This window comes from Bradyrhizobium sp. AZCC 2289 (assembly GCF_036924615.1).
Lineage (GTDB): Bacteria > Pseudomonadota > Alphaproteobacteria > Rhizobiales > Xanthobacteraceae > Bradyrhizobium.
In genome coordinates this window covers 847,517-903,955 of sequence record NZ_JAZHRY010000001.1, presented here as the reverse complement: position 1 = coordinate 903,955, position 56,439 = coordinate 847,517, and the positions used below count along the sequence as shown (strand labels likewise).

The window sequence follows — 56,439 nt, the reverse complement described above, 5'->3', positions numbered from 1 at the left end:
CGGCGGTGATGTGGTGGCGGAACCAGGTTATCAGGGTCACTACGCGAGCTTCGATCTGAAGGAGCACGAGGAAGTCACCCACATCAACATCGACAAGATGGATACTATCCACGAACAATTGGTGAATGTGATTGCGCAACTGGCGATGACGCCGCTGAAAACCAAGGACGAGGCGATGCCGCTTCGCTACGTCGTCCCCTCCGACGCTCCACTTGAGCTGTGGGACAGCGGCACGCAGCAGTTTGCCCGTTCGGGCGATACCTTGCCGCGGCTTGCAGCGCTCAACCACGTGCCGCTCTGGTCCATCACCCAGGCCAATCAATTGTCGGATAGTTCACCGCTGCCGCTTGGCCAGCGCGTCATCGTTCCACGCCATCTCGTGCCGCCTGTCTCGGCGGCTGCGACGCCGCCGCCGCCGAAACGTTGACTGGCGGCTGTCCTGCGGCGTCAGCCGGGTGGCAGAAATGGAACCAGCATCGGAACGCGCCGGCAATACGATCCATACGCTTCGGCGCCGAGCTCAGTCGTGAGGAAGCCTTCCTCCATGCGGGCCTTCTGCCACATGCCGAGCGAGATCAGCACCGCACCCAGCATCGCGGTCAGTGTTCCGACCGCAATGCCTGTCGCCAGCATTCCCGCGATCAGCCCGGTATAGATCGGGTGACGCACGAGGCCATATGGGCCGGTGTCAATAACCCGATGGCCCTCTTTGCGAGTGATCGCGTTCGACCAAAAGCGCCCGAGATGAATTCTCGCCCACCATGTGAAGGAGATCCCGGCAAGCGTCAGGGCCGCCATCACGTAGACACCGAAATTACCAAATTGCCAGAGCGGCTTTTCGCCCAACACCTGACTTGTCCAGGGCGTGAAAAGAACGGCGCCCGCGAAAATGGGAATGCGGTACCTCCGCGAGTCCCAGGTCATCACCTGTTTCTTCGTACGACCGGACCAGAAAGACGCCAAGACCCAGCTGACGACCCATGCAATCCAGATCACCGCGAGCAACTGGGTAGGCCAGGTAGCGGTCCAGCCACTCCAGACGAAAGCTAACCATTGGCGGGGATCGTGCAGCATGTCAGACACCGTATCGCGCGACTGGATCAAATGCCAAATCGGCGTGTGGTGTGAAGCGGTTGGGTACTCGGGCTCGCCGATGAGCCCCGTTCGGGCTGATTTTGGCCGGCGCCGAGCAGATGCGCAATGGTTTCCCGCAACACGGGTTCGACGGGGCGTGGCGCGTAGCCAAGCTCGCGTCGCGCTTTACCGATCGACAAGGCCTCGGCCCGCAATGCAATCCGAACGCCTTCGGCGGTACCGGAGGGAGGTCGGCCTGTCACATTATCGGCGATGAATTCCAACGTTGCGGCGACCATTTCGGCAAGTCGGCCGCTAACCTTGAGGCGCCCAGCGCGGCGGCCACTGATCGCCGCCATGAGTTCGAGAACCCGTTTCAGCGGGATGGTTTCGCCGCCGAGGATGTAACGATGTCCAACCTGTCCGCTCTCCATGGCAAGCATCAGCCCTTCGGCGACGTCGCGCACATCGACGAGGTTCACGACGAAATCAAGATACAATTGAAGACGGCGGCCGAGAAAATGCCGGAGCATCGCCATCGGCGGGGTGACATTGTGGTCATGAAGCCCGATCGGCATCGTCGGACAGCCAATAACCACCGGATACCCGGATGCCGCGACCTGCATAACGAACCGTTCGGCGAGCATTTTCGAGCGCGTATATGGACCCGGCATGTCGTCAGGCAGGAACGCATCGTCCGCGAGAGAAGCGCTCAACGGCGAGGCGCGGAACAGAATGGACTCTGTCGAGCAGTGCAAGAAGCGCTTTACGCCGCGCTTGCGCGCCGTCTCAATGACAATTTCGGTGCCACCGCAGTTGACGGTATGAAAATCATCCTTTCGGGGCAGCCACATTCCGGGCAGCCCGGCAAGATGATAAACCTCGTCGATTCCGTCCATCGCACTGTGCACCAACTCCCGATCAAGTACCGACCCGCCGACATACTGAACCTGGGGCAAGGCGCGGGGCGGTAGGTGAAGATCGAGAACCCTCACCTGTCGATCTCGCGCGACAAGCGCCGAAACGAGGTACTTTCCGATGAAGCCGCTGCCGCCTGTAACCAGTATCCGTGTCATGCAGGCGGGTGCGGCTCAAGCCGACCTTGTTGAGAAAACGATGAAGAGCTTTGCGGACGCTCCTGAATTATAATGGCGAGATCGCGGCGAAATCCGAGCGCGATAAACAATTTCGCCATTACAAATGTCGGTCCGAGCAACAGATGGGTCGGATTGTCGACCAGCGCCGGTTGCCGACGCTCAAACACCCGGTGCCCGATAATCTGCGATGCAACGCCAATCACAATCATGATGGCGGTAAGCGACCACATGCCGGCAGTCGTCGCATGACTAACGATCATGGCAGCGGCTGAAAGCAATACAATCGAAGCCCCTATGATCGCGGCCCCAAGCGCGAAATCGAGCAGGAACCAATAGATGAGCACCGGTACAACAGCGATGGTCGCCACGCTGGTTTGGATCCCGAATACGGTGATGGACCACAGGCTGAGCGGAAGAACGGCAGCCAGGAACAATAACACGATGCCCAAGACATGCATCGCGCAATTCCAGGGGTCGCGATGATATTCAACGTAATCCGCAAGCTGCCGCCGAAAATATGAACTCATGCGCCGCTCGCTTCACCTGTTGTGTCGGCAGAGGCGACAAGATTTATCAGGCGCATTTGAAAGCCCCCGGCGGAAACATGGTGGCAGTTAAACGTGGGAATCAGCCTCAAGTCAAAGCGCGCCCACGAATGTTCGCTGTGCCCATCGAGCGCGCGACGCCGCCGCCGGCATTCAAAAATCGTGCGGTAATTCAAACGACTAACAGACTACAAGGTAGATCATGAAACGGGTCTCCGGAATGGCCGCACGTTGCGCCGAATTTTTCTCGCAGGTGTTGCCGTTCAGCCTCAGAGTACCTCCAATTGGCGCAGGATAATACCCGAGATCGAGAAGGGGTAGATTGCAGGGAACAGAAAGGAGCGACCCAATGATTTTTCCTGCTGGCAACGATTGCTGAAGCGGGGAGCATCTGATCCCACGACCTCGGTAAGGTTCGCGTGGCTGATTGAGGAATTGGAACATAGTCTGCGCGAACCCGCCGAGTAGCCGCAAAGCGAGCCGCAATGACAGCAAGAAAGTGAAGATTGCCGAGATTCCGTCGAATTCAGCGACGGGTCGCTCGTTGGCATGACCTGCATGCAAAAAAGGCCCCGGACAGTTCCGGGGCCTTTTTGATTTCTGAATGTCGCCAGCTTTATTCCGGGTTGCCGATCGAAACCTTCAGCGTGCCGACGCCGTCGACGCCGCATTCAATCTTGTCGCCGGGGTGAAGCTGGGAGACGCCGGCCGGCGTTCCCGTCATGATGATGTCGCCGGCGGCGAGCGCGACCTGCTGCGATAGCTGCCAGATGATTTCCGGCACATTCCAGATCAGTTCGGTGAGGTCGCCCTTCTGGGTTTCGGTGCCGTTGACCGTGAGCCAGATCTTGCCTTTCGAAGGATGGCCGATCTTGGAAGCGGGCTGCAGCGCAGAGCAGGGCGCGGAATAGTCGAAGGATTTTCCGACTTCCCACGGCCGCTCCTTCTTGCGCGAGGCAATCTGCAGGTCGCGGCGGGTGAGGTCGATGCCGACCGCATAGCCGTAGACATGGTCGAGCGCCTTGTCGGCCGAGATGTTGAGGCCGCCGCTCTTCATCGCGACGATCAGCTCGACCTCATGATGCAGGTCCTTGGTCAGCGGCGGGTAGGGAATCGTGGCGCCGTCCGGCACCAGCATGTCGGCGTGCTTGGCAAAGAAGAACGGCGGCGCCCGCTCGTCATTGCCCATCTCGCGGATGTGCTCGAGATAATTGCGCCCGACGCACCAGATGCGGCGGACCGGATAGGATTTCTGTTCGCCGACGACGGGAAGCGAAGGCTGCGGGAGAGCGGGAATGACGTAGGAGGTGGCGTTCATGAAAATGGTCTCGGCGGGGTGGGTTACGGAAATGCAGGCGCTAGCTTTACGCGGTTGCGGTGATCGGCGCCAGACTGGGGAGGGCGGTGTCGCGATGCTGCAGGCGGAAGAACGAGGCGTAGCGGCCGCCGCGCCGCAACAGGTCGTCATGCTGGCCGTGCTCGACGATCTCGCCGCCCTCGACCACCAGAATGGCGTCGGCGTGCATGATGGTGTGCAGGCGGTGGGCGATGACGATGGTGGTGCGGTTCCGGCAGAGATGCTCGATCGCTTCCTGCACCGCCTTTTCGGATTCCGAATCCAGTGCGGCGGTCGCCTCATCGAGCAGGATGACCGGCGCGTTCTTGATCAGGGCGCGTGCCACCGCGACGCGCTGGCGCTGGCCGCCGGATAGCTGGGCGCCGTGCTCGCCGACCGGGGTGTCGTAGCCCTGCGGAAAGCCCATGATGAAGTCGTGCGCGCAGGCGGCCCTGGCGGCGGCCACGATCTCGTCCTGCGTCGCGCCGACCTTGCCGAAGGCGATGTTGGCGCCGATGGTGTCGCGGAACAGATAGACGTCCTGCCCGACATAGCCGGTCTGCTGCCGCAGCGACTGGCGCGACACGCCCGAGATCGCTTGGCCGTCGATCAGGATGTCGCCCTGGTTGACCTCATAGAGCCGCAGCAACAGCGCCAGCACCGTCGACTTGCCGCCGCCGCTCGGCCCGACCAGGGCGGTGGTCTTGCCGGGCTCGGCGACAAAGCTCATGCGGCGGAGCACCGGCTCGTTGGCGCGATAGGCGAAGGTCACGTCGCGGAACTCGACGCGGGCGTCGGTCAGTCGCAGCGCCGGCTTGTCGTCTTCGGCAGGTTCGGTGGACGGGCTGTCGACGATTTCCAGCAGTTTTCGCGCGCCGACCAGGTTGCTGTTCAATTCGATGTTGAGCCGCGCCAGCCGCTTGGCCGGCTCGTAGGCCAACAGGAACGCGGTCAGGAACGAAAAGAACTGGCCCGGCGAGGCGCCCATCGCGACCACGCGATAGCCGCCATACATCAAGCCGCCCGCGATCGCGAAACCGCCCAGCATTTCCATCAGCGGGGTGGAGCGGTTGGAAACCCGCGCCATCTTGTTGGCGTTGCGCTCGACCTCGTTGATGCTGGCGTCGATGCGCTCGCGCATCGACGCTTCGAGCGTGAAGGCCTTGACGGTGCGGATGCCCTGCAGGGATTCCTGCATGGTTTCCAGAATATCGGCGGTGCCGGTGAACTGGTTGTGCGCCAGGCCCTTGATGCGTTTCACCAGCTTGCGCAGCACGATCATCGCCGGCGGCGCCACGGCGAAACCGAGCAGCGCCATATAGGGGTCGGTCGTCAGCATGACGACGACGAGCGCGATCAGCGACAGCAGGTCGCGCCCGATCGCGTTGATCAGGAGATTGAGCACCTGGGTCACGGAAGTGGCGCCGGCGGTCAGCCGCGCCAAAAATTCCGAGGAATGCCGTTCGGAGAAGAATGCGATGTTTTCGCTCATCAGCTTGGCGAACAGCGCCCGCTGGTTGTTGGCGAGGATGGCGTTGCCGATCTGCTGCAGGATCACGGTGTGGCCGTAGGTCGCCGCTCCCTTGAGCGTGAAGATCACGATGGTGACCAGCGACAGGATCGCGATGCCGCGCACATCCTTGTCGACATAGGCCTTGTTGATGACTTGGCCGAGCATATAGGCGGAACCGGCGGTGGTCGCCGCCGCGATCCCCATCAGGGCGAATGCCAGCAGATAACGTCGCCAATAAATCAGGCCCTGTTCGGCTACCAGGCGGCGAATCAAGATCGCCGCCCCGTAGGGATCGTCAGTAATTTTCATTGGCAGTTCGGTCATCCGCGTTCCATCGACGGCGCAGGCTTAAGACTACCTGCGTGTCAGGGCTGCTGCGGTGACTCCTTGCCCGCAATGACGCGGTTTTTCAAGCCAAATAAGCGCTTGATTTTACGCCGATTCCGCGTGCTGGAGCAGGCCGCCGCGCTCGCGGAACAGCTTCTCCTCCCAGGCCAGCGCGTGGGCGGCGATGGTGTCGAGATCGTCATATTGCGGCGTCCAGTCCAGCATCGAACGGATGCGGCTGGTATCGGCGACCATGGCCATGATGTCGCCGGACCGGCGCGGCGCATACTGAACCGCGAAATTGCGCAACGAGACGCGGCGCACCGCCTCGATGGTTTCCATCACCGAATAGCCGCGGCCGTAACCGCAATTCAGCGTCACCGAAGTGCCGCCGCCGCGCAGGTAAGACAACGCGGCGCGATGCGCCTGGGCCAGGTCGCTGACGTGAATGAAATCGCGGATGCAGCTGCCGTCCGGTGTCGGATAATCGGTGCCGAACACGTCGATCTTGGCGCGCTGGCCGGTGGCCGCCTCGACCGCGATCTTGAGCAGATGGGTGGCGCCGAGGGTAGCGAGCCCGATGCGGCCCATAGGATCGGCGCCGGCGACGTTGAAGTAACGCAGCACGGCGTAGCTCATGCCGTGCGCGGAGGCGACGTCGTGCAGCATGATCTCGGTCATCAGCTTCGACGAACCGTAGGGCGACAGCGGACGGGTCGGCGCGTGCTCGGGCACCGGCACCTGGTCCGGATTGCCGTAGACCGCCGCCGTCGATGAGAAGATGAAACGGCTGACGCCGCCCTTGACCGCGGCATTGAGGAGGCTGCGGGTGGTCATGGTGTTGTTGCGGTAATAGGCGAGCGGATCGCGCATCGAATCCGGCACCACCACGGAGCCGGCGAAATGAATGATGCTCTCGACGCCGTGCTGGGCGATCACGCCCTCGACGAGATTCTCGTCGCCGGCGTCGCCGATGAACAGCGGCACGCCTCCGGGCAGGAAGGCGGAAAATCCGGTGGACAGATTGTCGATCACGACAACGCTCTCGCCGGCTTCCGCCAGCGCTAGAACCATATGACTTCCGATGTAGCCGGCGCCGCCGGTGACGAGCACGGTCATGAGCTCACCTCTCCCGATTATGGGTGGGATGCTAGCGGGGACGCGGTGAAGAGTATGTTTCGCGGGCTGCGAACTGGTCACTATGCTTAATGTTGCGTATAGGAACTTGCGCCAAACGGAGCCCGACGTGCCGATCGAGAACAATCTGGCCCAAAATCAGGCCCAAGGTCTGCAGCTGATCGTGCCGAATTTGCACAGGCGCTATTCGGGCGTCACCGCGACCAACCGGATGGTGGCGCCGAAACTCGCCGGGATGTTCCGCGCGGCGTGGCTCGGGCCCCATGCGCCTGACGGCATCGCGCGGATCGGGTTTGCGGAACTACTGAAATTATGGCGCCACCGCACGCCACTGATCTGGCACGCGCGGCGCAACGACGAGATGATCGCGGGCCTGCTGCTGCGATCGCTGGGCTGGCCGCTGAAGCTGGTGTTCACCTCGGCGGCGCAGCGGCACCATACCGCTTTGACGCGCTGGCTGATCCGCCGGATCGACGCGATCATCGCCACCAGCGCGCTGTCGGCCGGCTTCCTCAAGCGGGAAGCGACGGTGGTGATGCACGGCGTCGACACCGACCGTTATGCGCCGCCGCCGGACCGCGCGGCGGCGTTCGCGGAAGCGAAATTACCCGGCCGCTATGCGATCGGCTGCTTCGGCCGGGTGCGCGCGCAAAAGGGCAGCGACGTTTTTGTCGACGCGATGTGCCGGCTGCTGCCGCGCTATCCCGATTTCACCGCCGTGATCGTCGGCGCTGTCGTGCCCGAACAGCAAGGTTTTGCCAACGATCTGAAAGCGCGGATCGAGGCCGTCGGGCTGCAGTCGCGCATCGTCATCACCGGCGAGCTGGAGATCGAGCAGGTGCAGCGCTGGTACCAGCGGCTGACGATTTACGCCTTCACCTCGCGCAACGAAGGCTTTGGCCTGACGCTGATCGAGGCGATGGCGGCAGGTGCGGCGCTGGTGGCGTCGCGGGCGGGCGCGGCCGAATTCGTGGTCGAGGATGGCGTCACCGGCGTGCTGACGCCGCCCGGCGACGTCGACGCGCTGGTGGCGGCGCTGGAGCCGCTGATGCGCGATCCGGCGTCGGCCGCGGCGATGGGGATGCGTGCGCGAGCGCGCGTGGTTGAAAAGTTCAGCCTCGATGCGGAGGCGAACCAGATCGCCGCGGTCTATCGTACGCTCGTCTGAGCCATCACGTCGGCGACGAACGCATCGAGGTCGCCGCCCTTGAACAGAAAGCCCGGCAGGCCCGCGGCCTCCGCCGCCTCGATGTCGGTCTTGCGGTCGCCGATGACAAAGCTGCCTTCCTGGCGCACCTGCCAGTGCTGCATCAAATCGTGGATCATGCCAGGGGCGGGCTTGCGCCAATGATGGTCTTCGAGATAGCCGGCGACGGTGCCCGCGGGATGATGCGGGCAATATCTGATGTCGTCAACGACGGCGCCTTGAGCGGCGAGTTCGGCAAGCATCCAGTCGTGCAGCTTATTGAGGTCATTCTCGGTAAAGTAACCGCGCGCGACGCCGGATTGATTAGTGAAGAAGAACACGAAATAGCCGGCGTCATTCAACCGGCGGATTGCCTTCGCTGCATTCGGGATCCAGCGAATCCGCTCTCGCGTGCCCATATACCCGTCGTCATGGTTGATGACGCCATCGCGGTCGAGAAAGGCGGCGGGTCTTGGAATGGAACGGGCTGGATCGATGACGGTCATCATGTTGTCGCCTCGCGCAGCACGCGTTGCGTGATCTCGACGACGTCGGAGGCGGAAATGTCACGCATGCAACGATGGTCGTTCATGGTGCAGACCGTGCGCTGGCAGGGCTGGCACGGCAGCACCGTTTTGGTCTGCAGCACTGTCGCGGCGAGGCCGTTCAGCGGCGCCCAGAGGTAGGGGCTGGTGGGGCCGAAGATGCCCATGGTCCGCGTGCCGATCGCGGCCGCAATGTGCATCAGGCCGGAATCGTTGGAGATCGCGATGTCGGCTGCGGCCATCGCCAGAATGCCATTGCGCAGATCGGTCCCGGTGAGGTCGCGGACGCGCGGGCCGCCGATCGCTGTGATCTCGTGCGCCAGCGGCTTTTCGCCAGGACCGCCGACCACCCAGACATCGAGGCCGCGTTCGGCCAGAAGTTTTGCGGCCTGTGGATAATAGGTCCAGCGTTTGGATGCGCCGACCGAGCCGGGCGCCAGCGCCACCGCGGGGCCGCTGCCCAACCCGTTGGCCTGTCGCCAGCGGTCGATTTCGTCCTGGGGAACCCGAAGCTGCGGCACCGGCCATTCCGGCGGCAGTTTTGCGCCGTCCTGCAATGCCAGCGCGGCATTCTTGTCGATAAACCGGGGCAGCGCCTTTTCGCCCCAGCGCATCCGGTTGATGAGCCCGAACCGGGCTTCGCCGAAGAAGCCGACTCGTTCCGGGATACCGGCCAGCGCCGGTGCAATCGCCGCCTTCCAGGTGCGGGGCAGCACCAGGGCGGTTCCATAGCCGTTCGCGCGCAATTCCGCCGCCAGCCCCCGCTGGCGGGCCACCGAAAGCCGGCTGCGCGGCAGGTCCCAGACGATCCCGGAACGGACGCCTGGCATGTAATCGACCAAGGGGGCGCAAAGCGAGGTCACCAGTAGATCGACCGGCCGGTTCGGCCAGCGCTTCCTGAGCACGCGCACCACCGTATGGCCGCGGACGAAGTCGCCGATCCACATATAGGGGACGATCAGGATCGGGCGGGTATCGCCAGCATCCTCGGTTTCGATCCCATCGATTGAATTTATGTTCATATCTTTGTGCGCAGCGTCCGGCGGATTCCGGCCCCGTCGGTAACCGCTCCTCGGCGGGAGGTAAAGTGACGCCGGCCGCCTTCACTACGCCCAACAACCCAAGTTGCCTGCCGGGCGCGAGTGGGGCAAAGCTGGCGCCGCACAATCAGGGCAGGGGATGGCATGTTGCTGGTGACCGGTGGCGCCGGTTTTATCGGATCGAACGTCGTGGCCGCGTTGAACGACGCCGGCCGCAGCGATGTCGTGGTCTGCGACATACTCGGACAGGACGGCAAATGGCGCAATCTGGCCAAGCGCCAGCTCGCCGATGTCGTGCCGCCGGCTGAATTGACGGACTGGCTGAAAGGCCGGCGGCTCGATGCCGTCATTCACCTCGGCGCGATTTCCGAGACCACGGCGACTGACGGCGATCTCGTGATAGAGACCAATTTCCGGCTGTCGATGCGGCTGCTCGACTGGTGCACGGCGAATGCGACGCCGCTGATCTACGCGTCGTCGGCGGCGACCTATGGCAATGGCGAGCACGGATTCGACGATGACGGATCGGTCGAGGCGCTGAAGCGGCTGCGCCCGATGAACCTGTACGGCTGGAGCAAGAACCTGTTCGACATGGCGCTGGCCGAACGCGCCGCGCGCGGCGAAAAACTGCCGCCGCAATGGGCCGGGCTGAAATTCTTCAATGTGCTCGGCCCCAACGAATATCACAAGGGCACGATGATGAGCGTGCTGGCGCGGCGCTTCGACGATGTGAAGGCCGGGCGCCCGGTGCAGTTGTTCAAGTCGCACCGTGAGGGTATCGCGGACGGCGACCAGCGGCGCGATTTCATCTATGTCGACGACGTGGTGCGCGTGATCATGTGGCTGCTGGCGACGCCACAGGTATCCGGACTGTTTAATGTCGGCACCGGCACCGCGCGCAGTTTTCGGGATCTGATGCTCGCGGCCTATGCCGCGCTCGGCAGCAAACCGAACATCCACTATGTCGACATGCCCGAACAGATCCGCGGCAGCTATCAATATTTCACGGAGAGCAAGGCCGATCGGCTGCGGCACGCCGGCTACAATGGCGGCTTCACGGCGCTGGAAGACGCGGTCGGCGCCTACGTGAAGGGTTTTCTCGATTCGGCCGATCGCTATCGCTGACGGGCTTTTAGGATACGAAAAAACATGTTCGATTTTGAAGCCCTGTCGCAAGCGATTGCCAGCCAGACCGTGCTCTGCGTCGGCGACCTCATGCTCGACGAATTCGTCTATGGCGAGGTGTCCAGGATTTCGCCGGAAGCGCCGGCGCCCGTGATTGCGGTCCAGCGCAGCGAGACCAATGTCGGCGGCGCCGGCAATGTGGCGCGCAATATCGCCTCGCTCGGCGGACGTTGCATCTTCGCAGGCCTGGTCGGCGACGACGAGGCGGGCGCAAGACTCAAGGCCGAGCTGGCGCGGGAAGACCGGATCGAAGCAGTTCTGGTGTGCGATCGCACGCGCCCGACGACGCGAAAGGTGCGGTTCGTCTCCGAGCATTTTTCCACCCACATGCTCCGCGCGGACTGGGAGCAGGCACAGCCCGCCGCGGCCGATACCGAGCAAAACCTGATTGACGCCATCCTGCCGCAGCTTGCGCGCGCCGATATCGTGCTGCTCTCGGACTATGCCAAGGGCGTGCTGACGGCGCGCGTGATCCGCAACATCATCGACGCCGCGAAAAAACTCGGCAAACGCGTGATCGTCGATCCCAAGAGCGCCAATTTCGCGATTTATCGCGGCGCCACCCTGCTGACCCCCAATCGCAGGGAATTCGCGGAGGCGACCCGCAGCCGTGCCGATAGCGATGCGAGTATCGCCGCCGCGGCGCAGGACGCGATGTATCTGGCCGATTGCGAAGCCATGCTGGTGACCCAAAGCGAGCATGGCATGACCTTGGTCGTGCGCAACGGTGAGGCGATCCACGTGCCGGCGCTGCCCGTCAGGGTACGCGACGTCTCCGGCGCGGGCGACACCGTTGCCGCGGCGTTGGCGCTGACGCTGGCGGCCAAGGCCGATTGGGAAACCGCGCTGCGGATGGCGAATGCCGCCGCCGCGGTCGCCGTCGGCAAGAAGGGCACGGCCACGGTCACGGCGGCCGAGCTGCGGCGAAAAATCCTGCCGCATGCGGCATTGGTCGCCGAGGAAAAAATCGTTGCGGCCGGCGGCGACCTCGGCGCGCATCTCCTGGACTGGCGCAGGCAGGGCCTGCGCATTGGCTTTACCAATGGCTGCTTCGACATTCTTCATCCCGGCCACGTCAAGGTACTGACCGCGGCGCGCCGCGCCTGCGACCGCCTGATCGTTGGGCTGAACAGCGACGCCTCGGTGCGGCGGCTGAAGGGCGAGGGACGTCCGGTGCAGGACGAACGCGCGCGGGCGGAAGTGCTGGCGGCGCTGGAGGCGGTCGATCTGGTCGCGATGTTCGAGGAGGACACGCCGATCGATCTGATCACAAAGGTGCGGCCGAGCGTGCTGGTCAAGGGCGGCGACTACACCCGCGAGCAGGTCGTCGGCTACGAGATCGTCGAAGCCTGCGGCGGCGAAGTCGTGCTGGTCGACATCCTGCCGGGCCACAGCACGACGTCGCTGGTCGATCGGGCGCGCGGAGGCAAGCCGTGAGCGCGGACGCTGCGATGTCGCCGATATCGCGGGTGCTGCGGCTTTGGCTGTCGCCCGCGACATGGGTAACGATAGCGGATGCCTTCGCGGTGCTGACCGCGCTGGCGCTGCCCTGGTCGACGTCGCTGGTTGCGATCTTCGTGCTGTGTTGGCTCGGGTCCGCTGCCCTGATGCTGGACTACGGCGTCTATTTGCAATCGCTGAAGCGCCCGATCTGCTTCCTGCCGTTCGCGCTCGTGGGGCTGGCGCTGGTCGGAACCCTGTGGTCGGACGCGCCGTGGGGTGCGCGGCTCTACGCGGTCAGCCCCACCATTAAGCTGCTGGTGCTGCCGGGGCTGTTTTATCATTTCGAACGGTCCGCGCGCGGCATGTGGGTATTCATCGCCTTCCTGGTGTCCTGCGCCCTGCTGATGGTGGTGTCGTGGATCGTGGCATTTGACCCGGGCCTTTCGCTCAAGCCAGGCGTCGAGGCCGAGCGCGGCATTTTCGTCAAGAACTACATCGACCAGAGCCAGGAGTTTGCGCTGTGCGCGGTGGCGCTGGCCTATCCGGTTATCAGCCTGCTGCGGGCGAAAAAGATCCGGCTGGCGCTGTTGCTGGGCGCGATCGCGGTTGGGTTCGTCGTCAACATGACGTTTGTCACCGTTTCCCGGACGGCGATGGTCACGATGCCGATCATGCTGGCGGTTTTTGCGCTGCTGCACCTGAAATGGCGGACCAGCCTGATGATCTTTGGCATGGTGACTTTCCTGGCGGGACTGGCCTGGACGACATCACCGCAATTGCGGTTGAAAACCGAGAGCTTCTTTACGGACTATCGCCTCTACAAGACGGGAAACGCTCCGACATCGATCGGAATCCGGCTGGAGTTCTGGCGAAAATCGCTGCGGTTCTTCATGGAAGCACCTTTCATCGGCCACGGCACAGGCTCGACCCGGGGATTATTCGAGCAGGCCGCCACCGGCATAACCTATTCCGCGACCAGCCAGGTCATCGGCAATCCGCATAACCAGACGCTGAACGTCGCGGTGCAGTGGGGCACGATCGGGGTCGTCCTGCTCTACGCGATGTGGCTCGTTCATCTGCTGCTATTTCGCGGCGAAGGCCTCGCCACGTGGATCGGATTGCTGGTCGTCGTGCAAAATATCTTCACCTCGTTGTTTAATTCGCATCTGTTCGATTTTCATGAAGGATGGATGTACGTGCTAGGCGTCGGAGTGGCCGGCGGCATGACGCTTGCAGCGAAACAGCGCCGCGCATCGACAGAGCCGTTCGGGCCATGATGACGCAAAATGACCGAAGCCGGGAAAAAACGTCGATCGGCTCGACGTTTTCGTTGGCGCTTTCAGCCCGGCATGATCCGGTGGCCCGGATTCTGAACGTCGACCTGCTCGCGGTACTGGTCGCTGCGCTGCTGCCGTGGTCGACCAGCGGCGTCGCCATTGGCATGGTGGTCTGGCTTGCCGCGCTGGTCCCGACCCTGGAATTGCGCCCATTTTTGGCTTCGTTGAAGCGACCGGTTTGTCTTCTGCCGATCGCGCTCGTCGTGCTGGCTGCGGTCGGAACCCTGTGGTCGGACGCGCCATGGGGCGCGCGCCTCTATGCCTTAAGTCCGGTCACCAAGCTGCTCGCGCTGCCATTGCTGCTTTATCACTTCGAGCGAACGACGCGCGGACTGTGGGTGTTTACGGCCTTCCTGATCTCCTGCACGCTGTTGATGGCGGTATCCTGGCTGGTGCTGCTCGACCCCGGTCTCTCGCTCAAGCACGGCGACGCCGAACGGGGCATCTTCGTCAAGAACTACATCGACCAGAGCCAGGAGTTCGCCCTGTGTGCGGTGGCGCTGGTCCATCCGATCGTTACCCTGCTGCAGGACAGGAAGAACCGGCAGGCGCCGCTCCTGGTCGCCATCGCCGCGAGCTTCATCGCCAACATGGCCTTTGTCGTGGTGTCGCGCACCGCGCTGGTCACGATGCCGGTCATGCTCGCGGTCTTTGCGCTGATGCACCTGAAGTGGCGCGCCAACGTCATCCTGTTCGCAGGTACGGTCGTGCTGGCGGCGCTGGCCTGGATGGCATCGCCGCAATTGCAGGCAACCACCGAGAAGTTCACGCGGGACTATCGGATCTACAAGGAGCTCAATCAGCCCACGTCGATTGGCGTCCGGCTGGAATTCTACAGGAAATCGCTGCACTTCTTCGCCGAGGCGCCGCTGATTGGGCACGGGACCGGATCGACGCGCGGACTGTTCGAGGCGGCTGCCACTGGCCCCGCGGTGCTCGCCGCCGGCCAGGTGATCGGGAATCCGCATAACCAAACCCTGAATGTCGCGGTACAGTGGGGCTCCGTCGGGTTCGTCATCCTTTACGCGATGTGGCTCGTGCATTTGCTGCTGTTTCGCGGCGAAGGGCTGCTGGCCTGGATCGGCCTGATGGTCGTGCTGCAGAACTTCTTCAGCTCGCTGTTCAACTCGCACCTGTTCGATTTTCACGAAGGCTGGATGTACGTGCTTGGCGTCGGTGTTGCCGGCGGCGCGATGCTCAGGGAGATCGGCAGGGTTGCCGGGGAACCGGAAAGCGCGGTCCGGTCATGATCGCTGGCATGCGACGGCGAGATAAGCTATCAGCGGGCCCGGGGCGTCCCGCGAATTCGGATAATCTTGTCGTTGGTCAATAAGATGACGCGTTTTACGCAATTGAAATCACGCAATCTTTTGATCGCGATCCATGACGCGTTGGCGACGACGTTTGCATTGTTCGCGAGCTTTTACCTGCGCTTCGAGGGAAGCGACGCCTTTTTCGCGCGTCTGCCGCTTCTGCTGCGCGTGCTGCCCTATTTCGTCGTGTTCAGCGTCGTGGTTTGCTACGTCTTCAAATTGACGACGACGAAGTGGCGCTTCATCTCGCTGCCCGACGCCCTCAATATCCTGCGCGCCGCTTCGGTTTTGACGCTTGCGCTCGTGGTGATGGATTATGTTTTTATTTTCGTGGCGCCGAACATTCATGGACCGGTTTTCCTCGGCCGGGTAACCATCGTTCTCTACTGGTTTCTCGAGGTATTTTCGCTGAGCGCGTTGCGCTTTGGCTATCGCTATTTCCGCTATACACGGGTTCGCCGCCACGCCCGTACCGAAGGGGCATTGTCCGCGCTGTTGATCGGCCGTGCCGCGGATGCCGAGGTCCTGCTGCGCGGGATCGAGAGTGGTGCGGTAAAGCACCTTTGGCCGGTCGGCGTATTGTCCCCGTCGTTCGCCGATCGCGGTCAGTCGATACGCAATGTGCCGGTGCTCGGCGGTATCGATGATGTCGAGGATGTGATTCGCGACTATGACAGGCGCGGCAAGCCGATTGCGCGCGTCGTGATGACACCGTCGGCGTTCGATCCCGACGCCCACCCCGAATCGGTTCTGATGCGCGCGAAGCGGCTGGGACTAATGGTCAGCCGCCTGCCGTCGCTGGAAAGCGGCGACGTGCCGCGGCTGACCAACGTTGTGGTCGAGGATCTGCTGCTGCGTTCCAGCGAGAAGATCGACTACGCGCGTCTCGAGACCCTGGTGAAGGGAAAGGCCGTCATCGTGACCGGCGGCGGCGGTTCGATCGGGTCGGAGATTTGCGACCGCGTCGCGACGTTCGGTGCCGCCCGGTTGCTGATCATCGAGAATTCGGAGCCCGCACTCTATGCGGTCACCGAAGCGCTGTCCGCGCGCGGGGCCGGGGTTGTGATCGAGGGCCGAATTGCGGACATCCGGGATCGCGAACGCGTGCTGCGGCTGATGAACGATTTCAAGCCGGATATCGTGTTCCATGCTGCCGCGCTGAAGCATGTGCCGATTCTCGAACGCGACTGGAGCGAAGGGGTCAAGACCAACATCTTCGGATCGGTCAACGTCGCCGATGCGGCGCTGGCGGCCGGCGCGGAAGCGATGGTGATGATCTCGACCGACAAGGCGATCGAACCGGTCTCGATGCTGGGCCTGACTAAGCGCTTTGCGGAAATGTACTGCCAGGCGCTCGATCATGATCTGGCGGTGCAGTCGGGCGGCAAGCCGCATATGCGCCTGATTTCCGTGCGGTTCGGCAACGTGCTGGCGTCGAACGGTTCGGTGGTGCCGAAATTCAAGGCGCAGATCGAGGCGGGCGGCCCGGTCACGGTTACGCACCCGGACATGGTCAGGTATTTCATGACGATCCGCGAAGCCTGCGACCTGGTGCTCACCGCGGCCACGCACGCATTGACGCCGGCGCGTCCCGACGTTTCGGTCTACGTGCTCAACATGGGGCAGCCGGTCAAGATCGTGGAACTTGCCGAGCGGATGATCCGACTGTCCGGCCTCGAACCCGGCCTCGACATTGAGGTGGTGTTCACCGGGATGCGGCCGGGCGAGCGGCTGAACGAGATCCTGTTCGCGAGCCAGGAGCCGACCGTCGAAATCGGCGTCGCCGGCATCATGGCGGCCAAGCCGAACGAACCGCCGATGCAGACGTTGCGCCATTGGCTCGCCGCGCTGGAACAGGCGATCACAAAGGACGACCGCGCCACCATCAGGGCCGTGCTGAAGGATGCCGTGCCGGAATTCGGATCGAACGCCGCTTAATCCCTCCTCGCCGGCAACGCGGGCAGTCTCGAAAGCCATGATGCAGAAGTCCGGAAAAGTCGTCGTTGTCAGCCAGCATTATCCGCCGGATCACAGCACGACGGCCGCGATCATGGCCGCGATCGCAAACCGCGTAGCAGGGGACGCCGAAGTCCTGGTTCTTTCGGGCACGCCGGGATCGGCATCGCCGGCGTCATCGGGGCAGGTGGAAGTCGAAGAGATCAGGAACTGGATGCCGGGGAAAGCCGCCCTGATCCAGCGCGCGACCGCCGAGCTATTGTTCACGGTTCGGATATTTGCGGCGCTGTTGACCAGGTTGCGGCGCGGCGACGTGGTGCTCACCGTTCCCGCGCCGTTCATGCTGCCCTATGCGATGGCCGCCGCGGCCCGGTTGAAGCGGGCGAAGTCGGTGCTGATCATGCACGATCTCTATCCCGAGGTTCTCGTCGCGGCCGGCCTGTTGAAGCCGGGATCGATGCTGGCGAAATTCATGCGCGGGCTGAATGCGCTGATGTTTCGCACGCTGAGTGCCGTCGTCATTATCGGGCGCGACACCGAAAAACTGCTGTTGCGCTATGGCGGGATGACGCAGGCCAAGATCCGGTTCATTCCGAATTGGGCCACGCTGGTTCCCGGTGTTCGTCCGATCCGGCCCGACAATCCTTTTCGCCAGAAGGTCTCGGCCCGCTTCGTCGTCGGGCTTTCCGGCAATCTTGGTTTTACCCACGATCCCGTCATCGTATTCGAGGCGGCCCGATTGCTGCGGGACGATCCTGACATTCATTTCCTGCTGTCGGGCTGGGGGGTCGGTTTCGAACAGCTGCAGGCGATGCAGTCCGACGCAAGGCTTGCAAATGTCACCCTGATCGACCGCGTCGAGGACGGCGATCTCGATGCGTTTCTCGCCGCGGCGGACGTCTGGCTCATTCCCTATCGCAACAACGTGGCCGGCGTCTCGGTGCCGAGCCGGTTCTACAATCTGCTCGCGGTCGGAAGGCCGGTCATTCTGGTCTCCGAGCCGGAAGCGGAAGCCGCCCTCACGGTAACGGAAAACAAGCTCGGCTGGGTCGTGACGCCGGGGATGCCCGATCAATTGGCAGAGGCGATCCGGGCCGCGGCTTCCTCGAGCGATCCATCGATGGTCGAAAACGCCGTTGCAGCCGCCGGGAATTTCAGCCCCGAGCGGGCTCTGACGAGCTACGCAGCGCTGGTCCAGGAGCTTTTGCGAAACCCGGATTGATCGGCGCAAATGCCATCATGAATGGCCGGTCGGTTTCCGGTTCAGAGCGCCCGTCCGCGGGAAAACCGGCGCAGAAGCAGCGCTACCGCGATCAGGCCCGCCACCAGCGTCACAAGTTCGACCGCGACTGAAGGGGCCCTGATCGATGCGATCGCCAGCACCGCGAGACCCACATTGAGCGCGAAGACTTCGCCGACGACGCGCGAAACGGTGAAATTGTTATCGGTGGCGCGCTGATAAAAGTGCGAACGATGCGCGGCCCAGAACGCTTCGCGCCTCGCCATCCGCCGCAACAGCGTCACCGTGGCGTCGGCCAGATAATACAGCGGCAACAATAGCGCGGCCACGAATTGCTGCTGCCATGCCAGCTGCAATAAACACCAGCCGAGCAGCAGGCCGATCGGGAGGCTGCCGACGTCGCCGAGAAATATTTTTGCCACCGGCCGGTTGAACGGCGCGAATCCGAGCAGCGCGCCAAAGAGCGCGGCGGCTATGATCATCGTCGATGCCGGGGCGTCGCCGAGCCAGCCGAGCAGGGCGACGGCGCCGGTCACGGGTACGGCCTCGGCGACCGTCATCAAATCCAGCCCGTCCATGAAGTTGACCAGATTCACGAACCAAAGGCCCGCGAGCAACGTCAGGACGCGTTCGATCCAGAGCGGACAGGCCGGGACGATCCTGAGATCGTCGGGCGCAGCGTACAGGATGGTGGCGACGGCGAGCCCTTGCAGCACGAGCCGCGGCAGCACCGCGATCGAATTGACGTCGTCGGCGAGGCCCACGGCCGCAATGAACAGCGTCGCGCCGAACAGCGCGACGGGAAGCCTGAGATCTGGCACAGCAACGCTCGTCATGATCGCGCCTGCGACCACCATGGTCGCCCCGATCACGGCAATGCCGCCCCCTTGCGGGGTCGGAATGCGATGCGACGAGCGGGCATTCGGCTTTGCCAGCGCGTGCTTCAGCAGCAACGGCAGGATCGCCCGTGTCATGCCGGCCGAAAGCAGTGCTGCGGCGGGGATGGCAAGGAGCGACAATTGTAGCGCGGACATGGTCATTGTGCTCGATGTGGCCCTTACTCTGGGACCTCGATTGGCGCGGCACCCTGTGCTGCTTTTTCAGCGCTGAATATCCACACCAGCCCGCCGAATGCGCCGACGATGAAGTAAACCGCGCCGAACAGCAGCGAAACGTTGACGCCTTCGTTCGTCATCAGGCCGGCATATCCGAAGGCGAGCCCCATGGTAGCCTCGCGAACGCCCCAGCCGGCGATCGAGATCGGCAGCATCGTGATCAGCATTACCGGCGGCACCAGCTGGAAGGCCTGTCCGAACACCACCGGTGCCGCGATCGATTGGACCACGCACCAGGCGATGACCACGGCGAGGACGTGGACGAGCACCGAATACACCGCAATCTTGGGTCCGCGGTCCCAGCTGAAAATCACCCGGTTCGCAATCACCGCGCAGGCGTGAACATGATGCGTCCCCCACCAGCGTTTCAGCCACGGCCACGGCAAAATTCCCAGCACCAGAAACCCGACCCCGCCCGCGAGTGCGGCGAAGTCGACCAGCAGCAGCGCCGAGCGCCCGTTGGGATCGGTGATCAGGCGATAGCTCCAGGGCAGGCTCGCGACGATGATGATCGCAAGCGCGATCAGTCCAATGGCGCGGTCGACGAAGATGGAGTAGGTCGCAGCCCGCCAGCCGGCGCCGGCGCGCGCGACCAGCCAAAGCCGTACCGCGTCGCCGCCGATCGACGAGGGCAGCGTCTGGTTGAAGAAGGTTCCGATCACGTTGAAGCGCATCGCCTGCCTGGTCTCGAGCGGCGCGCCGCATTCGGCGCTGATCTCGCGCCAGCGCAGCACGCCAACGAAGATCTGAAGAAATGTCACGGCAATGGCGAGGCCGATCCAACCCAGGCTCGAGACATTGAGGCGCGAGGCGAGGTCGGCAAGATTGATCTTGCGCAACGAGAAATACAGCAGCGCCGCCGAGATCAATATCTTCAATGTCGAAAGCAGAATCCGGCGCATCTCGCCCGTGCTTGCCAGGTTTGTGAAGGAAGTCAAAAAACGGCGCAAATCGGCGCCGCGCGCCGAACTTCGCCGCCTTGGTATGGTTTTAAAGCCAATCTGGCAATAGCCGCGCTGCCGGGTATTGCGACACCCTCGACACGGCGGGTAAAGAGGCCCTGTTACGGAACTGTGGGTCGAACCGGTGCCGTCCTCGAGGTATCATGTCGGATCAGGCAATATTGGTCACCGGTGCCGCCGGTTTCATCGGCTTTCATGTGGCCCGCCGGCTTTTGGCCGAAGGCCACAAGGTGGTCGGGCTGGACAATCTCAACAGCTATTATGACCCGGCGTTGAAGCAGGCACGCCTCGATATCCTGCGCGCGGATTCGCGGTTCAGCTTCGTGCAGACCGATCTCGCCGACCGGGCGTCAATGAGCGAACTGTTCGAAAAGAACCGGTTCACAAGGGTGCTCCATCTCGCGGCCCAGGCTGGCGTCCGCTATTCGATCGACCATCCGCACGCCTACGCCGATGCCAATCTCGCAGGCTTCCTCAACGTGCTGGAAGGATGCCGGCATCATGGCTGCGGCCATCTGATCTATGCGTCGTCGTCGTCGGTCTACGGCGCCAATACCAAATTGCCGTTTTCGGTCGATGACCGGACCGATCATCCGGTCAGCCTTTATGCGGCGACCAAAAAGGCCAACGAATTGATGGCGCATTCCTACAGCCATCTTTACAGCCTCCCGACCACTGGATTGCGATTTTTTACGGTATATGGGCCGTGGGGCCGGCCGGACATGGCGATCTTCCTGTTCACCAAGGCGATCGTGGAGGGCACCCCGATCAAGTTGTTTAACCATGGCAAGATGCAGCGCGACTTCACCTATGTCGACGACGTGGCGCATGGTATATTGCGGCTGATCGATCGCGTGCCGGGAAGCACGGAGGGGAAGGGCGGCGGCGCGCTCGCGCGGATCTACAATATCGGCAATAACCGGCCGGAAGACCTCATGCATGTCGTAGCAGTCCTTGAGAAGGAACTGGGTCGCGCCGCGGTCAAGCAGATGTTACCGATGCAGCCCGGAGACGTGTTGGCTACCTACGCCGATATCGACGATCTGACGCGCGACGTGGGTTTTCGGCCGCAGACTTCGATCGAGGACGGTATTCGCGCGTTTGTGGCCTGGTATCGCGATCACTATCGGATTTGAGGCAGCGATGAACGGACGAATTATCCCCTTGATCATGTGCGGCGGCGCCGGGACGCGGCTGTGGCCGGCCTCGCGCGAGGTCCATCCCAAACAGTTTTTGCCGTTGTTCGGGACGCGCTCGACCTTTCAGGAGACGCTGCTCAGGGTATCGGATGCGACGCTGTTCGAACGGCCGATCGTCATCACCAACAATGCCTATCGTTTCATGGTGCTGGAGCAATTGGCCGAGATCGGGCTCGAGGCCGATGTGCTGCTCGAGCCGATGCGGCGCGACTCCGGGCCTGCGATCGCAGCGGGGGCGGCTTTCGCGCAGACGCGCGACAAGGACGCAATCGTTCTGGCATTGGCCGCCGATCACGTCGTCCGCGATGTCGCCGCGTTCGTCGTCGCCTGCCGCGAGGGGCTTGCCGCCGCGGAAGCCGGCCGCATCGTGACCTTTGGCGTGCAGCCCGAACGCGCCGCCACTGAATACGGCTACATCAGCCCCGGCGAGACGATTTCCGGCGCGGTTCGCGCGGTCGCCAAATTCGTCGAGAAGCCGGATCCCGCGACCGCCGCCACCTACATCAAGTCCGGCTATCTCTGGAACAGCGGCAACTTCATGTTCCGCGCCGCGGTGCTATCAGATGAATATCGCAACGTCGACGCGGCAAGCGTGCAGGCGGTCAGCGATGCCGTGAGCAACGCCGGAACCGATCTCGGCTTCGTCAAGCTCGATGAAAAAGCCTTCGGATCGGCCAAGGCGATCTCGATCGATTACGCGGTGATGGAAAAAACCTCGCGCGCCGCGGTGGTGCCGGTGGCGTGCGGCTGGTCCGATGTCGGCTCCTGGCATGCAGTGTGGGAGTTGTCCGACAAGGACGGCCAGGGCAACGCGGCGCGGGGCGCTGCCGTGTTCGAGGATTCCCGCAATTGCAATGTCTCGACCGACCGCGCGCTGGTCGCGCTCGAAGGCGTCGACGACCTCGTGGTGGTGGCAACCCAGGACGCGGTGCTGGTGTCGCGGCAGAAGGACGCCAACGGGCTGAAGCGGCTGGTCGCGAAACTGAAGGTCAGCGCACCCGAAGTGACCGAGAGCCACATCAAGGTGCACCGGCCCTGGGGCTCGTATCAATCGGTCGACAATGGCGACCGCCACCAGGTCAAGCGAATCATCGTCAAGCCCGGCGGCCGGCTCTCGCTGCAGAAGCACCATCACCGTTCCGAGCACTGGATCGTGGTCCGTGGCGCCGCGCGCGTCACCGTCAATGAGCTGGTCAAGACCGTGCACGAGAACGAATCGATCTACATCCCGATCGGCGCGGTGCACCGGCTGGAAAACCCCGGCAAGATCCAGCTGGAATTGATCGAGGTACAGACCGGCAGCTATCTCGGCGAGGACGATATCATCCGCATCGAGGACGATTATCAGCGCACCTGAGCCATCAGGGTTTTTGCGAGGTTGCTGCCCATAGCGTTTTCGAGCGAAGCGTCAAGAAAACGCGTCAGAAGGCTCGAAGTCTTCGCCACCCTATGTAACTCTTTGAATCAAAACGTGTCCTGAAAAGATCGATGGCATTCGCCACATTTGTGGCGGCGTGCTATAGCGTTTTCGGGCTAGGTGGGGGCCACCGGTTCGCGTGCAGAAAACGCGTAAAAACAAGAAGATAACGGCTCGGTTCTGATTCATCGGGACCGGGACTTTATTGGAACGGCCGGGATGTTACTGACGAAAAGTCTGTTGGGGTCGATGACATGAATTCAAAAGGGTCCGCTTCGGGCGTGAACACCGAGGCCAGGCGCGCGTTGCGTGTTGGCGTGATCGGCGCAGGCGTCATGGGCAGCAACCACGCCCGGGTATTGGCGGGCCTGCCCGGCGTCACGCTGGTCGGCATCGTCGATCCCTTGCCGGAGCACCGCGCGCGCGCCACCGATCTCGTTGGATGCCGCGCGTTCGCGAGCCTCGATGTGCTGCTCAGCGAGGGCGTCGATGCCGTGACGATCGCCGCACCAACCCATCTCCATCATGAGATCGCGCTCGCCTGCATAGCGCGCGACATCCACATCCTGGTCGAGAAGCCGATTGCGCCCACGGTGCAAGAGGGGCGGGACATTGTCGACGCCGCGCGCCGGGCCGGCGTGACGCTGATGGTCGGCCATGTCGAACGCTTCAACCCGGCGGTTGCCGCGATCAAGCAGGCGATCTCGGGCGAAGATATTCTCTCTATCGGCATCACCCGGGTCGGACCGTTTCCGCCCCGGATGTCGAATGTCGGCGTCGTCATCGATCTCGCCGTGCACGATATCGATTTGATCCGCTGGTTCACCGAGTCCGACATCGTCGAGGTGCAGCCGCAGCTCTCCAGCGCGGTCGCCGAGCGCGAAGACATCGCGCTATTGCAATTCCGCACCGCCTCCGGCGTGCTCGCCCACATCAACACCAACTGGCTGACGCCGTTCAAGGCGCGCAGCGTCACGGTGGCGACCCGCGGCAAATATGTCATGGGCGACCTGCTGACGCGCCAGGTGACGGAGTGCTTCGGCTTCAAGCCCGACGGCAGCTATTCGATGCGCCATCTGCCGGTCGGCCATGACGAACCGCTGCGCGCCGAATTGATCGCGTTCCTGGAGGCCGTCCGCACCGGCAATCTGCCGGCGGTTTCCGGCGACGAAGGCGTGGCCAGCCTCGAAATCGCGATCCGCTGTCTCGAATCACCCGCCAGGCCCGCGGCGACCACCGCCCGCAAGGGCCCGCGCCGCGTCGCCGGCTGATTTCCGTTTCGTCTCATCCCCGCAAGGCCCCATGAACCAGCATATGCGTCCCGAACCCGTTCCCTTCATCGACATCGCCGCGCAGCGCCGGCGGCTCGGCAAATCCATCGATGAGGCGGTCTCCCGCGTGCTCGCCCATTGCCAGTTCATCAACGGTCCGGAAGTCACCGCGCTCGAGGCCGCGCTCGCGAAGTTCAGCGGCGCCAGGCATGTCGTGAGCTGCGCCAGCGGCACCGATGCGCTCTTGATGGTGCTGATGGCCAAAAAGGTCGGCCCCGGCGACGCTGTGCTGTGCCCGTCGTTCACGTTCTGCGCGACCGGCGAGGCGGTGGCGCTGACCGGCGCCGTGCCGGTTTTCGTCGACGTCGACGAGGCGACGTTCAATATGGATGCCGGCTCGCTCAAGCGCGGCATCGCAACGGCCAGGCAGCGCGGCCTCAATCCGCGCGCGGTGATTCCGGTCGACCTGTTCGGACAAAGCGCCGACCACGACGCCATCGCCGGGATCGCGGAGGCCGAAGGCCTGTTCGTGCTCGATGACGCCGCCCAAGGCTTTGGCGCCAGCTACAAGGGCCGTCGGCTCGGCACTTTCGGTCTCGCCACCGCGACCAGCTTCTTTCCCGCAAAGCCGCTCGGCTGCTTTGGCGACGGCGGCGCGATCTTCACCGATGACGACGAACTCGCCGACACGCTGCGCAGCATCCGCGTTCACGGCCAGGGGTCGGACAAATACGACAATGTCCGCCTCGGCCTCACCGGGCGGCTCGACACCATGCAGGCGGCGGTGCTGATCGAGAAGCTGAAAATCTTCGAGGACGAGATCGCGGCGCGCAACGCCGTCGCGGAGCGTTATGCCCGCGGCCTCGGCAACCTCGTCACCGTTCCGCACCTCGCCGCCGGCTGCACCTCGGTCTGGGCGCAATACACCATCCGCCTGCCCAAAGGCACCGACCGCGACGCTTTCGCCGCTGATCTGAAGGCGCAGGGCGTCCCGACCGCGATCTATTACACGAAATCGATGCATCAGCAGACCGCGTACCGGGATTTCCCGGTCGCCGACGGCGGCCTGCCGGCGAGCGCGCGGCTGTCGGACGACGTCATCAGCCTGCCGATGCACGCCTATCTCGACGAGCCGACGCAGGAGCGCATCATCAAGGCTGTGCGCGGCGCGCTTTCAGCCTGATTTCGCCATTTTGAAGCGCCGCTTCATGCGCTAGAAGCGGCGTATGCTTGGACGCATCTTCACCGTCGGCGGCTACACGCTCCTCTCCCGGCTGACCGGTTTTGCGCGCGACATCATGCTCGCGGCAATCCTGGGCGCCGGTCCCGTGGCGGATGCGTTCTTCGTGGCGCTGCGCCTGCCCAATCATTTTCGCGCCATCTTCGCCGAGGGCGCGTTCAACGCGGCGTTCGTGCCGGCCTATGCGCACGTCCACGGCGAACGCGGCGAGGCCTCGGCGCGCCTGTTCTCCGACCGCATCTTCACGCTGCTCTTCGCCTCGCAATTGATCCTGCTCGCGGTCGCCTGGCTGTTCATGCCGCAGGCCATGAGCATCCTCGCGCCCGGCTTCACCGAGGACGCCGAGCAGCGGCGGCTGGCGATCGAGCTGACGCGCATCACGTTTCCCTATCTGCTGCTGATCACGCTGGTGACGCTCTATGGCGGCATGCTCAACGTGATGCATCGCTTTGCCAGCGCCGCGGCGGCGCCGATCTTCCTCAACCTCGCGATGATGATGACGCTGGCGCTCGCGGCATTTTTCCCGAGCGCCGGCCACGCCGCGGCCTGGGGCGTGCTGATTTCCGGCTTCCTGCAATTCTTCCTGCTTGCCGGCGACCTCGCGCGCCACGGCGGCCTGCCGCGCTTTGCGCCGCTCAAGCTAGACGAAGACGTGCGCGCGTTCTTTCGCGCGCTGGGGCCGGCGACCCTCGGCTCGATGGGAACCCAGGTCGCATTGTTTGCCGATACCATCATCGCGACGTTCCTGCCCGCCGGCGCGCTTTCGGCGCTGTATTATGCCGACCGTCTCAACCAGTTGCCGATCGGCGTGATCGGCATCGCCATCGGCACGGTGCTGCTGCCGGAGATGTCGCGGCGGCTGACGGCGGACGATCATGCTGGCGCGGCGGCAGCGCAGCGGCGGGCGTTCGATTTCACGCTTTTGTTTTCGGTGCCGTTCGTCGCCGCGTTCCTGACGGTGCCCGACGTCATCATGCGGGCGATGTTTGCGCGCGGCGCGTTCTCGAAAGCGGATGCGGCGACCGCGGGCGCGACCCTGGCGGCCTATGCGGTGGGCCTCATTCCGTTCGTGATGATCCGCAGCGCGGTTGCGACGTTCTACGCCCGCAAGGATACCGCCACGCCGGTCAAGGCGGCGCTGACCGGCGTCGCCGTCAACGTCGCCTTGAAGATTGCCTTGATGGGGACGCTGGCCCAGATCGGTCTCGCGCTCGCCACCGCCGTCGGCGCCTGGATCAATCTCTTGCTGGTGCTCGGTTTTGCGGTGCGAAGAGGCTATCTCGAACTCGATCGCGCCCTGATGCAGTCGTTTGCGAAGTTCGCCGTGTCAGGCATCGTCATGGCGGCCGCGCTCTGGCTGACCGCGAGATTTTCGCTGCTGTACTTTGCTCAAATGCATGCATTTCGCGATGAGTTGACATTGCTGCTTCTGGTCGCGGCCGGGGCTTTTGTCTACGGTTTCTCCGTCCTGGTGCTGTTCGGCAGAGGCTGGCTTTTCTCCTTGATCCGCGGCTAAACCCGTTTGCGCTTCGCGGCGAACCGCGCCAATATGGCGCCAAATAACAGCGCATTTGGAGATACGATGGCAGCTCCCGTTAAATTCGGCGTCGGTCAAAGCGTCCGGCGCAAGGAAGACGATGCGCTGATTCGCGGCAAGGGCCGCTACACCGACGATTTTTCGCCACAGCCGGCGATGCATGCGCTGGTGCTGCGCTCGCCGCATGCGCATGCCAAGTTCACCATCAATGTCACCAAGGCCCGCGGGATGCCCGGCGTCGGCGCGGTTTTGACCGCCGACGACGTCAGGGATCTCGGCGATCTGCCGTGCCTGTTCAATCTGGAAGTCGATCCGTTCACCGGCCCACCCTATCCGATCCTGCCGAAGGATGAGGTCCGTCACGTCGGCGACGCCGTCGCCTTCGTGGTCGCCGACACTATCGACCAGGCCCGCGACGCGATCGAGGCGATCGACGTCAATTGGACGCCGCTGCCCGCCGTGGTCGGTCTTGCCAATGCCGTCAAGAAAGATGCGCCGCAGGTGTGGCCCAATCAACCCGGCAACGTCCTGTTCGATGTTTCGATCGGCGACAAGAAAGCGGCAGAAGCTGCGTTCGCGAAGGCGCATGCGGTCGCCGAGGTGTCGATCGTCAATCCGCGCATCGTCACCAATTTCATGGAGACGCGCGCGGCGGTCGCCGAATACGACGCCAAGCGCGATCACCTGACGCTGACGATCGGCAGCCAGGGCAGCCATCGACTGCGCGAGATCATCGGCGGCATGGTGCTGAAGATGCCGCTGGAAAAGATGCGGGTGATCTGTCCCGATGTCGGTGGCGGGTTCGGCACAAAACTGTTTCCCTACCGCGAATACGCGCTGATCGCGGTCGCCGCGCGAAAGCTGCGCAAGACCATCAAATGGACCGCCGACCGCGCCGATCACTTCATGGGCGACGCGCAGGGCCGCGACAATGTCACGACCGCGCGGATGGCGCTGGCCGAGGACGGCAAGTTTTTGGGCATGGACGTCGACCTGATGGGCGACATGGGCGCCTATCTCTCGACCTTCGGGCCCTACATTCCGCACGGCGGCGCCGGCATGCTGCCCGGCCTTTACGACATCCAGGCGTTCCACTGCCGCGTCCGCACCGTCTTCACCAACACCGTGCCGGTCGACGCCTATCGCGGCGCGGGACGCCCCGAGGCTGCGTACGTCGTGGAGCGGCTGGTCGACGCAGCCGCGCGAAAGCTTGGGCTGACGCCCGACGCAATCCGGCGCAAGAACTTCATCGCGCCGAAGGCGATGCCGTACAAGACCGCGACCGGCAAGATCTACGATTCCGGCGATTTCACCGCGCATATGAAGCGCGCGATGGAGGTTGCCAACTGGAAGGAATTTCCCAAGCGCGCCAAGGCGGCGAAGAAGGCGGGCCTGGTGCGCGGCATCGGCCTTGCGAGCTATGTCGAGGTCTGCGGCACCATGGGCGAAGAGACCGCCAATGTGGCGCTCGATCCCGAAGGCGACGTCACCGTCCTGATCGGCACCCAGTCGAGCGGGCAGGGCCACCAGACCGCCTATGCGCAATTGATCGCCGAGCAGTTCGGGCTGCCGCCCGAGCGCGTCCATGTCCTCCAAGGCGACACTGACCGGATCGCCACCGGGCTCGGCACCGGCGGTTCGGCGTCGATTCCGACCGGCGGCGTCAGCGTCCAGCTTGCCACCCGCGAGCTCGGCGGCAAGCTCAAGGAGATCGCTGCCGAAGCGCTGGAGACCAGCGCGGGCGATCTCGAGATCAGCGACGGCCGGATTCGAATCGCCGGCACCGATCGCTCGATCAGCTTTGCCGACCTGGCAAAACGTCCGGGCGTCGATCCCTCGAAGCTGAATGCGAGCGCGACCTTTACCCAGGCCGACGGCACCTATCCGAACGGCACGCATCTCGCCGAAGTCGAGATCGATCCCGCCACCGGCATCACCCGGATCGTCAACTACGTCATCGTCGACGATTTCGGGGTGACGCTCAATCCGCTGCTGCTCGCCGGCCAGGTTCATGGCGGCGCGATGCAGGGGATCGGTCAGGCCCTGATGGAGCAGGCGGTCTATAGTTCGAGCGATGGCCAGCTCGTCACCGGTACGTTCATGGACTATGCGCTGCCGCGCGCCTCCGACGGCCCGTCATTCCACTTCGAAACCCACAACGTGCCCTGTACGACCAATCCGCTCGGCGTCAAGGGTGCGGGCGAGGCCGGTGCGATCGGCTCCTGTGCCGCGGTGGTCAACGCGATCATCGAGGGGCTGTGGCGCGAATACAAGATCGACCACATCGACATGCCCGCGACCGCCGAACGGGTCTGGATCGCGATCCGCGAGCACCAGCGCCGGCATAGCCTCTGATATTTTGCCGGGCGCGGGAATGAAATGCCGCGCCCGGAGTTCTACCGATGGATAAGCCGCGACTCGTGCAGACGGGTTCGCGGCTTCGTTTGGAACCGCTGCTCGAGATGGAGAACTGGCCGATGATACGAACGGTTGTTGTTGCAGGGACCTTGTTGCTCGGTGTCGGCGCTGTGATGGCGGACCAGGATCTGGCCGTTAAGCAGGACAATTTGATGCGGGCACAGGGCAAGAGCATGTACGGCGTGCTGCTCAAGACCGTGAAGGGCGAAATTCCCTACGATCAGAAAGCGGTCGATGCCGCCATCGCCGATCTTGAAAAAAGCGTGCCGACGATCTCCACCGTATTTGCGACCAATCCCAAGGAAGACGTGGTGAACGCAACGTACGGAGCGAAGCAGTCAATCTGGAAGAACAAGGCTGATTTCGACGCGAAGATCCCGCCCGTCAGCAAGGCGATCGCGGATGTGAAGGGCACGGTCAAGGACGCTGCCAGCCTGAAGGTCGCGTTCGATACGATCCAGGAAAAATGCACCGGTTGCCACGAGACGTATCGCGTCAAGCTGAAATAGTCCGGCGTCAGATTCGGCCGAAGCCGGTCCAATCGTCCGGATCAAATCGTTCGAAATAGCCGAAATAATAAAGGGTGGTCGCCGTCGGGCGTCCACCCTTTATCTTGAGATGCCGAAAAATACCGAAGCTTGCTTCGTCACCCCGGTGCGAAGACCTCTTCGTCACCCCGGTGCGAAGACTTTTTCGTCACCGGTGCGAAGACTTACTTCGTCACCTGGCCGCGGATTTCACCGCCCGGATTGGCTGCGGTGTGGATGTTGACGTAGTACTTGCCCGCCATCAGGTCGGCGGCCTGGGCGTCGGTCAGCGTGGCGCTGCCTTCGGCCGGGCTCGACGTCGCGTTCGGGATCGCAACCGCAACGCCGGCGTTCTTGCCGGCTTCGGCGGGCCCATGGAAATGCGCCGCAGTCGCAGGCCCGGAGAGACCCGAATAGGTCACCTTCCAGCTCAGCTTCTTGGTGGCGGCATCGTAATCGATGTCAGCCGTCCCTTTGCCGGCGCTGGCATTCGGCGGCACTTCGGCCTTCCCGTCCAGCGTGGCTTTCATCTTTTCGGCGAAGGCGGGTCCGGCAAAGGCAATCGCAGCACCCAGCGCAATCGTGGCGAGCATGGTCTTGTTCGACATGGTTTTCTCCCTGTTGACCTCAAACGACGGTGTCAGCTTCAAAACAACGCCGTTCCGGATTTATTCCCGAAATGGCGCCGAGCGCGCGAAACTTCCGGCAAGCTTATGGCGCAAAGTGCGGCCATACTACCCATTGGACTGACGGGCTAGATTCCTGTTTTGACGCGTTTTCTTCACGCGAACCGGTATCCACTTCGCTCGAAAGCGCTCTGATGACGGATTGGTGAATGCTGCGACGAATACTCCTTGTGACCGCTCTGGCCGGCGGCGCCGGCTTCGGGTTGTTCTGGTGGCTGACAATTCCGGCGGTGGTCGCGGCAAATTCGCTTCCCGCCTATCAGCCTGATCTCGCCAACGGCCTCACAACGTTCAATGCCGGTGGATGTTCCGCCTGCCACGCGGTGCCCAATCAACCCGATCGCCTGAAGCTCGGCGGTGGGATTGCGATTCCTTCGCCGTTCGGCACCTTCTACGTCCCCAATATCTCGCCGGATCCGAATGACGGTATCGGACGATGGAGCGAGGCCGATTTTGTTACCGCGCTGCAGAAGGGGACCTCGCCAGCCGGCCGGCATTACTTCCCGGCGCTTCCCTATACGTCCTACCAGCACGCCCGGGTCGAGGATATCAGAGACCTCTTCGCCTATCTGAAGACGCTGGCGCCGGTCGCCGGCAAGGTGCGCGATCACGAGGTGCCGTTTCCGTTCAGCATTCGCCGCAACGTAGGGGTCTGGAAATGGCTGTTCATGGACGGCAAGCCCTTTGCGCCGGATGCTGCGCGGCCGGCGCGGTGGAATCGCGGCGCGTATCTCGTCAACAGCCTCGGCCATTGCGCGGAGTGTCACAGCCCGAGGAATTTCCTCGGCGGGATCATTGGATCGCAGCGATTTGCAGGCGGGCCCGATCCGGAAGGCGAGGGCTGGGTCCCGAACATCACGCAAAAGGGGCTGGCCGACTGGAGCGCGAAAGATATCGCGTATTTTCTCCAAACCGGACAGATGCCGGAAGGCGACAGCGCCGGCGGCCCGATGGCGCGCGTGATAAAAAACACCTCCCAATTGTCGCCGCAGGACCGCGCCGCCATCGCCGACTACATCAAGTCATTGCCGCCGGTCGAGGGACCGCCACGGCCGCCAAAGAAGGCAAAGAGCGACGACAAATCCTGATCTCGCGCGCGTTGCCGTTTCGGATTTCAGGCCTCGCCGGCAGGACCGTCAGGCGCGCCATGCGCCGGCGGCGATCACCATCAGTGCGCCTGCAATCGCCAGATCCTTGACGAACAACGTCCGTTCCGCCTTGTCGGCGAGGTTGAGGTGAAACCCGAGCGCGGTCGCGGTACAGAACAGCGCCAGCGCGCCGGCCGCAAACGATAGCTGCCAGCCGAACAGCAGCGCCAGCCCGGCGCCGAGCTCGAGCGCGATCACCAGCGGCAGCAGCACGCCTGGAATATGGTGCGCGGCCATGTGATCGAGGAAGGGTTGCCGGCCGGCGATTTTTGCAGCGCCTGCGAGAATGAACAGCAGCGCGAGCAAAGTGCGGCCGACGATGGTGACGATCGTAAAAGGCATGGAAATCTCCCCTGGTTTTGTCATGAGGTGGTTTGGTTAAGCGGCGCGCTCGGCGGAGGGGCGCGAAAAGAACAGGACGGCGGAAAGGATGAAGGCAAAGACGAAGAAAATCGTCCGTCCGAGCACCAGCGCCTTGGCCTGCTCCACCGGGGTCACCGAGATCAGCACGCCGAACGGAATGTAGCACCACAGCACCAGGGCGATGGCTTTGCCGAGTTTTCCGAACTGCAGGAAGCCGAACGAGAACAGCAGCACCGCCAGATAGCTCGCGTGGAACTTGACCTGGGAGGCGATCATCTGAAGCTCGCCATCGGCCGCCGACAGCGGCAGCCCGTTCTGGATCGTGTGCACCATGGTCATGATGTGATGGTTCTCGACGCAGTCCAAGAACACGGTGAGCATCATGGCTGCGAGTGCTACGCCGAGCAGGCGCGGGTCCAGCATCGTGCGCAGCCGGACGCTCAGCACGATGAAAAACGCGCCGTAGAAAATCATGAACAGATTATCCAGCCCGAGATTGAGCCGCAGGCCGAACGGAACGAGGGGGGTCGCGAGATAAGTGCCGTAGGCTTCAAGTGAGCGGGCGGTCTGGAAGAAGTCCTGCGAACCCCTGGTGGTGACGATGGCCGCGACCATGGCAGCAACGGTCAATGCCGCCAGCGTCGCCAGAATGGCGAGCAGGCGATCCAACGATCTGGTCTCCATGATATAGCTACTCCTTGCCGGTCAAATCGGCCTGTCGATTTCGGATATCATCTGCTATCTGGTATAGATATCAATTGATATCTGCAAATCAACTGTTATCTTGGAATTCAGGAGGCCGGCCCCGGTGGCAAGGTTAAATCGCGAGGAAAGTCAGGCGCGTACGAAGAGTCTGCTGATCGAGGCGGCGCGCGACGAGATCGTCAAAAAGGGCTTTGCGCTCGCCTCGGTGCGCGACATCGCGGACGCGGCCGGATTTTCGCAGGGCGCGTTCTACTCGAATTTTCCGGACAAGGAGGCGATCCTGCTGGAACTGGTGCAGCGGCACCAGGTCGAGGAGCGCGCCAAGATCGAGGCGGCGTTGAGCCACGCGCCCGGCGACGCCGCGAAGGCGATGGCCGGCATCGAGAAATGGGCCGCGACCGTCAATTCCGATCCGGGGTTTGCGGTGCTGGCGATTGAGCTGCAATTGCAGGCGCTGCGCAGCCCGTCCTTCGCGCAGGGCTACAACGAACTCAACCGCAAGCACCGCCGCGCTCTGGGATTGATGGTGGCGCGGTTGTTCGAACTGTTCGGCAAGAAGCCGCCCGCCGATCCCGTCGAGATCGCGGCCGCGTTCACCGCGCTCGGCCGCGGCATGGCGTTGATGTCCGAGGCCGGCGAGACCAGCCGCGCCGGCAAGATCATCGTGATTTTTCTGAAGGCACTGATCGAATCGGCGGCGGAGACGGATTCCTAGCTAGTCTTCGTCCGGCTCGCGCACGACCGGCGGTTCGTCGGCGCGGTCCTCTTCCTCTTCGTCCTCGTCCTCTTCGTCTTCATCAGGATCTCGGGGCGGCATCGTGTTGCCCATGATCACGAAGGGACTCCAGTCGATCAACCTGGTGGAAAATTCCTCGGGGATGTGTGGGGTCATGTTGTTGCTCCTCGGGTATGGACCCTAGGGGATTTTACGCCTTCTGCTCTGATTTCCGAATGAGGGTTAGCGCCGCACCGTTTTTCGGGGCATGCCAGCGCTGGTCAGCTGCGGCGGCTCGTCAACACGACCGTACCAATCGCGACCATGTCCATGCTGCGGATAGGTTCCCGGATCACGGGCTCGTTGAACGCATCATCGAGGTAGTCGCGCCGTGTTAGCAGCGGCCTCAGCCAACATTGCCTCCAACTGCGACTTGGTGAATTCCTCAGGTTGCCTCACTCTTGGCTTGCGCGTAGACACTATCCTATCCACCGGGCGGGCACAGGCCGCCAACAGCGCTGGCTTTCGCTTCGGTACCGGCCTTATCTTGGGTTTTGCGGTTGGCGGCTTGTGACCACGCTTCAGGCCCAAACGAGTTAGCTTGGCGCAGACCGCGTTACGGCTACACCCAAGACGTCGCGCGATCTGCGCGGCGCTCTGTCCGACGGTCCAGAGTTTTTTGAGCAGTGCTACGTCTTCCGCATCCCAACCCATGGGAGATGCTTATACACCGACTTGCAATTACAGGCTAGTCGACACCCGGATAGCCAGGAGCATCCCGGCGCGGCACTCACGGGGCTGCGACCAGCCGCTAATCTCGTCGGCGGGACACCTGACGTCAACCGAGATACCTAAGCGAACTGTCCAACGATCGCCATGAACGCCGGTGAGTTTGGGCGGGCGAACCAATCGGACCACCATGTCCTCCAGCTCCAACACCAGTATCGCCAAGAAAGCTCACACCAAGGCCGAGGCGGATTTTGCCACTTGGCTCATGATGGCCAAGCTCGGTGGTTTCGATGACCTTCCGTCAAACGCACAGAGCTTTCTGACTAACTATCGAACCCGACTGGAGACGATGAGCGAGGCCGAGTCCACGGCCGTGGCCGTTCGCGAGGTCTACAGCGCCTATTACAGCGAGATGGGAGGCGTGGGCGCGGCGCCGGAACCAAAGGCTCGCACACCAACGACAGAGGGCAAAGTCGTGCGGTTTCAGAGAGGGCCTAAACCTCAGCCCGGTCTATCGGCTGCGCGCCATTCGACGATGCCAATGATCCGAAAATCCCTCTCGGCACTGCTGATTTTCGCGAGCATGGTGGCTCTGATTGTCGCATATAGATTTCTGACGCAGTAACACTAGCGCGTGATGCGTTGGGGTTGATCTCCCTCGCCCCGCTCTTGCGGGGCCAAGACGAGCGAAGCTCGCTCTGAGAGGGTTGGGGTGAGGGGCTCGTGCCGCGGTGACGGTGGGAGATGAGTTCGCTGTGACTCCCCCTCACCCGAAATTCAAGCCAACGGGGCGGCGCTTCGCGCCGACCCGTTGGCTTGAATTTCTACCTCTCCCCGCAAGCGGGGCGAGGTGAACGAAAACCGGTGCTTGTTCGATCATAGGACATCCCGCGCCAGCCGGCTACGCGAGTCGCTCGATTCCGAGGTCATCGGCCACCTGGTCCAGTCCGCGCAGCAGCGCCGCTGCGATCGGAATGCCGAGGCGCGTGCGGCTCGCCCGCGTCTCGTGGCTGCGTTCGCCGGGCACGAGAATCCGGTCCACGCCCGGCATCCGGCTGGAGTTGCGAAAATCGCGCACCAGCGCATCGACACTCCGTTTGAACAGGGCGACGTCGCCGAACGCGGCAATGTTGATGGCCGCGATCGCCTGGCCGGTGTTGGTGACGCTGTCGTCGTCATGGTTGAAGTCGATGACGTCGCGGCCCATCGCCGCCCCGCCGAGCGTGCCCGCCAAGAGGCCGATGATCATGGCAAGGCCATAGCCCTTGTAGCCGGCCTCCATGCCGCCGAGCGGCAACAGCATGCCCTCGTCGGCGCGCTTCGGATCGGTCAGCGGTTTGCCTTCGCGATCGATCATCCAGCCTTCCGGCATGGTCTCGCCGCGCAACGCCTTGGTCTTTACTTTGCCGTAGGCCGCGACCGTCGTCGCCATATCGAGCACGATCGGTCTCTCGTCGCCGGCCGGGATCGCGGCTGCGATCGGATTGGTCGACAGCAGCATGTCGAGGCCGCCCCAGGGCGGCAGATGGTTGGCATTGCCGACCGCGAAGTACAATCCGATCATGTCGTGGGCGAGCGGCATGGTCGCATAGAGCGAGGCGGGACCGGCATGGTTGGAGAATTGCGAGTTGACCCATGCAATGCCCGTGGTGCGCGCCTTTTCGATCGCGATCCCGGCGGACCGCTTCATGACGAGATGGCCCATGCCATTGTCGCCATTCACCACCGCGGTAGAGATGTGATCGTGCACCACGCGGATGTCGGGCCGGACGTTGAAGCCGCCCGCCTTGATGCGCCTTGCATATTGCGGCAGCCGGGTCACGCCGTGCCCGTCCGAGCCCTGCAGATCGGCTTCCGCCATCAGCGTGGCGACGGTCGCGGCATCCTCGTCCGGCAAGCCCAGCTTCGCCAGCGCTTCCCGGATGAAGGCCTTTAGCCGGCTAAAAGTGACGGTCGTTTCAGATGACAGGATCAGTACTCCGGTTTCAAGGGGGAGCGCGGCTGTGAAGCAACGCGCGAAAGACTAGCCGCGCTGCAGCAGCGGCCGCAAGCTGCGAATGTCGGCCACGGATTCGATTCCGAACACCGTCTCGATCAGCCTGTCCGACTTGTCGCGTCCGAGCACCGGCGCCGTGAGATCGCGGGACTTGTTCATCACCTCGGCGCGCGTCATCGGGTTGCGCGGCGTGCCGCGCACAGCCGTAATGCGCTCGGTGAGCAGGCTGCCGTCGCTCAGTTCGATCTCGACCACCGTGACGCGCACCGGCAGTAATTGGGCGAGTTCCTCGTCATAGACCAGGTTCACCTTGGCGCGCTCGTGCAGCGCAGCCGCATCCAGCATGCGCGGCTTGTCGTGGGCGCCGCGGAAGGAAACGGTCTTGTCCAGCAGCATCACGGCGACCATGTGCTGAAGGCAGATGTCGGGGATGTCGCGGTTGTCCACCACCTTGGCAACCGATGGCGCAAGGCGCACCGTTACGCGCCTGACCTGGTCGGCCTCGAACGGCTTGTTGCCGCGGATCGCCTCGATCCCGTCGAGCGGCGCCTGAATGGGCGAGCCGACGGTCCATTTCTTGATGTCGGTTCGCGCGATCTCGTAGCGCTCGCCAAGCTTCTCGATCAGGCGGTCGGGTTGCGCTTTCGGCGCATAGGCGGCGAAAAAATTGTCGGCGCCCGAGAAGATATCGTCGACGCCGTTCCAGCCCGTCTTGACGAGCAATGCCGAGGTGACGCCGTTCCGCGCCGGCATGCCTGCAAACACAAAGGCCTTCTCGATGTGGTCGGTATCGCGCCGCCAGGCGATGAAGCCGGAGGATTGCTGGGCCGTATAGTCGAGCGCCCAGCGCATCTGCTGTGCATCGAGGCCGGCGGCGCAGCTCGCCGCGGCGGCGGCGCCGAACGTTCCGGCGATGCTGTGGGTCGACAGGCTGCTCGCGTAGCTGAAATCAGCGCCGCCCATCGCCATCGCGACCCGCGTTCCGATGTCGTAGCCGAGCGTCACGGCCCGCAGCAGCGTGGCGCCGTCGATTCCGAACTCCTCTCCCGCCGCCAGTGCCGCCGGCACCACCGAGCAGCCCGGATGGGAGCGCGATTCATTATGCGAATCGTCGGTCTCGTCGGCATGCGCCATGACGCCATTGGCAAGCGCGGCATCGGCCGGCCCGGCCGTCAGGTCGGACGCCACAACCGTCATCGCGCCTTTCGCACCGCGTTCGCTTATGTAGCGCTGGGCCGCCTGGCCGGGCGGCAATTCCGATCCGGAGATCATCGCCGCCAGCGTATCGAGAAGATGATATTTGGCGTGTTCGGTGATCTCAGCGGGGAGGGCGCGGGCACCCGCGGCGCTCATATGGGCGCCGAGCGCGCTCATGACTGGCCCGGGACCCGGTGTCTGGGCGAATACGCGCGCCGGCGAACCTAACGCCATCGCAGTCGCGGCCATGCGAACAAGCTGTCGTCGATCCACGGTGCCTGCGCCATTTCGCACCACGGCTAACCGGTGCCGAACGCCTTGAAGGTGATGATGGTGTGGGTGTCCTGGATACCCGGGATGATCTGCACCTTTTCGTTGACGAAATGGCCGATGTCGGTGTCGTTGTCGACGTAGAACTTGACCAGCAGGTCGTAATCGCCGGCGGTGGAGTAGATCTCCGAGGCGATTTCGGCTTCCGCAAGCGCGTTGGCGACGGCGTAGGACTGGCCAAGCTTGCATTTGAACTGAACGAAGAAGGGAACCATCGCTGACGTCTCCGAAATTATTGCTCACAATAGGCCAAAAATGCAGGCTTGTGGCAAGCGAACTTGCTGCCAATCTCCCGCCGCGCTAGGACACCTCATGGCCCTGATCGTACCAGCCGCACAAGCCCTGCGATGACGACGCCGATCGCGCTCACCATCGCCGGTTCTGATTCGTCCGGCGGCGCCGGCATCCAGGCCGACCTGAAGACCTTTGCCGCGCTCGGCGTCTTTGGCGCCTCCGTCATTACGGCGCTGACGGCGCAGAACACCCAAGGGGTCAGCGGTATTCACGCGGTGCCGGCCGAGTTCGTGACCGCGCAGATCGACGCGGTGTTTTCCGATCTCGCGGTTGCCGCCGTCAAGATCGGCATGGTGGCGCAGCCGGCCAGCATCGATGCCATCGTCGCGGGGCTGACGCGCTGGGCGCCAAAGCACGTCGTGCTCGATCCCGTGATGGTCGCGACCTCGGGCGACCGCCTGCTGGCGCAAGAGGCGGTCGAGGCGCTCCGCACCAAACTCATTCCGCGCGCCTTGGTGATCACGCCCAACCTGCCGGAGGCCGCCGCGCTACTGGACGAGCCGGTGGCCGTGAGCGAGGCCGCCATCGAGAACCAGGGCCAGCGCTTGCTGGCGATGGGCTGCCAGGCGGTGCTGATCAAGGGCGGCCACGGGCAGGGCGCCGAGAGCATCGATTATCTCATCGACGCCAAAGGCACGATCGCGCTCGCCGCACCGCGGATCGCGACCGAAAATACCCACGGTACCGGCTGCTCGCTGTCGTCGGCGATCGCGGCGGGGCTTGCCAAGGGCCACAATTTGGAAACCGCCGTCCGCAACGCCAAGGACTGGGTCAGCGCGGCGATCGCGGCCGCGGACCGGTTCAGCGTCGGTCACGGCCACGGGCCGATCCATCATTTTCATCGGTTCTATTGAGAGGTCGCGATCAAATCTCCCGTCGTCCCTGCGAAAGCAGGGACCCATGCGCCGCGGCTTAACCGTTAGAGCGATGCGGCCATTGTCTTCGCGACAACTACGCCCTGTGGTTATGGGTCCCTGCTTTCGCAGGGACGACGAGTTGCATGTGCCCTTTGTCGTAGGAGCGGCGATACGCCGAAATCACTACTCGGCGATGGTTCCCTCGCCAACGCACATACCCGGTATGGCGACCCTTTGAAAGAAACTCGCCGAGACGAACATCAGAACGCGTCCGCGGCGGCACCGCCGTACACCCACATGGGTTCTCCGCAGGTGCTCGGACCATGGTCAGTCATGCAGGCGGCGCTCCATGATGGAGCAGCAACCTCGCGCGCGACTGTTGCGTGGTATTTTGCGGTCACATTGCCGTCTTTTGCCAGTGCGGGAGTCCCGACAGAAAGGGCGGCCGACACGGCGAGCCGCACAAGGATATTCTTGATCATCGCTAGTTGTGGAGCCTCAACAGGTTGTCCTCGGTCAAGCCGAGGCGGCTGATGGGTGGTTTGGACTTTAGACTGCTGTGTGGTCGATGCCAGTTATATCGATGCAGCCAGATCGGCAGGTGCTGAGCCCGATGATCTGATGTGAGATAGGCTTGGGCATAGGCCCATTCGCGCAACGAGGTTTGGACGAAGCGCTCGGCCTTGCCGTTGGTTTTCGGCGTATAGGGCTTAGTGCGCAGGTGCTTGATTTTGAGCAGGCGCAATGCCTTAGGGTAACGACGGGATCGGAAGCTAGTGCCGTTGTCGGTCATGACACGATAGACTTTGACACCATGGGCCCTGAAGAAGCGCAACGCGTTAAAGAGAAAGCTCAGGCAGGATCGACGTTTTTCATCGGGCAAGATTTCCGAATAGGCGACGCGGGAATGGTCGTCGATTGCCAGGTGCAGATATTCCCAACCGACCCTGCGGCTCTTGCTTTGGCGATCGCCGGTGATGCGGTGGCCGACTTGCTCGAAACGGCCCAGCTTTTTGATATCGATGTGGATGATCTCGCCGGGGTGTTCGCGCTCGTACCGGCGCACCGGTTCGGCCGGCTCCAGTGCCGAGAGCTTGTTGATGCCGAGCCGCTGCAGGATGCGGCTGACGGTCGCCGGAGACACGCCGACCTCGGCCGCGATCTGCTTGCCGGTGTAGCGCTGGCGGCGCAAGGCCTCAACCATGGCGCATGTGGCGGGCGCCGTTTGGCTTGGCAATGAAAGAGGCCTGGAGGAGCGGTCGCGCAAACCATCGACACCGCCTGCGCGGAACCGTCCGACCCATTTGGCGACGGTCTTTGGCGTGGTGTTGAACTGGCGCGCGGCGGCCGCTTTGCTCAGTCCCGCTGCCACACTCCGCACCATGGCCTCTCGACCTTTCGGCGTCAGGGGAGCATTCTTATGGCTGTTCATCTGGTCTCTCCGTGGAACACTGAAGCTTCGCAACCTCAGCTTCCTCGGTTCGGACCAGATGGACAACCTCCTGAAAGCCCACAGCTAGTCCTCCTGGTTGTTCAGGCCCGATCAGCCCGTTGCGCCAGCAGGTAGCCAGAAAGAGAAAACGCCGGAACTTCCGTTGAACTCATATTGCTTGGTACAAATGGTATGAGCAGGCGCGGGCAGCTGTTTTTGCGATCGAGCGCCCCGATTAATCCGGTCCGGATACTTCGCTATGCGGCACGGCCCGCACTTCGCCGTCATCCCTCATTGCGGGATCGGACTGAACGATCTCACTTAGATGTTCAATTACGGTACGGACGCGTGGCGGCAGGTTGCGGCGTGAGGGGTAAACGACGGTCAGCGGAAAGCGCGCGGGCGGAAACGCCGGCATCAGGACACGCAACCGGCCCGCGCTGATGTCGTCAGCGACAAGCAGATGCGACAGCAGCGCGATGCCATGGCCATTCAGGGCAGCGCGGCGAACGGCGTCGGAGTTGTTGGCGCGAAATCGGCCGCGCACGGACGCTGACACAGCGCCCTCGGGACCTGCGAACCACCAGACATCGTCCCGCCCCCATCGGTGATAGACGATGCAATCGTGCAGTTGTAGATCCGCGGGCTCTTTTGGTGCCGCGCGGCCCTTAAGATAATCCGGCGCCCCGACAAGGAATGCGGCCGTGGCGCCGATCCGGCGGGAGATCAGCGCGGAATCGTTGACCTCGCCGACACAAACCTGAAGATCGATTCCCTCTTCGATGAGATCGCGCAGCCTGTCGTGCAGGATGAGGTCGATCGACAATTCGTCATGCTTCTTCAACAGAGAATTGAGGTTGCTGCTGAAAAAAAGCCCGAGCGGAACCGGAACGCTCAGGCGGACGCGTCCCACCGGTTTGGTGCGACGCCGCCCTGTCCGTTCCTGCAACGCGTCCGCTGAATCGACGAGTTGCTGCGCCGCGGGCACGAGGTCGCGTCCCTCTTCCGTGAGCGTGACGGCATGGGTGCTGCGTTGGACCAGACGGGTGCCGAAATGCTCTTCAAGCGCGCTCACCTGTCGCGAGATTGCTGGCTGCGTGACGCTCCGCTCCGCCGCCACGGCCGAGAACGAACCGACCTCGGCGACACGAAGGAAGGTGCGGAGTGCAGCAATCAGATCCACGGCTCATACCCGAGGTAACAAACGTTATAAGGCGGTCATGGCTTCGCCGCGGCCTGGTCGACGCTAATTTCAGGGCGACAAAAGCCTCGGACTACGCCTTTTCCGACGCTTATACGACAAGTGACGCGAGGAAAGCGACCATGTTGAACGCTACTCTCAGCCTCCTGCGCCCTGCAGGAATGAACCACACGACCGACCGAGATGGCTTTGCCGCGCACAGCTTTCCTCCGGACGGGCTGGTCGCCGTGTCCCGGATCGCCTACGAGTCCACACCGCTCCTGACGGCGCAAATCCGCTCCGGTGTTTTCGTCTTTGCCGGCGCCGGCGGGAATGTGACCGCGATTGTGGGATCGCAGGCTCCTGCGATAGTAGATACCGGCTACGGTCCCCGCGTCGCAGAGATAGCGGACGGAATCGTCGGCGCGCTCGGTCGGGCGCCCCGATGGGTGATCGACACGCACTGGCATTTCGACCATACCGACGGCAATGCCGCTTTTGCCAGAGCCGGCGCTACGGTCATCGCTCATACAAATTGCCGCACGCGCCTGTCGACCAACCAGTATGTGCCTTCGCTTTCGTGGCGCATTTCGGCTTCGCCGCGAGAAGCCTGGCCGTCGCTGACTTTCAACCAGCCATTCGCACTCGATATAGGGACCGAGGAACTGCACCTGCTGCCGCAGGCCCCCGCCCACACCGACGGCGACATTGCCGTCTTTCTGGCATCGGCAAACGTCCTCGTGATGGGTGATCTCTTCACCCATCACAGTTATCCCGTAATTGACGATTCCTCGGGGGGATCGTTGCGCGGGATGATCGAGGCAGTGGACCGGCTGCTGCCGATGATCGACAAAGGCACGGTCGTGGTGCCTGGTCATGGCGCCGCGACGGACCGCACGGGCCTCCTGGCGTTTCGCGACATGCTGCGCAGTATCGAGGATCGTATCCTGGTTTTGATCGAGGCCCAACGCGAGGTTTCCGAAATCATCGCGTCCAAGCCTACGGGCGAGTTCGATTCCTTCTGGGGACGCGGCTATGTCACCGGCGCGCACTTCACCCGCATGGCGTTGGCGGGCATGGGACTGATCAACGGTCCGGCCGCTCTGCCGCTGCCACGAGACTAATCCAATCTTCGTAAACCTGCATGAGGCACGACATGACCAAGATTCTTGCGCTTTCCGGCAGCTCCCGCCGCAACTCGCTGAACCAGAAGCTGCTCGACCGCGCTATGCTCGGCGCGCGCGAGGTCGGCGCCGAAGTGACACCCATTCGTCTTGTCGGATTTCGCGCTGCCGATCTACGATGCCGATTGGGAAGCTGAGCACGGACTCCCGGAAGGCGCGCAGAAGCTTAGGGCTTTGCTCGCCAGCCACCGGGGCTTGCTGATTGCCACGCCGGAGCACAACGGCGGTTATACCGCGTTGCTCAAGAATGCGCTGGACTGGATGAGCCGTCCCAGCGGTTTCCTTTCCGGCAAGGTCGCAGCGTTGATCTCAACCTCTCCCGGACTGCTCGGCGGCGTGAAATCCCAGCTCTCCTTGCAGATTGTGCTCACCAAGCTTGGTGTGCATGTGATTCCCGACTCTTTCGCACTCGGTGCTGCCCACCAGGCCTTCGGCACAGAAGGGGGCCTTAAAGACGCCAACGCGGAGACGGCGGTTCGAGCCATCGGTGCGGCCCTGACCGCGACGCTCGAAAAATTCGCGGGATTCGGTCGCGCGCGGTCGGCCGCGTGACGAGCGACACTATCTCTGCGTAGATGCGAAATTCTCGTCGCTCTGATCCCTTGGCGGTGCACGGAAGAGCCGTGTACCGTTCTCTGCCGACCTCAACCGCAAACTCGTCAGACCCACCGCTTCGCCGCGATCCCGTCCGCTTCTGAACCTCTCTCGTGCTTTCGACGACTAATCTAACTACGCCGCACGAAGCGGTAGCCCCGACAACGACATGCCAGGATAACCATCCTTCCGCAGAGGTGAGCCCATGCAGCCACGCGAATGGTCGCCGCCTGCGATCGAGCCCTCCCAGGGCCCGGCCGCAAACCCCTCGGAAGCGTCGGCGCGATCACCCCGCGCTCGATGGGGTGCCCTGGAATACGTCGTGTCGTTCATGCTTTACATGCTGTTCTTCGGCGTCATCGCGGGCTTGTTGCGGTCGCGGTTTCCGATCGATCTTGGCATGTTCTTCTTCTTCACCAACGACGGGCTGATCGAGTGGGTGCTGCGCAAGGTCGGAATACGGCTCGTTCCCGACTCGCTCGGCGCGACATTCGTAAAGGCCTTCGTGTGGGTGGCCGGTGCGTCGATCTTGTTCGCCCATTGGAAAGACTCCGCGCCCGCGTGGCTGTCGTGGTGGCTTCCCCCGAATGTGGCCTGGTCTGTCATTGCCGGTGCGGCCCTCGGATGTGCTGTGCTCAAGGCCATCTCAACGGCGTTCGTCAGGAGAGTGCTGCCGTGGGTCGGGATCGAGATCGCTCGTGACAGTTTGGCTTGGACAATTACAGAGGGCCTCGTCGGCTTTGCCATGCTGGGTCTCCTGTTTTTCCTCCTTTCCACGGCGGCGGTCCCGGATTGGCTCGGAGGCCATTGAGGACTCCGGCCGCGAAATGACGGTGGCGGCTCGCGGCGAAGTGGATTTCGCCGCAACGCGTTATGGTCGCTCGTGGCACCCGAAGTGCCGGAATGTCCGCTATACCTTCGCTGTTGGGGGATAAGCGGACGTCGCGCGGAGAGCCTATTTCGGTAGTGAAAGACCCGGACATTGGGCAGTGGGTCTAGCCAAGTCAGTGCGAGCGGTTACGATGCGGACTTCTGAGCCTGGGGGCGGACATGAGGCGGCGCGAGTTCATCACGCTTGTTGGCAACGCGGCCGCTGCGTGGCCGATTGCGACACGAGCGGAGCAGCCGGCAAGGCTGCCGACCATCGGGTTCCTGGGACTGTTTACACCCACGAACGAATGGGTCGCGGCTTTTGTGCAGCGTTTGAGCGAACTCCGCTGGGTTGTCGGGAGCACAGTCGCGATCGAGTATCGCTCGGCGGAAGGGCGGAGCGATCGGCTCGCCGAGTTGGCGGCCGAGTTGGTCCGGCTCAAGGTCGATGCAATCGTCACTTTGGGAACGCCGTCGGTTCTCGCGATGATGCAGGCGACATCGGTCATTCCCATTGTGTTCGTCGCGGTCGGCGACCCCGTTGCCAACGGTCTCGTCACGTCTCTGGCGCGACCGGGAGGTAACGTCACCGGCCTGTCGAACCAGACCAGAGACCTTGCCGGAAAGCGGCTCGAAATTTTGCGCGAGGTCATACCTGGTCTTCGCCGACTGGCGATCCTGGAAAACGTCGAGAACGTCGCCGTGATACTGGAAATGCGCGACGCTCAAGCGGCAGCCCGAATGCTCGGATATGAGGTGATCACAACGGAAATCCGACGAGCCGAGGATATCGTACCTGCCTTCGAGACGCTCAGGGATCGTGCGGACGCAATTTACATCGTGATCGATGCGCTCGTGAACACGAATCGATTCCATATAAATGACCTGGCGCTTGGTGTGCGACTGCCAACCATGCACGGTGGCCGGGAGGGAGTCGAAGCAGGCGGTCTGATATCCTATGGGCCGAACTTTCCCGAGCTATGGCGACGGTCTGCGGAATACATCGACAAGATATTGCGAGGGGCCAAGCCTGCTGACATTCCGGTCGAGCAGCCGACCAAGTTTGACCTGGTCATCAATCTCAAGACTGCGAAGGCGCTCGGTCTCACCGTACCGCCGCCACTGCTCACCCGCGCCGACGAGGTGATCGAATAGGGCGCGGTTTGTTGCGGAGCATGAGGTGACAGTGCACAGAAATTGCCGTGTCTCACTTGGGGTGCAGTCCAACACTGTCACCGCAATTCCGTAATTCAGAGATTGGGCCTGGCCGGACATCAGCCCAATTGGGCCGTTTCTCGCTCGCCTGTTTGCCGCAAAGTGCTACAATTTAGTGCGTGCTGGGGGATTGCAATGCTCGGCGCCGACCGGTGCGGGTTAATAATGGAGGATCATCATGGCGAATGTCATCGAAATCGCGAGGGCCTCAATCACCGCATACAACGACAAGGACTGGAGCAAGGCGAAGGAGACGTTGGCTGCCGACGCCGTGTACGACGAAAAGGGAACCCACCGTCGCATCCAGGGCGTCGGCGAGATCATCGATGCCTTGCAGGGCTGGGCCAAGGCCTTCCCCGACTCTAGAGCCACATTCGTGCGCGAGTTCGCCAGCGGGAACACCGCGGTCTTCGAGCTCGTGTGGAAGGGCGTTCATACCGGACCGCTGCAGACACCAACAGGTACGATTCCGGCATCGAACAAGCCGGTCGAGCTGCCGGCATGCCAAGTCGTCCAGGTCGAGGGCGACAAGGTCAAGAGCACCTCGCACTACTTCGACATGCTCACGATGCTCACACAGATCGGAGCCACGCAGAGCGCGGCACCGCATCAGTCTGCGGCGTGAAAGCGAAAGCAGCCCTATCCGATTGAAGAAGAAAGGCCTTGAAGCCCGCCGGCGTGAACCGGCGGGCTCATTCCTCTGGCGTAAGGCCGGACCCACCGCTGGCTCGGGTGGTCGTGAATGACCCTGGCTGTGTGAAAACGTGAAATCTTGCGAACGCTGGAGAATCTACTTCTCAGATCACGCGGCACTGGAGCTCAGTATGCTCTCCGTACTGTGCTTACTACCAATGCACAGGGGCTGCGGGTGCATCGGGCACCCGGTATTCCCCACGCCCTCTATGGGGCGAGAGATTTTTTGCAAAGGCTCGGGCGCAATGCGTCGCGGCAATGCGAACACACATCCGGTCGTCATCGTCCGCCACCGGGTCGCGCGAAATGCGCGCCCGATGGCAGGCTCCAGCGGACGATCCATCCTTTCCATAAATTCTACTGAGGCAGGAGCGTTCTTTCTGCACGTCGCTCCGGCGTTGGCCGGGACGACGCAAGTTCCGACGCGAACCCGGAAACACACGGGCTCTCATGTCGCCTGAATGTCGCATCGCGCTGTTACGCCATGGCGGGGGGCGTGTAGCTGATTCTCGTCGTGGATTGTCGTCATGGATTCCTTGGGGCCATCGGTCGCGTGAATCGTCATCGCCTTGTCACAGAGATCTGGTAGGTGCACTGGCATGGGAAGTGACTCCTCGAGTGAAGAGAGCCCCGAGCGGCGCTTTCGCACTTTGTTTATCTCCGACGTCCATCTCGGAGCCCGCGGTTCGCAAGCCGACCAATTGCTCGACTTCCTCCGCTCTCACGACGCCGACACGATCTACCTGGTCGGCGATATCGTCGACGGCTGGGCGCTGAAATCCAACTGGTATTGGCCGCAATCGCACAACGACTTCGTGCAGAAGATGCTGCGCAAGGCACGCAAGGGCGCCAAGGTCATCTACGTGCCGGGCAACCACGACGAGTTCCTGCGGAACTATTACGGTACGCATTTCGGCGGCATCGATGTGGTGGAAAACACAATCCATGAAGGCGCCGACGGCAAGCGCTACCTCATCATCCACGGCGATATCTTCGATCTCGTGGTGCAAAACGCGCGCTGGCTCGCCCATCTCGGCGACAAGGCCTACGATTTCGCGATTCAAATGAACCGCCTCGTCAACTTCTTCCGCCGCATGTTCGGCGTGCCCTATTGGTCGCTGTCGCAATGGGCCAAGCTGAAGGTCAAGAACGCCGTGAACTATATCGGCGCGTTCGAGAAGACGCTGGCGGCCGAGGCGCGGCGCCACGGCGCCGACGGCGTGATCTGCGGCCACATCCATTACGCCACCATCCGTGACGAACACGGCATCCGCTACATGAACTGCGGCGACTGGGTGGAAAGCTGCACGGCGCTCGCCGAGCACGATGACGGCCAGTTCGAAATCATCACCTGGACCGATCCGCTGCGCCGGACCGCCCCGGTTCCCCGCGTCGCGGCGCGCGCCGCATGACGCATATCCTGGTCGCGACCGATGCGTGGCATCCCCAGGTCAACGGGGTGGTCCGCACGCTGGCCATGATGGCGCAGGCGGCGAAAGGCTTTGGCGTCGATGTCTCTTTCCTGACGCCGCAATCGTTTCGCACCTTTGCGATGCCGAGCTATCCCGATCTGCGCCTCGCATTGCCGTATCCGGCCAAGATCGCCGAACTGATTGAAGCGGCTAAACTCGACAGCATTCATATCGCGACCGAAGGTCCGGTCGGGCTGTTGGTGCGGCGCTATTGCCGCAAACATGGCTTGCCGTTCACCACGAGCTTCCACACCCGGTTCCCGGAATACGTCTCTGCGCGTTCGCCGATCCCGGAAGCATGGGTCTGGCGGGCGCTGCGCTGGTTCCACCGGCCTAGCCAGGCGGTGATGGCGGCAACGACGGCGCTCGCCATCGAATTGCGCATGCGCGGCTTTCGTAATGTGGTGCTGTGGTCGCGCGGCGTCGACACCGCCCTGTTTCATCCGCGTGCCGTCGACCTTTGCCTGCCGCAGCCGGTGTTTCTGAGCGTCGGCCGCGTCGCGGTCGAGAAGAATCTCGAGGCCTTCCTCGATCTGGATCTGCCCGGCACCAAGCTCGTGGTCGGCGATGGGCCGGCGCGCGCCGCGCTGGAGCGGAAATATCCGAAAGCCGTGTTTCTGGGCGCCCGTCATGGCGAAGAATTGGCAGAGATCTATGCCGCCGCCGATGTGTTCGTGTTCCCGAGCAAGACCGACACCTTCGGGCTCGTCCTGCTCGAAGCGCTGGCCAGCGGCCTGCCGGTTGCCGCTTTTCCGGTCACCGGGCCCCGCGACGTGATTGGAGCTGCGCCGGTCGGCGTGCTCGATGACGATCTGGGTGCGGCGTGCCTGGAAGCGCTGCAAATTTCGCCGCAAAGCTGCACCGAATTTGCCGCAGCCCATACCTGGGAAGCCTCGGCGCGCGTCTTTGTCGAGCACGCCCTGAACGTTCGGGCAGTCGATCCGGAAGGCGAAGCGGTCGAATTCGTCGCCGAAGGCCCGCATTTCGCCGCCTGATTTCACAGGAATGCGTCTTGCCCGCGCGTCCGCCGGCGCGATACAAAGCTGACATGACAGAACCAGCCCCCCATGCAGCGGTCGAAGCTGCGGATATCGATGCGGCGGCGCGGGTGGTTGCCCCATTCGCGGTACGGACGCCGCTGTTGTCATTCCCCGTTCTCAACGAGCGCGTCGGAACCAAAGTGTTCCTGAAGCCGGAGATGCTGCAGCGGACCGGGTCGTTCAAGTTCCGCGGCGCCTTCAACAAGCTGTCGTCGATCCCGCAGGCCGCGCGCAGCGGCGGCGTGGTCGCGTTCTCGTCCGGCAACCACGCCCAGGGCGTGGCGGCGGCGGCCCAGATCCTGAACATGCAGGCGACCATCGTCATGCCCAAGGACTCGCCGCTGACCAAGCGCGAGCGCACCAAGGCCTATGGCGCCGAGGTCGTGCTCTACGACCGGGACAAGGAAGACCGCGAAGCCATCGCCAACGGCATCGCTGCCAAACGCGGCGCGACGCTGGTGCGTCCCTATGACGATCCCTTCGTGATCGCGGGCCAGGGCACAGCGGGGCGGGAAATCGCCGAGGACATGATGGCGCTCGGGCTCTCGCCCGACATCGTGATTGCGCCGGCGTCCGGCGGCGGGCTGATCGCAGGCGTTGCCACTGCGGTGAAGGCTAAATTCCCGCAAGCCCAGGTGATCGTCGCCGAACCGGAGGGGTATGACGATCACGGCCTCTCGCTCCGTGCCGGGCACCGCGAAGCCCATCACGCCGCCGGCCGCACCATCTGCGATGCGCTGATGGCCCAGATGCCCGGCGAGATGACGTTTTCGATCAACAGCAAGCTATTGGCAAAGGGCGTGACGGCCTCCGACGCGGAAGTCGGCGCCGCGGTTGCGTTCGCCTACCGCGAGCTGAAGCTCGTGGTCGAGCCCGGCGGCGCCGTCGGTCTCGCCGCACTGCTCGCCGGCCGGATCGACGTCAAGGGCAAGAACGTCGTCATCGTCCTCTCCGGCGGCAATGTCGACGCGGATCTGTTCGCCAAGCTGGTGGCCTGAGCTCGATAGGGCGCGGTCAGGGAAACCCGGATCTCGTTTCAATCAAAGAGCCTGAAGGCATCTCGCGCTCTCGCTCAGCCTCGTTACGAGAAGAACGCGATCTTCTCGGCTTGGCTCATGCGCCGGATCGGGGCCAGCGGGTCGTTGGCCGCCACATTCGGCTTCCGCAACATTCCGCTGGCGATGATGCTCGAGCCCAGCGACATTTCGATCGCCGGTTCGGGCGCAGCTTCGACGGCCGCCTGCGCCGGCATTTCCGCCACCGGCTCCGCCGGTTCGGCGATGATCGGCTCGGGCGCTGCGATCTCGAACTCGGCCGGCGCCAGTTCGGTGATGTGCGCCTCTTCGGCGATCATGGTCGCGGTATCGTCGATCTCGAACTCGTCCGGCGCGCCCATCTCCTGCGCGATGAGGTCGAGCATCGCCTCGTCATGCGCGTCGGCGGCAGCGTCGGTGACTTCAGCCACCTCGGCGGCTTCCGCCTGTGCCAGCGCGGCTTCCGCTTCTGCCGACGCCAGCTCGGCTGCCGGGGCCTGAGAACTGGCCCGACTTTCCGCGGCCAACTCGACCGGCGCCGCTTCGATCGTCTCGGCGACAGGTGCGGCTTCTTGCGGTGCCGGGGAGGGCGAGGCAAAAGCCGTCTCTGCAACCGGCTCCTCAGCAACGGCGGCCTCGGCAACCAGTGTAGGTGCCGCGTCGTCGCTGAATTCCGCGAGCCGGCCTGCAATGGCAGCGAACGCCGCGTGCAGCGCCGCTCGGGCCTCCTCGGCGGAGATTTCTCCGGCGCCCGCCTCGATGACGGCGACCTGCGAATCGATCAGGTCGCAGATTCGCCCGTCATTGCCGATTTCCCGCAATCGCCAGGCGATCTCCCGAATCACCCGCGCGCCCTTGCGGACCGGCGCGAGTTTTTGCTCCAGCGCCAGCGCATCGAGCGCCTCGGTCGCGGACGTCTGTGCCGAACCGACCGCGCTTTGGATCATCGCCAACGCCTCAGCCAGTTTGGCTTCAGCTAATTTGGCTTCAGCTGATTTGACTTCGGCCAATTTGGCTGCAGCTAGATTGGCTTCTTCCAGCCCGGCATTTGCCGCGATCGCAGCCGCCAGTTGCTGCTGCGCGGCAAGGCCTGCTTCGCTCTGAAGGCTGTCTTCCTTCTGCGCGGCCAGGCTTTGTTCGATCCGCGCCACCGCGTCGAGCACCATGCGGGTGTCGGCATTGCGGTTGCGCTTGGCGTATTCGCCGAGAAACCAGCGGCCCCGCGAAGTCTCCATGAAAGCTTCGCTGATCGCGGCATAGTCCTCCTCGCCCGGCTGCACCGCGCGGGCTGAGATCGGCGATAAGGCGAATGCTTCGTCGGCCATGCTAAACTCTGCGCGCAAATCACTGCGCGTTACGCTAACGATCATCACGATATTAAGCGAATCGCAATTGAATTGATGCCGAGCGAATCACAAATCCCCATCGCTTCTCAGGCGGCATCGAAGCGATTCGCGACGCGGCTGGCGCTGTTCTACGCCGCGCTGTTCGGCATGATGGGGACCCATCTGCCGTTTTTCACGGTGTGGTTGAAGGCGGTCGGGATCGACGCGTTCTGGATCGGGATCATCACCGCGGTGCCGCCGGTCACGCGATTTACCGTGCTTCCCCTCGTGACCGGCTTTGCCGAGCGGCGCCAGATGCTGCGCGGCGCGATCATCGTCACGGGATTTGCAACCGCGCTCGGGTTTCTGGTCATGGGAACCCGGCAACTGCCGCTGCTGGTGTTGCTCGTCTACGCCGTCACCTGCTGCCTGTGGACGCCGATGGTGCCGCTGACGGATGCCTATGCGCTGCGCGGCGTCAGGCTTTACGGCCTCAATTACGGACCGCTGCGGCTGTGGGGCTCGGCCGCGTTCGTCGCCGGTGCGCTGGTCTGCGGGCTATTGGTCGATGTCATCGCCGCCAAAAACCTGATCTGGGTCATTGCGTCGGTGGCGGCGCTCAGCGCGCTCGTCGGCCTCGGACTTCAGCCGCTCGGCCAGCCCAAGGCGGCCCAACCTGCGGTGCACGGCGCGCGCGCCTTGCTGCGCGATCGCGGGTTTCTCGCCATCATCATCACCTCGGCGCTGATCCAGAGCAGCCACTCGGCCTATTACATCTTCGCGTCCATAGCCTGGCAGCAGGCGGGATTTGGCGGGTTGACGATCGCGGGCCTGTGGGCATTGGGCGTGCTCGCCGAAATCGCGCTGTTCGCGCTGTCACCGCGGTTTACGCTGCCGCCGGCGCTACTGGTGGTGATATCGGCACTCTGCGCGGTCGCGCGCTGGGTGATCACCGCGCAGGATCCGCCGATCGCGGTTCTCGCCGTCGTTCAACTCTTGCATGGGTTGACCTTTGGGCTGACGCAAGTCGGCATCATGGGCCTGATGGTGCGTCACGTGCCCGGCCATGTGATGGCGCGGGGCCAGGGTTATCTCGCGGCCTGCAGCGGCATCGTCGCCGGCTTGACGTCGATCCTGTCGGGCCTGGTCTATGCGCAGTTCGGGCAGGGCGTCTATTACATGATGGCGGCGATGGCGGCTTCAGGCGCGCTTGTGATGTGGCTGGCGCGGCGGCTACTCGCCGGTCATCCCCACAGTGCTGCTTCCGGCGGATAAACGAGGCTGCCGTCATAGCGCAGACCGCCGTCGCGGTCGTGCGCCAGCAGCAAGGGCCCATCGAGATCGACAAAGCGCGCCTGCGGCGTCAGCAGCATCGCCGGCGCCATCGCAAGCGAGGTCGCGACCATGCAGCCGACCATGATTTCAAAGCCGAGCGCGCGCGCGGCGTCCGCCATCGCCAGCGCCTCCGTCAGCCCGCCGGTCTTGTCGAGCTTGATGTTGACGGCGTCATAACGCTCGCGCAGGCCCTCAAGCGAAGCGCGGTCATGCACGCTCTCGTCGGCGCAGACCGCGAGCGGCCGCCTGATGCGCGCCAGCGCCTCATCCTTTCCCGCCGGCAAGGGCTGCTCGACCAGCGTCACGCCGACCGCGGCGCAGGCGGCCAGGTTCCGCTCGAGATTGTCCGGTGTCCACGCTTCGTTGGCGTCCACGATCAGTTCCGATTCGGGCGCGGCCTTGCGTACCGCGGCGATCCGCATCCCGTCGCCATCGCCCCCGAGCTTGATCTTGAGCAGCGGCCGGCGCGCCGCTTTGGCGGTTGCGGCGGCCATCGCCTCCGGCGTTCCCAGCGAGATTGTATAGGCCGTGGTGCAGGGCCGCGGCGCGGCGCGGCGGAGTAGGCGCCAAGCCCGCTCCCCACGGCTTTTGGCCTCGATGTCGAATAGCGCGCAATCCAGCGCGTTGCGGGCAGCGCCGGCGGGCATCGCGGTCTGCAGGGCCTTCCGGTCGAGCCCCTCGGACAGCGGTTCCCGCATCGCCTGGACGGCGGCCAGGGTCGCCTCCGGGGTCTCACCGTAGCGGGGATAGGGTACGCATTCGCCGCGCCCGGTCAGGCCGCCATGGCTGACTTCGGCCACCACGGTCACGGCCTCGGTCTTGGCGCTGCGGCTGATGGTGAAGGCGCCCGCGATCGGCCAGCGTTCGATCCGGGCGGCAAGCTGGCGGGATTTGCTGGAAGTCATTTTAAAATCTGGCAATTTTCTGAACCACAAGCTTGCTAGGTGCAACCAACTATGGCTGGTTAGCGACGGATTCTACAAGGCAATGCGGCGTGCCGAATCATTCCTTTTCGATTGACTGCGGCCCGGCCGAGGGGTGGGCATCGTGAACGGCGACCCGACACTGGAGCGGATAGCCCAGGGCAACGGACTGGCGCTGTGTGCGGCGGGTTCGTGGACGGCCCGCTTTGCCCCGGTGCTGGAGCAGATGGTGGCCGACGCTGAAAAGCTCGTCGGCAGCCGGCCCAATATCTTCATCGACGTCTCGCAGGTCTCGAAACTCGATACGTTTGGCGCCTGGCTGATCGAGCGGCTGCGCCGCAGCCTGAGCCAGAGCGGCGTCGAGGCGAAGATCGCCGGGCTCTCGGCCAATTATTCGAGCCTGGTCGACGAGGTGCGCCGGGTGAAAGCCGGCCCCGTCGTCGAAACCAGCGCGGTGACGATATCGGGCATGCTCGAGCAGATCGGCCGCAGCGTCGCCGGCATCGGCGGGACCCTGGTCGGATTGATCGACATGCTCGGCGCGGTGCTCGCCGCGGCCGGCCGCGTGCTCATTCACCCCCGCGGCTTCCGCCTGACCTCGACCGTGCACCACATGGAGCAGGTGTGCTGGCGCGCGGTGCCGATCGTGGTGCTGATCACGTTCCTGATCGGCTGCATCATCTCGCAGCAGGGCATCTTCCATTTCCGTAAATTTGGCGCCGATATCTTCGTGGTCGATATGCTCGGCGTGCTGGTGCTGCGCGAGATCGGCGTACTGCTGGTCGCGATCATGGTCGCGGGCCGCTCGGGCTCGGCCTACACCGCCGAACTCGGTTCGATGAAGATGCGCGAGGAAATCGACGCATTGCGCACCATGGGCTTTGATCCCATCGAAGTCCTGATCCTGCCCCGCATGTTGGCGCTGGTGCTGGCGCTGCCGATCCTGGCCTTCCTCGGCGCGATGGCCGCACTTTATGGCGGCGGCCTCGTCGCGTGGCTCTATGGCGGCGTCGATCCGGAAGCCTTCCTGCTGCGGCTGCGTGACGCGATTTCGATCGACCATTTCATCGTCGGCATCATCAAGGCGCCGGTGATGGCGGCGGTGATCGGCATCGTCGCCTGTGTCGAGGGCCTTGCGGTGCAGGGCAGCGCCGAGTCGCTCGGGCAGCACACGACCTCCTCGGTGGTGAAGGGAATCTTCTTCGTCATCGTCATGGACGGCGTGTTTGCGATCTTCTTCGCCTCGATCGGAATGTGACCATGGCGCCCGAAATTGCCGATGCCATCATCCGGGTCCGCGACATTACCGTGCAGTTCGGCGCGACGCGGGTGCTCGACGGGCTCAATCTCGACGTCAAGCGCGGCGAGATTCTCGGCTTCGTCGGCCCGTCGGGTGCGGGCAAATCGGTGCTGACACGCACCATCATCGGCCTCGTGCCCAAGGTCTCCGGCCGCATCGAAGTGTTCGGGATCGATCTCGATGCCGCGGACGCCAAGGCGCGGCGCGGTGTCGAGCGACGCTGGGGCATCCTGTTCCAGCAGGGCGCGCTGTTCTCCTCGCTCACGGTGCGTCAGAACATCCAGTTTCCGGTGCGCGAATATCTCAACGTCTCGCAGCGGCTGCTCGACGAGATCATGGTGGCCAAGCTCGGCATGGTGGGCCTGAAGCCGGAGGTCGCCGACCGTTTTCCATCCGAGCTTTCCGGCGGCATGATCAAGCGCGTGGCGCTGGCGCGCGCGCTCGCGCTCGATCCGGAACTGGTTTTCCTGGACGAGCCGACTTCCGGCCTCGACCCGATCGGCGCCGGCGACTTCGACGAGCTGGTCCGCACCCTGCAGCGTACTTTGGGGCTGACCGTTTTCATGGTAACCCACGACCTCGACAGCCTCTATACGGCCTGCGACCGCATCGCCGTTTTAGGGAACGGTAAGATCATTGCAGCCGGATCGATTGCCGACATGCAGGCCTCGCAGCATCCCTGGCTGCGGCAATATTTCCACGGCAAGCGCGCTCGCGCGGTGATGGGCTAGAGCGTTTTCGAGCGAAGCGCGCGACTAAGAGATGAATTCCGAGGCGTGGTTCTGATCCCATCAGGGTCGGGCCTCCAGTACCGGAGTAATTGATGGAAACGCGGGCGAACTACGTCCTGATCGGAGCCTTCACGCTGGCGGTGATTGCCGCCGCGTTCGGCTTCGTGCTCTGGTTCCAGAGCCTGCATACCACCAAGGCGCGCAGCCCGATCCGGATCATTTTCGAGGGCCCGGCGTCCGGCCTGCGCAACGGCGGCAGCGTCAATTTCAACGGTATCCGGATAGGGGAAGTGATCTCCGTGAAGCTCGACAACCCGCGTCGCGTGGTCGCACTCGCGATGGTCGAGAACAACGCCCCGATCCGCAAGGACACCCTGGTCGGCCTCGAATTCCAGGGCCTCACGGGTGTGGCCGCGATATCGCTCAAGGGCGGCGAGGAGGCAGCGCCTGCGGTCCCGCTCGACGAGGACGGCGTGCCGATCCTGACCGCCGATCCCAACGCGCTGCAGGACGTCACCGAGGCCATTCGCGGCACGCTGCAGAACGTCAACCGCATCGTCGCCGACAACCAGGAATCGGTCAAAAACTCGCTGCGGAATCTCGAGACGTTCACCGCGGCGCTGGCGCGCAATTCCGAGAAGATCGACAACGTCATGCTCAAGGTCGACGGCGTGATGGGCAAGGCCGATAATCTGATGCTCGGGCTCAACACCATCGCAGGCGGCAATGCCGGCGGCGAGCTGTCGACGATGGTGAAGTCGATCCGCGAACTGGCCGATGATTTCGACAAGCGCTCCGGTGCGCTGATCGCCGATGGCCGCAGGACGCTCGGCGACATCAGCCGCGCCGTCAACAATTTCGACCGCAATCCGAGCCGGGTGATATTCGGAGGAAGCAACAACGCAGCCCCAGCGGAGCCGCCGAAGCCCGCGGCCGCGGCGGCGGGCGAGAAGAAGCGGCCGTAAACGCCAGTTGCGCAAGCATATTACGCCGCCGCTTTGGTGGCGGCGATATTCGTGTCGCGGAGATTGCAGCTCAAAAGTAGGTCTTGCGGCCGGCCTCCAGTGAACGAGCGAGATTGAGGGCGACCCCGACCAGCGGTGAGCGACGCAACGCGGCGAGTATGCCGCC

The 56,439-nt window shown here is 63.3% G+C and carries 54 protein-coding genes and 1 pseudogene (2 of these 55 only partly in view); 31 read left to right on the top strand and 24 right to left on the bottom strand.

The features are described from left to right. On the top strand, positions 1–427 hold the 3' portion of the coding sequence (locus tag V1289_RS04620) for an alpha/beta fold hydrolase (protein ID WP_334395831.1). It extends 527 nt beyond the left edge of the window; 427 of the gene's 954 nt are visible here — the last part of the coding sequence; the start codon falls outside the window, past its left edge; the stop codon is at positions 425–427. Positions 428–447: 20 nt separating this feature from the next. Here the strand turns inward: V1289_RS04620 and V1289_RS04615 are convergent, their stop codons facing one another. The 6 genes from V1289_RS04615 to galE all read right to left on the bottom strand — a co-directional run bounded on the left by V1289_RS04615 (position 448) and on the right by galE (position 7,011). After that, positions 448–1,074 (bottom strand): methyltransferase family protein, encoded by a 627-nt coding sequence (locus tag V1289_RS04615; protein WP_334395830.1) that lies wholly within the window; start codon positions 1,072–1,074, stop codon positions 448–450. 26 nt (positions 1,075–1,100) lie between these two features. Then, positions 1,101–2,150 carry an NAD-dependent epimerase/dehydratase family protein gene (locus tag V1289_RS04610; RefSeq protein WP_334395829.1) on the bottom strand — a complete coding sequence of 350 codons (1,050 nt, stop codon included), beginning with the start codon at positions 2,148–2,150 and terminating at the stop codon, positions 1,101–1,103. Beyond that, a complete protein-coding gene (locus V1289_RS04605) occupies positions 2,147–2,698 on the bottom strand; it encodes an Mpo1-like protein (protein ID WP_334395828.1) in 552 nt (183 codons plus the stop codon). The genes V1289_RS04610 and V1289_RS04605 overlap by 4 nt, the downstream gene beginning before the upstream one ends. Before the next feature lie 634 nt (positions 2,699–3,332). Beyond that, positions 3,333–4,034, bottom strand: a complete 702-nt coding sequence (locus V1289_RS04600; protein ID WP_334395827.1) for a fumarylacetoacetate hydrolase family protein — start codon at positions 4,032–4,034, stop codon at positions 3,333–3,335. 46 nt (positions 4,035–4,080) lie between these two features. Further along, positions 4,081–5,889, bottom strand: coding sequence for an ABC transporter ATP-binding protein (locus V1289_RS04595; protein ID WP_334395825.1), 1,809 nt, complete (start codon positions 5,887–5,889; stop codon positions 4,081–4,083). 108 nt (positions 5,890–5,997) lie between these two features. Beyond that, a complete protein-coding gene (gene galE / locus V1289_RS04590) occupies positions 5,998–7,011 on the bottom strand; it encodes a UDP-glucose 4-epimerase GalE (RefSeq protein WP_334395824.1) in 1,014 nt (337 codons plus the stop codon). Positions 7,012–7,138: 127 nt separating this feature from the next. Between galE and V1289_RS04585 the strand changes: the two genes are divergently transcribed. Continuing rightward, on the top strand, positions 7,139–8,197 hold the full coding sequence (locus tag V1289_RS04585) for a glycosyltransferase family 4 protein (protein WP_442895945.1): 1,059 nt from the start codon (positions 7,139–7,141) through the stop codon (positions 8,195–8,197). Here the strand turns inward: V1289_RS04585 and V1289_RS04580 are convergent. Beyond that, positions 8,179–8,724, bottom strand: coding sequence for a D-glycero-alpha-D-manno-heptose-1,7-bisphosphate 7-phosphatase (locus V1289_RS04580; protein ID WP_442895944.1), 546 nt, complete (start codon positions 8,722–8,724; stop codon positions 8,179–8,181). The genes V1289_RS04585 and V1289_RS04580 overlap by 19 nt on opposite strands. Continuing rightward, entirely contained in the window at positions 8,721–9,782 is a 1,062-nt protein-coding gene (gene waaF / locus V1289_RS04575) for a lipopolysaccharide heptosyltransferase II (RefSeq protein ID WP_334395823.1), read from the bottom strand. Before waaF ends, V1289_RS04580 begins: the two co-directional genes overlap by 4 nt. Before the next feature lie 162 nt (positions 9,783–9,944). Here waaF and rfaD point away from each other — a divergent pair, with 162 nt between their 5' ends. From rfaD to V1289_RS04545, 6 genes are all read left to right on the top strand, one after another. After that, complete coding sequence (rfaD, locus tag V1289_RS04570; protein WP_334395822.1) at positions 9,945–10,925, top strand: ADP-glyceromanno-heptose 6-epimerase; 981 nt, start codon at positions 9,945–9,947, stop codon at positions 10,923–10,925. Between the two features lie 24 nt (positions 10,926–10,949). Next, entirely contained in the window at positions 10,950–12,422 is a 1,473-nt protein-coding gene (gene rfaE1 / locus V1289_RS04565; RefSeq protein ID WP_334395821.1) for a D-glycero-beta-D-manno-heptose-7-phosphate kinase, read from the top strand. After that, positions 12,419–13,705, top strand: a complete 1,287-nt coding sequence (locus V1289_RS04560; protein ID WP_334395820.1) for an O-antigen ligase family protein — start codon at positions 12,419–12,421, stop codon at positions 13,703–13,705. The genes rfaE1 and V1289_RS04560 overlap by 4 nt, the downstream gene beginning before the upstream one ends. Further along, positions 13,705–15,015 (top strand): O-antigen ligase family protein, encoded by a 1,311-nt coding sequence (locus V1289_RS04555; protein WP_442896166.1) that lies wholly within the window; start codon positions 13,705–13,707, stop codon positions 15,013–15,015. Before V1289_RS04560 ends, V1289_RS04555 begins: the two co-directional genes overlap by 1 nt. An 84-nt stretch (positions 15,016–15,099) precedes the next feature. Continuing rightward, positions 15,100–17,016: an SDR family NAD(P)-dependent oxidoreductase gene (locus V1289_RS04550; protein ID WP_334395818.1), complete on the top strand. Its 1,917-nt coding sequence runs from the start codon at positions 15,100–15,102 to the stop codon at positions 17,014–17,016. A gap of 37 nt (positions 17,017–17,053) precedes the next feature. Then, a complete protein-coding gene (locus V1289_RS04545; RefSeq protein WP_334395817.1) occupies positions 17,054–18,256 on the top strand; it encodes a glycosyltransferase family 4 protein in 1,203 nt (400 codons plus the stop codon). Between the two features lie 41 nt (positions 18,257–18,297). Here V1289_RS04545 and V1289_RS04540 read toward each other — a convergent pair whose 3' ends face one another. Both V1289_RS04540 and V1289_RS04535 read right to left on the bottom strand, forming a co-directional pair. Beyond that, the gene (locus V1289_RS04540) at positions 18,298–19,308 is read right to left on the bottom strand and encodes an MraY family glycosyltransferase (protein ID WP_442895943.1); all 1,011 of its coding nucleotides are present in this window, start codon (positions 19,306–19,308) and stop codon (positions 18,298–18,300) included. A 23-nt stretch (positions 19,309–19,331) separates the two neighbouring features. Next, entirely contained in the window at positions 19,332–20,291 is a 960-nt protein-coding gene (locus V1289_RS04535) for a lysylphosphatidylglycerol synthase transmembrane domain-containing protein (RefSeq protein WP_334395815.1), read from the bottom strand. A gap of 203 nt (positions 20,292–20,494) precedes the next feature. Here V1289_RS04535 and V1289_RS04530 point away from each other — a divergent pair, with 203 nt between their 5' ends. From V1289_RS04530 to V1289_RS04500, 7 genes are all read left to right on the top strand, one after another. Next, a complete protein-coding gene (locus V1289_RS04530; protein ID WP_334395814.1) occupies positions 20,495–21,487 on the top strand; it encodes an NAD-dependent epimerase in 993 nt (330 codons plus the stop codon). Between the two features lie 7 nt (positions 21,488–21,494). Further along, positions 21,495–22,907 carry a mannose-1-phosphate guanylyltransferase/mannose-6-phosphate isomerase gene (locus V1289_RS04525; protein ID WP_334395813.1) on the top strand — a complete coding sequence of 471 codons (1,413 nt, stop codon included), beginning with the start codon at positions 21,495–21,497 and terminating at the stop codon, positions 22,905–22,907. 314 nt (positions 22,908–23,221) lie between these two features. Then, complete coding sequence (locus V1289_RS04520) at positions 23,222–24,238, top strand: Gfo/Idh/MocA family oxidoreductase (protein WP_334395812.1); 1,017 nt, start codon at positions 23,222–23,224, stop codon at positions 24,236–24,238. Between the two features lie 31 nt (positions 24,239–24,269). Then, a complete protein-coding gene (locus V1289_RS04515; RefSeq protein ID WP_334395811.1) occupies positions 24,270–25,421 on the top strand; it encodes a DegT/DnrJ/EryC1/StrS family aminotransferase in 1,152 nt (383 codons plus the stop codon). Between the two features lie 43 nt (positions 25,422–25,464). After that, on the top strand, positions 25,465–26,994 hold the full coding sequence (murJ, locus tag V1289_RS04510) for a murein biosynthesis integral membrane protein MurJ (protein WP_334395810.1): 1,530 nt from the start codon (positions 25,465–25,467) through the stop codon (positions 26,992–26,994). 66 nt (positions 26,995–27,060) lie between these two features. Then, a complete protein-coding gene (locus tag V1289_RS04505) occupies positions 27,061–29,370 on the top strand; it encodes a xanthine dehydrogenase family protein molybdopterin-binding subunit (RefSeq protein ID WP_334395809.1) in 2,310 nt (769 codons plus the stop codon). 47 nt (positions 29,371–29,417) lie between these two features. Further along, positions 29,418–29,942 (top strand): c-type cytochrome, encoded by a 525-nt coding sequence (locus V1289_RS04500; RefSeq protein ID WP_309178210.1) that lies wholly within the window; start codon positions 29,418–29,420, stop codon positions 29,940–29,942. Positions 29,943–30,145: 203 nt separating this feature from the next. Here V1289_RS04500 and V1289_RS04495 read toward each other — a convergent pair whose 3' ends face one another. Next, complete coding sequence (locus V1289_RS04495) at positions 30,146–30,568, bottom strand: CHRD domain-containing protein (RefSeq protein WP_334395808.1); 423 nt, start codon at positions 30,566–30,568, stop codon at positions 30,146–30,148. 227 nt (positions 30,569–30,795) lie between these two features. Here V1289_RS04495 and V1289_RS04490 point away from each other — a divergent pair, with 227 nt between their 5' ends. Further along, on the top strand, positions 30,796–31,734 hold the full coding sequence (locus tag V1289_RS04490; RefSeq protein WP_334395807.1) for a c-type cytochrome: 939 nt from the start codon (positions 30,796–30,798) through the stop codon (positions 31,732–31,734). Between the two features lie 48 nt (positions 31,735–31,782). On the opposite strand, the gene V1289_RS04485 is transcribed toward V1289_RS04490, so the two are convergent. Both V1289_RS04485 and V1289_RS04480 read right to left on the bottom strand, forming a co-directional pair. After that, positions 31,783–32,136: a DoxX family membrane protein gene (locus V1289_RS04485; RefSeq protein ID WP_334395806.1), complete on the bottom strand. Its 354-nt coding sequence runs from the start codon at positions 32,134–32,136 to the stop codon at positions 31,783–31,785. 36 nt (positions 32,137–32,172) lie between these two features. Next, entirely contained in the window at positions 32,173–32,841 is a 669-nt protein-coding gene (locus V1289_RS04480) for a hypothetical protein (protein ID WP_334395805.1), read from the bottom strand. 124 nt (positions 32,842–32,965) lie between these two features. Here V1289_RS04480 and V1289_RS04475 point away from each other — a divergent pair, with 124 nt between their 5' ends. Further along, positions 32,966–33,577, top strand: a complete 612-nt coding sequence (locus V1289_RS04475; protein WP_334395804.1) for a TetR/AcrR family transcriptional regulator — start codon at positions 32,966–32,968, stop codon at positions 33,575–33,577. On the opposite strand, the gene V1289_RS04470 is transcribed toward V1289_RS04475, so the two are convergent. Then, positions 33,578–33,754, bottom strand: coding sequence for a hypothetical protein (locus tag V1289_RS04470; protein ID WP_334395803.1), 177 nt, complete (start codon positions 33,752–33,754; stop codon positions 33,578–33,580). It lies immediately after the preceding gene. 195 nt (positions 33,755–33,949) lie between these two features. Continuing rightward, positions 33,950–34,291, bottom strand: a complete 342-nt coding sequence (locus tag V1289_RS04465) for a GcrA family cell cycle regulator (RefSeq protein ID WP_334395802.1) — start codon at positions 34,289–34,291, stop codon at positions 33,950–33,952. A 205-nt stretch (positions 34,292–34,496) separates the two neighbouring features. Between V1289_RS04465 and V1289_RS04460 the strand changes: the two genes are divergently transcribed. Next, positions 34,497–34,931 (top strand): hypothetical protein, encoded by a 435-nt coding sequence (locus V1289_RS04460; protein WP_334395801.1) that lies wholly within the window; start codon positions 34,497–34,499, stop codon positions 34,929–34,931. Positions 34,932–35,207: 276 nt separating this feature from the next. Here the strand turns inward: V1289_RS04460 and V1289_RS04455 are convergent, their stop codons facing one another. From V1289_RS04455 to V1289_RS04445, 3 genes are read right to left on the bottom strand one after another with little or no spacing between them, the layout of a single operon-like run. Next, the gene (locus tag V1289_RS04455; RefSeq protein ID WP_334407266.1) at positions 35,208–36,275 is read right to left on the bottom strand and encodes an Ldh family oxidoreductase; all 1,068 of its coding nucleotides are present in this window, start codon (positions 36,273–36,275) and stop codon (positions 35,208–35,210) included. Between the two features lie 54 nt (positions 36,276–36,329). Next, positions 36,330–37,748: an MmgE/PrpD family protein gene (locus V1289_RS04450; protein WP_334395800.1), complete on the bottom strand. Its 1,419-nt coding sequence runs from the start codon at positions 37,746–37,748 to the stop codon at positions 36,330–36,332. Positions 37,749–37,798: 50 nt separating this feature from the next. After that, positions 37,799–38,044 (bottom strand): Lrp/AsnC ligand binding domain-containing protein, encoded by a 246-nt coding sequence (locus V1289_RS04445; RefSeq protein ID WP_309178203.1) that lies wholly within the window; start codon positions 38,042–38,044, stop codon positions 37,799–37,801. A gap of 132 nt (positions 38,045–38,176) precedes the next feature. On the opposite strand from V1289_RS04445, the gene thiD reads away from it, so the two are divergent. Continuing rightward, complete coding sequence (gene thiD / locus V1289_RS04440; RefSeq protein ID WP_334395799.1) at positions 38,177–38,977, top strand: bifunctional hydroxymethylpyrimidine kinase/phosphomethylpyrimidine kinase; 801 nt, start codon at positions 38,177–38,179, stop codon at positions 38,975–38,977. A gap of 263 nt (positions 38,978–39,240) precedes the next feature. Here the strand turns inward: thiD and V1289_RS04435 are convergent, their stop codons facing one another. From V1289_RS04435 to V1289_RS04425, 3 genes are all read right to left on the bottom strand, one after another. Next, a complete protein-coding gene (locus tag V1289_RS04435; protein WP_334395798.1) occupies positions 39,241–39,462 on the bottom strand; it encodes a hypothetical protein in 222 nt (73 codons plus the stop codon). A 2-nt stretch (positions 39,463–39,464) separates the two neighbouring features. After that, entirely contained in the window at positions 39,465–40,412 is a 948-nt protein-coding gene (locus V1289_RS04430; RefSeq protein ID WP_334395797.1) for an IS481 family transposase, read from the bottom strand. 235 nt (positions 40,413–40,647) lie between these two features. After that, positions 40,648–41,595, bottom strand: coding sequence for a LysR family transcriptional regulator (locus V1289_RS04425; RefSeq protein WP_334395796.1), 948 nt, complete (start codon positions 41,593–41,595; stop codon positions 40,648–40,650). Between the two features lie 140 nt (positions 41,596–41,735). Between V1289_RS04425 and V1289_RS04420 the strand changes: the two genes are divergently transcribed. From V1289_RS04420 to V1289_RS04380, 8 genes and pseudogenes are all read left to right on the top strand, one after another. Continuing rightward, on the top strand, positions 41,736–42,716 hold the full coding sequence (locus V1289_RS04420) for an MBL fold metallo-hydrolase (RefSeq protein ID WP_334395795.1): 981 nt from the start codon (positions 41,736–41,738) through the stop codon (positions 42,714–42,716). Positions 42,717–42,736: 20 nt separating this feature from the next. Beyond that, positions 42,737–43,328 (top strand): annotated as a pseudogene (locus tag V1289_RS04410) (NADPH-dependent FMN reductase). 247 nt (positions 43,329–43,575) lie between these two features. Continuing rightward, the gene (locus V1289_RS04405; RefSeq protein ID WP_334395792.1) at positions 43,576–44,181 is read left to right on the top strand and encodes a hypothetical protein; all 606 of its coding nucleotides are present in this window, start codon (positions 43,576–43,578) and stop codon (positions 44,179–44,181) included. 239 nt (positions 44,182–44,420) lie between these two features. Next, on the top strand, positions 44,421–45,395 hold the full coding sequence (locus V1289_RS04400) for an ABC transporter substrate-binding protein (RefSeq protein ID WP_334395791.1): 975 nt from the start codon (positions 44,421–44,423) through the stop codon (positions 45,393–45,395). Between the two features lie 238 nt (positions 45,396–45,633). Then, a complete protein-coding gene (locus V1289_RS04395) occupies positions 45,634–46,080 on the top strand; it encodes an ester cyclase (protein ID WP_334395790.1) in 447 nt (148 codons plus the stop codon). A gap of 667 nt (positions 46,081–46,747) precedes the next feature. Continuing rightward, entirely contained in the window at positions 46,748–47,560 is an 813-nt protein-coding gene (locus tag V1289_RS04390; protein ID WP_334395789.1) for a UDP-2,3-diacylglucosamine diphosphatase, read from the top strand. Next, the gene (locus V1289_RS04385) at positions 47,557–48,615 is read left to right on the top strand and encodes a glycosyltransferase family 4 protein (protein WP_334395788.1); all 1,059 of its coding nucleotides are present in this window, start codon (positions 47,557–47,559) and stop codon (positions 48,613–48,615) included. The genes V1289_RS04390 and V1289_RS04385 overlap by 4 nt, the downstream gene beginning before the upstream one ends. Before the next feature lie 53 nt (positions 48,616–48,668). Beyond that, positions 48,669–49,658, top strand: a complete 990-nt coding sequence (locus V1289_RS04380) for a threonine/serine dehydratase (protein WP_334395787.1) — start codon at positions 48,669–48,671, stop codon at positions 49,656–49,658. A gap of 83 nt (positions 49,659–49,741) precedes the next feature. On the opposite strand, the gene V1289_RS04375 is transcribed toward V1289_RS04380, so the two are convergent. Beyond that, positions 49,742–51,019 carry a hypothetical protein gene (locus tag V1289_RS04375; RefSeq protein ID WP_334395786.1) on the bottom strand — a complete coding sequence of 426 codons (1,278 nt, stop codon included), beginning with the start codon at positions 51,017–51,019 and terminating at the stop codon, positions 49,742–49,744. Positions 51,020–51,094: 75 nt separating this feature from the next. Here V1289_RS04375 and V1289_RS04370 point away from each other — a divergent pair, with 75 nt between their 5' ends. After that, a complete protein-coding gene (locus V1289_RS04370) occupies positions 51,095–52,294 on the top strand; it encodes an MFS transporter (RefSeq protein WP_334395785.1) in 1,200 nt (399 codons plus the stop codon). Here the strand turns inward: V1289_RS04370 and dgcA are convergent. After that, on the bottom strand, positions 52,264–53,259 hold the full coding sequence (gene dgcA / locus V1289_RS04365; RefSeq protein ID WP_334395784.1) for an N-acetyl-D-Glu racemase DgcA: 996 nt from the start codon (positions 53,257–53,259) through the stop codon (positions 52,264–52,266). The two genes, V1289_RS04370 and dgcA, sit on opposite strands and share 31 nt — an antisense overlap. A gap of 142 nt (positions 53,260–53,401) precedes the next feature. Here dgcA and V1289_RS04360 point away from each other — a divergent pair, with 142 nt between their 5' ends. The 3 genes from V1289_RS04360 (at position 53,402) to V1289_RS04350 (ending at position 56,273) form a co-directional block, all read left to right on the top strand. Further along, complete coding sequence (locus V1289_RS04360) at positions 53,402–54,535, top strand: ABC transporter permease (protein WP_334395783.1); 1,134 nt, start codon at positions 53,402–53,404, stop codon at positions 54,533–54,535. Between the two features lie 2 nt (positions 54,536–54,537). After that, positions 54,538–55,308: an ABC transporter ATP-binding protein gene (locus tag V1289_RS04355; protein ID WP_334395782.1), complete on the top strand. Its 771-nt coding sequence runs from the start codon at positions 54,538–54,540 to the stop codon at positions 55,306–55,308. A 92-nt stretch (positions 55,309–55,400) separates the two neighbouring features. Next, complete coding sequence (locus V1289_RS04350; protein WP_334395781.1) at positions 55,401–56,273, top strand: MlaD family protein; 873 nt, start codon at positions 55,401–55,403, stop codon at positions 56,271–56,273. 70 nt (positions 56,274–56,343) lie between these two features. On the opposite strand, the gene V1289_RS04345 is transcribed toward V1289_RS04350, so the two are convergent. Continuing rightward, positions 56,344–56,439 carry the final stretch of a hypothetical protein gene (locus tag V1289_RS04345; RefSeq protein WP_334395780.1) on the bottom strand. Its footprint extends 207 nt past the window's final position, so the window shows 96 of its 303 coding nt (coding positions 208–303); the start codon falls outside the window, past its right edge; the stop codon is at positions 56,344–56,346.

Bases quoted from the DNA above. Each gene is read 5' to 3' on its own strand.
- V1289_RS04500 (WP_309178210.1), top strand. From the start codon at position 29,418: ATGGATAAGCCGCGACTCGTGCAGACGGGTTCGCGGCTTCGTTTGGAA.
- V1289_RS04550 (WP_334395818.1), top strand. From the start codon at position 15,100: ATGACGCGTTTTACGCAATTGAAATCACGCAATCTTTTGATCGCGATC.
- V1289_RS04465 (WP_334395802.1), bottom strand. From the start codon at position 34,291: ATGGGTTGGGATGCGGAAGACGTAGCACTGCTCAAAAAACTCTGGACC.
- V1289_RS04390 (WP_334395789.1), top strand. From the start codon at position 46,748: ATGGGAAGTGACTCCTCGAGTGAAGAGAGCCCCGAGCGGCGCTTTCGC.
- V1289_RS04520 (WP_334395812.1), top strand. From the start codon at position 23,222: ATGAATTCAAAAGGGTCCGCTTCGGGCGTGAACACCGAGGCCAGGCGC.
- V1289_RS04350 (WP_334395781.1), top strand. From the start codon at position 55,401: ATGGAAACGCGGGCGAACTACGTCCTGATCGGAGCCTTCACGCTGGCG.
- V1289_RS04375 (WP_334395786.1), bottom strand. From the start codon at position 51,019: ATGGCCGACGAAGCATTCGCCTTATCGCCGATCTCAGCCCGCGCGGTG.
- V1289_RS04530 (WP_334395814.1), top strand. From the start codon at position 20,495: ATGTCGGATCAGGCAATATTGGTCACCGGTGCCGCCGGTTTCATCGGC.
- V1289_RS04460 (WP_334395801.1), top strand. From the start codon at position 34,497: ATGTCCTCCAGCTCCAACACCAGTATCGCCAAGAAAGCTCACACCAAG.
- V1289_RS04485 (WP_334395806.1), bottom strand. From the start codon at position 32,136: ATGCCTTTTACGATCGTCACCATCGTCGGCCGCACTTTGCTCGCGCTG.
- dgcA (WP_334395784.1), bottom strand. From the start codon at position 53,259: ATGACTTCCAGCAAATCCCGCCAGCTTGCCGCCCGGATCGAACGCTGG.
- V1289_RS04535 (WP_334395815.1), bottom strand. From the start codon at position 20,291: ATGCGCCGGATTCTGCTTTCGACATTGAAGATATTGATCTCGGCGGCG.
- V1289_RS04615 (WP_334395830.1), bottom strand. From the start codon at position 1,074: ATGCTGCACGATCCCCGCCAATGGTTAGCTTTCGTCTGGAGTGGCTGG.
- V1289_RS04525 (WP_334395813.1), top strand. From the start codon at position 21,495: ATGAACGGACGAATTATCCCCTTGATCATGTGCGGCGGCGCCGGGACG.
- murJ (WP_334395810.1), top strand. From the start codon at position 25,465: ATGCTTGGACGCATCTTCACCGTCGGCGGCTACACGCTCCTCTCCCGG.
- V1289_RS04380 (WP_334395787.1), top strand. From the start codon at position 48,669: ATGACAGAACCAGCCCCCCATGCAGCGGTCGAAGCTGCGGATATCGAT.
- V1289_RS04505 (WP_334395809.1), top strand. From the start codon at position 27,061: ATGGCAGCTCCCGTTAAATTCGGCGTCGGTCAAAGCGTCCGGCGCAAG.
- rfaE1 (WP_334395821.1), top strand. From the start codon at position 10,950: ATGTTCGATTTTGAAGCCCTGTCGCAAGCGATTGCCAGCCAGACCGTG.
- galE (WP_334395824.1), bottom strand. From the start codon at position 7,011: ATGACCGTGCTCGTCACCGGCGGCGCCGGCTACATCGGAAGTCATATG.
- V1289_RS04435 (WP_334395798.1), bottom strand. From the start codon at position 39,462: ATGATCAAGAATATCCTTGTGCGGCTCGCCGTGTCGGCCGCCCTTTCT.
- V1289_RS04605 (WP_334395828.1), bottom strand. From the start codon at position 2,698: ATGAGTTCATATTTTCGGCGGCAGCTTGCGGATTACGTTGAATATCAT.
- V1289_RS04395 (WP_334395790.1), top strand. From the start codon at position 45,634: ATGGCGAATGTCATCGAAATCGCGAGGGCCTCAATCACCGCATACAAC.
- V1289_RS04480 (WP_334395805.1), bottom strand. From the start codon at position 32,841: ATGGAGACCAGATCGTTGGATCGCCTGCTCGCCATTCTGGCGACGCTG.
- V1289_RS04405 (WP_334395792.1), top strand. From the start codon at position 43,576: ATGCAGCCACGCGAATGGTCGCCGCCTGCGATCGAGCCCTCCCAGGGC.
- V1289_RS04490 (WP_334395807.1), top strand. From the start codon at position 30,796: ATGCTGCGACGAATACTCCTTGTGACCGCTCTGGCCGGCGGCGCCGGC.
- V1289_RS04450 (WP_334395800.1), bottom strand. From the start codon at position 37,748: ATGGCCGCGACTGCGATGGCGTTAGGTTCGCCGGCGCGCGTATTCGCC.
- V1289_RS04610 (WP_334395829.1), bottom strand. From the start codon at position 2,150: ATGACACGGATACTGGTTACAGGCGGCAGCGGCTTCATCGGAAAGTAC.
- V1289_RS04430 (WP_334395797.1), bottom strand. From the start codon at position 40,412: ATGAACAGCCATAAGAATGCTCCCCTGACGCCGAAAGGTCGAGAGGCC.
- thiD (WP_334395799.1), top strand. From the start codon at position 38,177: ATGACGACGCCGATCGCGCTCACCATCGCCGGTTCTGATTCGTCCGGC.
- V1289_RS04555 (WP_442896166.1), top strand. From the start codon at position 13,705: ATGACGCAAAATGACCGAAGCCGGGAAAAAACGTCGATCGGCTCGACG.
- V1289_RS04355 (WP_334395782.1), top strand. From the start codon at position 54,538: ATGGCGCCCGAAATTGCCGATGCCATCATCCGGGTCCGCGACATTACC.
- V1289_RS04495 (WP_334395808.1), bottom strand. From the start codon at position 30,568: ATGTCGAACAAGACCATGCTCGCCACGATTGCGCTGGGTGCTGCGATT.
- V1289_RS04540 (WP_442895943.1), bottom strand. From the start codon at position 19,308: ATGTCCGCGCTACAATTGTCGCTCCTTGCCATCCCCGCCGCAGCACTG.
- waaF (WP_334395823.1), bottom strand. From the start codon at position 9,782: ATGAACATAAATTCAATCGATGGGATCGAAACCGAGGATGCTGGCGAT.
- V1289_RS04385 (WP_334395788.1), top strand. From the start codon at position 47,557: ATGACGCATATCCTGGTCGCGACCGATGCGTGGCATCCCCAGGTCAAC.
- V1289_RS04400 (WP_334395791.1), top strand. From the start codon at position 44,421: ATGAGGCGGCGCGAGTTCATCACGCTTGTTGGCAACGCGGCCGCTGCG.
- V1289_RS04370 (WP_334395785.1), top strand. From the start codon at position 51,095: ATGCCGAGCGAATCACAAATCCCCATCGCTTCTCAGGCGGCATCGAAG.
- V1289_RS04445 (WP_309178203.1), bottom strand. From the start codon at position 38,044: ATGGTTCCCTTCTTCGTTCAGTTCAAATGCAAGCTTGGCCAGTCCTAC.
- V1289_RS04580 (WP_442895944.1), bottom strand. From the start codon at position 8,724: ATGATGACCGTCATCGATCCAGCCCGTTCCATTCCAAGACCCGCCGCC.
- V1289_RS04545 (WP_334395817.1), top strand. From the start codon at position 17,054: ATGATGCAGAAGTCCGGAAAAGTCGTCGTTGTCAGCCAGCATTATCCG.
- V1289_RS04470 (WP_334395803.1), bottom strand. From the start codon at position 33,754: ATGACCCCACACATCCCCGAGGAATTTTCCACCAGGTTGATCGACTGG.
- V1289_RS04595 (WP_334395825.1), bottom strand. From the start codon at position 5,889: ATGACCGAACTGCCAATGAAAATTACTGACGATCCCTACGGGGCGGCG.
- V1289_RS04600 (WP_334395827.1), bottom strand. From the start codon at position 4,034: ATGAACGCCACCTCCTACGTCATTCCCGCTCTCCCGCAGCCTTCGCTT.
- rfaD (WP_334395822.1), top strand. From the start codon at position 9,945: ATGTTGCTGGTGACCGGTGGCGCCGGTTTTATCGGATCGAACGTCGTG.
- V1289_RS04420 (WP_334395795.1), top strand. From the start codon at position 41,736: ATGTTGAACGCTACTCTCAGCCTCCTGCGCCCTGCAGGAATGAACCAC.
- V1289_RS04515 (WP_334395811.1), top strand. From the start codon at position 24,270: ATGAACCAGCATATGCGTCCCGAACCCGTTCCCTTCATCGACATCGCC.